The 57671-nt window shown below is 73.8% G+C and carries 52 protein-coding genes (1 of these 52 running past the window's edge); 31 read left to right on the forward strand and 21 right to left on the reverse strand.

Annotation, left to right across the window (positions count from 1 at the left end):
• Positions 1–164: 164 nt before the first annotated feature.
• Positions 165–413, reverse strand: a complete 249-nt coding sequence (locus tag AB0A74_RS19765) for a dihydrofolate reductase family protein (RefSeq protein ID WP_358251297.1) — start codon at positions 411–413, stop codon at positions 165–167.
• A 252-nt stretch (positions 414–665) separates the two neighbouring features.
• Between AB0A74_RS19765 and AB0A74_RS19770 the strand changes: the two genes are divergently transcribed.
• The 7 genes from AB0A74_RS19770 (at position 666) to AB0A74_RS19800 (ending at position 7735) form a co-directional block, all read left to right on the forward strand.
• Positions 666–2195, forward strand: a complete 1530-nt coding sequence (locus tag AB0A74_RS19770) for an amino acid adenylation domain-containing protein (RefSeq protein WP_358251299.1) — start codon at positions 666–668, stop codon at positions 2193–2195.
• Positions 2192–3382 (forward strand): hypothetical protein, encoded by a 1191-nt coding sequence (locus tag AB0A74_RS19775; protein ID WP_358251301.1) that lies wholly within the window; start codon positions 2192–2194, stop codon positions 3380–3382. The genes AB0A74_RS19770 and AB0A74_RS19775 overlap by 4 nt, the downstream gene beginning before the upstream one ends.
• A 10-nt stretch (positions 3383–3392) precedes the next feature.
• Positions 3393–3926: a hypothetical protein gene (locus tag AB0A74_RS19780; protein ID WP_358251303.1), complete on the forward strand. Its 534-nt coding sequence runs from the start codon at positions 3393–3395 to the stop codon at positions 3924–3926.
• A 15-nt stretch (positions 3927–3941) separates the two neighbouring features.
• Positions 3942–4451, forward strand: coding sequence for a sigma-70 family RNA polymerase sigma factor (locus tag AB0A74_RS19785; protein ID WP_358251402.1), 510 nt, complete (start codon positions 3942–3944; stop codon positions 4449–4451).
• Positions 4448–5128: a zf-HC2 domain-containing protein gene (locus tag AB0A74_RS19790; protein WP_358251304.1), complete on the forward strand. Its 681-nt coding sequence runs from the start codon at positions 4448–4450 to the stop codon at positions 5126–5128. Before AB0A74_RS19785 ends, AB0A74_RS19790 begins: the two co-directional genes overlap by 4 nt.
• 155 nt (positions 5129–5283) lie before the next feature.
• Positions 5284–6264, forward strand: coding sequence for an arabinan endo-1,5-alpha-L-arabinosidase (locus AB0A74_RS19795; protein ID WP_358251306.1), 981 nt, complete (start codon positions 5284–5286; stop codon positions 6262–6264).
• A 22-nt stretch (positions 6265–6286) separates the two neighbouring features.
• Entirely contained in the window at positions 6287–7735 is a 1449-nt protein-coding gene (locus AB0A74_RS19800; protein ID WP_358251307.1) for a family 43 glycosylhydrolase, read from the forward strand.
• 4 nt (positions 7736–7739) lie between these two features.
• Here the strand turns inward: AB0A74_RS19800 and AB0A74_RS19805 are convergent, their stop codons facing one another.
• Positions 7740–8900: an endonuclease/exonuclease/phosphatase family protein gene (locus AB0A74_RS19805; RefSeq protein ID WP_358251309.1), complete on the reverse strand. Its 1161-nt coding sequence runs from the start codon at positions 8898–8900 to the stop codon at positions 7740–7742.
• Positions 8901–9169: 269 nt separating this feature from the next.
• Between AB0A74_RS19805 and AB0A74_RS19810 the strand changes: the two genes are divergently transcribed.
• Complete coding sequence (locus AB0A74_RS19810; protein ID WP_358251311.1) at positions 9170–9748, forward strand: helix-turn-helix domain-containing protein; 579 nt, start codon at positions 9170–9172, stop codon at positions 9746–9748.
• Here the strand turns inward: AB0A74_RS19810 and AB0A74_RS19815 are convergent.
• A complete protein-coding gene (locus AB0A74_RS19815; RefSeq protein ID WP_358251313.1) occupies positions 9727–9876 on the reverse strand; it encodes a hypothetical protein in 150 nt (49 codons plus the stop codon). The two genes, AB0A74_RS19810 and AB0A74_RS19815, sit on opposite strands and share 22 nt — an antisense overlap.
• 331 nt (positions 9877–10207) lie before the next feature.
• Between AB0A74_RS19815 and argS the strand changes: the two genes are divergently transcribed.
• Positions 10208–11932, forward strand: coding sequence for an arginine--tRNA ligase (gene argS, locus AB0A74_RS19820; RefSeq protein WP_358251315.1), 1725 nt, complete (start codon positions 10208–10210; stop codon positions 11930–11932).
• 4 nt (positions 11933–11936) lie between these two features.
• Here argS and AB0A74_RS19825 read toward each other — a convergent pair whose 3' ends face one another.
• Complete coding sequence (locus AB0A74_RS19825; protein WP_358251316.1) at positions 11937–12560, reverse strand: class I SAM-dependent methyltransferase; 624 nt, start codon at positions 12558–12560, stop codon at positions 11937–11939.
• Between the two features lie 82 nt (positions 12561–12642).
• On the opposite strand from AB0A74_RS19825, the gene AB0A74_RS19830 reads away from it, so the two are divergent.
• Positions 12643–13236 carry a helix-turn-helix domain-containing protein gene (locus AB0A74_RS19830; RefSeq protein ID WP_358251318.1) on the forward strand — a complete coding sequence of 198 codons (594 nt, stop codon included), beginning with the start codon at positions 12643–12645 and terminating at the stop codon, positions 13234–13236.
• Positions 13237–13470: 234 nt separating this feature from the next.
• On the forward strand, positions 13471–13746 hold the full coding sequence (locus AB0A74_RS19835) for a DUF5995 family protein (protein ID WP_358251319.1): 276 nt from the start codon (positions 13471–13473) through the stop codon (positions 13744–13746).
• 8 nt (positions 13747–13754) lie between these two features.
• On the opposite strand, the gene AB0A74_RS19840 is transcribed toward AB0A74_RS19835, so the two are convergent.
• Positions 13755–14408 carry a response regulator transcription factor gene (locus AB0A74_RS19840; RefSeq protein ID WP_358251321.1) on the reverse strand — a complete coding sequence of 218 codons (654 nt, stop codon included), beginning with the start codon at positions 14406–14408 and terminating at the stop codon, positions 13755–13757.
• Between the two features lie 83 nt (positions 14409–14491).
• Between AB0A74_RS19840 and AB0A74_RS19845 the strand changes: the two genes are divergently transcribed.
• The gene (locus tag AB0A74_RS19845; protein WP_358251323.1) at positions 14492–15151 is read left to right on the forward strand and encodes a response regulator transcription factor; all 660 of its coding nucleotides are present in this window, start codon (positions 14492–14494) and stop codon (positions 15149–15151) included.
• Positions 15148–16383, forward strand: coding sequence for a HAMP domain-containing sensor histidine kinase (locus tag AB0A74_RS19850; protein ID WP_358251325.1), 1236 nt, complete (start codon positions 15148–15150; stop codon positions 16381–16383). Before AB0A74_RS19845 ends, AB0A74_RS19850 begins: the two co-directional genes overlap by 4 nt.
• Here the strand turns inward: AB0A74_RS19850 and AB0A74_RS19855 are convergent.
• Positions 16370–16786 (reverse strand): hypothetical protein, encoded by a 417-nt coding sequence (locus tag AB0A74_RS19855; RefSeq protein WP_358251327.1) that lies wholly within the window; start codon positions 16784–16786, stop codon positions 16370–16372. The genes AB0A74_RS19850 and AB0A74_RS19855 overlap by 14 nt on opposite strands.
• Positions 16787–16856: 70 nt before the next feature.
• On the opposite strand from AB0A74_RS19855, the gene AB0A74_RS19860 reads away from it, so the two are divergent.
• The 4 genes from AB0A74_RS19860 to AB0A74_RS19875 are packed head-to-tail and all read left to right on the forward strand — an operon-like array spanning position 16857 to position 22485.
• Positions 16857–18590, forward strand: a complete 1734-nt coding sequence (locus tag AB0A74_RS19860) for a fibronectin type III domain-containing protein (protein WP_358251328.1) — start codon at positions 16857–16859, stop codon at positions 18588–18590.
• Complete coding sequence (locus AB0A74_RS19865) at positions 18587–19543, forward strand: MoxR family ATPase (RefSeq protein ID WP_358251330.1); 957 nt, start codon at positions 18587–18589, stop codon at positions 19541–19543. Before AB0A74_RS19860 ends, AB0A74_RS19865 begins: the two co-directional genes overlap by 4 nt.
• Before the next feature lie 3 nt (positions 19544–19546).
• A complete protein-coding gene (locus AB0A74_RS19870) occupies positions 19547–20578 on the forward strand; it encodes a DUF58 domain-containing protein (RefSeq protein ID WP_358251332.1) in 1032 nt (343 codons plus the stop codon).
• Positions 20566–22485 carry a transglutaminase domain-containing protein gene (locus AB0A74_RS19875; RefSeq protein WP_358251334.1) on the forward strand — a complete coding sequence of 640 codons (1920 nt, stop codon included), beginning with the start codon at positions 20566–20568 and terminating at the stop codon, positions 22483–22485. The genes AB0A74_RS19870 and AB0A74_RS19875 overlap by 13 nt, the downstream gene beginning before the upstream one ends.
• Before the next feature lies 1 nt (position 22486).
• Here AB0A74_RS19875 and AB0A74_RS19880 read toward each other — a convergent pair whose 3' ends face one another.
• From AB0A74_RS19880 to AB0A74_RS19890, 3 genes are all read right to left on the reverse strand, one after another.
• Positions 22487–23614 (reverse strand): hypothetical protein, encoded by a 1128-nt coding sequence (locus AB0A74_RS19880; RefSeq protein WP_358251335.1) that lies wholly within the window; start codon positions 23612–23614, stop codon positions 22487–22489.
• A gap of 69 nt (positions 23615–23683) precedes the next feature.
• Entirely contained in the window at positions 23684–24142 is a 459-nt protein-coding gene (locus AB0A74_RS19885; RefSeq protein ID WP_358251337.1) for a hypothetical protein, read from the reverse strand.
• A gap of 5 nt (positions 24143–24147) precedes the next feature.
• Positions 24148–25035, reverse strand: coding sequence for a hypothetical protein (locus AB0A74_RS19890; RefSeq protein WP_358251338.1), 888 nt, complete (start codon positions 25033–25035; stop codon positions 24148–24150).
• A 165-nt stretch (positions 25036–25200) separates the two neighbouring features.
• Between AB0A74_RS19890 and AB0A74_RS19895 the strand changes: the two genes are divergently transcribed.
• The 7 genes from AB0A74_RS19895 (at position 25201) to ptsP (ending at position 32997) form a co-directional block, all read left to right on the forward strand.
• Entirely contained in the window at positions 25201–26184 is a 984-nt protein-coding gene (locus AB0A74_RS19895) for a LacI family DNA-binding transcriptional regulator (protein WP_358251340.1), read from the forward strand.
• Positions 26174–27610, forward strand: a complete 1437-nt coding sequence (locus AB0A74_RS19900; protein ID WP_358251341.1) for a sugar ABC transporter ATP-binding protein — start codon at positions 26174–26176, stop codon at positions 27608–27610. Before AB0A74_RS19895 ends, AB0A74_RS19900 begins: the two co-directional genes overlap by 11 nt.
• A complete protein-coding gene (locus tag AB0A74_RS19905) occupies positions 27607–28557 on the forward strand; it encodes an ABC transporter permease (RefSeq protein ID WP_358251342.1) in 951 nt (316 codons plus the stop codon). Before AB0A74_RS19900 ends, AB0A74_RS19905 begins: the two co-directional genes overlap by 4 nt.
• 14 nt (positions 28558–28571) lie before the next feature.
• On the forward strand, positions 28572–29492 hold the full coding sequence (locus AB0A74_RS19910; RefSeq protein WP_358251343.1) for a substrate-binding domain-containing protein: 921 nt from the start codon (positions 28572–28574) through the stop codon (positions 29490–29492).
• An 8-nt stretch (positions 29493–29500) separates the two neighbouring features.
• Positions 29501–30358 carry a ribokinase gene (locus AB0A74_RS19915; RefSeq protein ID WP_358251344.1) on the forward strand — a complete coding sequence of 286 codons (858 nt, stop codon included), beginning with the start codon at positions 29501–29503 and terminating at the stop codon, positions 30356–30358.
• The gene (gene rbsD / locus AB0A74_RS19920) at positions 30355–30744 is read left to right on the forward strand and encodes a D-ribose pyranase (protein ID WP_358251346.1); all 390 of its coding nucleotides are present in this window, start codon (positions 30355–30357) and stop codon (positions 30742–30744) included. Before AB0A74_RS19915 ends, rbsD begins: the two co-directional genes overlap by 4 nt.
• A gap of 621 nt (positions 30745–31365) precedes the next feature.
• Positions 31366–32997, forward strand: a complete 1632-nt coding sequence (gene ptsP, locus AB0A74_RS19925; RefSeq protein WP_358251348.1) for a phosphoenolpyruvate--protein phosphotransferase — start codon at positions 31366–31368, stop codon at positions 32995–32997.
• Here ptsP and AB0A74_RS19930 read toward each other — a convergent pair.
• The 8 genes from AB0A74_RS19930 to AB0A74_RS19965 all read right to left on the reverse strand — a co-directional run bounded on the left by AB0A74_RS19930 (position 32994) and on the right by AB0A74_RS19965 (position 40571).
• Entirely contained in the window at positions 32994–33851 is an 858-nt protein-coding gene (locus AB0A74_RS19930) for a LysR family transcriptional regulator (protein WP_358251350.1), read from the reverse strand. The genes ptsP and AB0A74_RS19930 overlap by 4 nt on opposite strands.
• Positions 33848–34384 (reverse strand): hypothetical protein, encoded by a 537-nt coding sequence (locus tag AB0A74_RS19935; protein ID WP_358251352.1) that lies wholly within the window; start codon positions 34382–34384, stop codon positions 33848–33850. Before AB0A74_RS19935 ends, AB0A74_RS19930 begins: the two co-directional genes overlap by 4 nt.
• Before the next feature lie 69 nt (positions 34385–34453).
• Positions 34454–35644, reverse strand: coding sequence for a glycine C-acetyltransferase (locus AB0A74_RS19940; RefSeq protein ID WP_358251354.1), 1191 nt, complete (start codon positions 35642–35644; stop codon positions 34454–34456).
• Positions 35644–36678 carry an L-threonine 3-dehydrogenase gene (tdh, locus tag AB0A74_RS19945; RefSeq protein ID WP_358251356.1) on the reverse strand — a complete coding sequence of 345 codons (1035 nt, stop codon included), beginning with the start codon at positions 36676–36678 and terminating at the stop codon, positions 35644–35646. The genes AB0A74_RS19940 and tdh overlap by 1 nt, the downstream gene beginning before the upstream one ends.
• Before the next feature lie 36 nt (positions 36679–36714).
• Positions 36715–38172: an SDR family oxidoreductase gene (locus AB0A74_RS19950; RefSeq protein ID WP_358251358.1), complete on the reverse strand. Its 1458-nt coding sequence runs from the start codon at positions 38170–38172 to the stop codon at positions 36715–36717.
• Positions 38173–38215: 43 nt separating this feature from the next.
• Positions 38216–38785: a DUF1707 domain-containing protein gene (locus tag AB0A74_RS19955; protein ID WP_358251359.1), complete on the reverse strand. Its 570-nt coding sequence runs from the start codon at positions 38783–38785 to the stop codon at positions 38216–38218.
• Positions 38782–39435 (reverse strand): response regulator transcription factor, encoded by a 654-nt coding sequence (locus AB0A74_RS19960; protein ID WP_343933833.1) that lies wholly within the window; start codon positions 39433–39435, stop codon positions 38782–38784. The genes AB0A74_RS19955 and AB0A74_RS19960 overlap by 4 nt, the downstream gene beginning before the upstream one ends.
• Complete coding sequence (locus AB0A74_RS19965) at positions 39432–40571, reverse strand: DUF5931 domain-containing protein (protein WP_358251361.1); 1140 nt, start codon at positions 40569–40571, stop codon at positions 39432–39434. The genes AB0A74_RS19960 and AB0A74_RS19965 overlap by 4 nt, the downstream gene beginning before the upstream one ends.
• 168 nt (positions 40572–40739) lie before the next feature.
• Here AB0A74_RS19965 and AB0A74_RS19970 point away from each other — a divergent pair, with 168 nt between their 5' ends.
• A complete protein-coding gene (locus AB0A74_RS19970; protein ID WP_358251363.1) occupies positions 40740–41936 on the forward strand; it encodes a diguanylate cyclase in 1197 nt (398 codons plus the stop codon).
• On the opposite strand, the gene AB0A74_RS19975 is transcribed toward AB0A74_RS19970, so the two are convergent.
• The gene (locus tag AB0A74_RS19975; RefSeq protein ID WP_358251365.1) at positions 41933–43090 is read right to left on the reverse strand and encodes an AI-2E family transporter; all 1158 of its coding nucleotides are present in this window, start codon (positions 43088–43090) and stop codon (positions 41933–41935) included. The genes AB0A74_RS19970 and AB0A74_RS19975 overlap by 4 nt on opposite strands.
• 166 nt (positions 43091–43256) lie before the next feature.
• Here AB0A74_RS19975 and AB0A74_RS19980 point away from each other — a divergent pair, with 166 nt between their 5' ends.
• The 5 genes from AB0A74_RS19980 (at position 43257) to AB0A74_RS20000 (ending at position 52336) form a co-directional block, all read left to right on the forward strand.
• On the forward strand, positions 43257–44198 hold the full coding sequence (locus AB0A74_RS19980; RefSeq protein WP_358251366.1) for a hypothetical protein: 942 nt from the start codon (positions 43257–43259) through the stop codon (positions 44196–44198).
• Between the two features lie 14 nt (positions 44199–44212).
• Positions 44213–45037, forward strand: coding sequence for a CHAP domain-containing protein (locus tag AB0A74_RS19985; RefSeq protein ID WP_358251368.1), 825 nt, complete (start codon positions 44213–44215; stop codon positions 45035–45037).
• Positions 45038–45465: 428 nt separating this feature from the next.
• Complete coding sequence (locus tag AB0A74_RS19990; protein WP_358251370.1) at positions 45466–47640, forward strand: hypothetical protein; 2175 nt, start codon at positions 45466–45468, stop codon at positions 47638–47640.
• A 214-nt stretch (positions 47641–47854) separates the two neighbouring features.
• Positions 47855–48595, forward strand: coding sequence for a hypothetical protein (locus tag AB0A74_RS19995; protein WP_358251372.1), 741 nt, complete (start codon positions 47855–47857; stop codon positions 48593–48595).
• 189 nt (positions 48596–48784) lie between these two features.
• Positions 48785–52336, forward strand: a complete 3552-nt coding sequence (locus AB0A74_RS20000) for a hypothetical protein (protein WP_358251374.1) — start codon at positions 48785–48787, stop codon at positions 52334–52336.
• 60 nt (positions 52337–52396) lie between these two features.
• Here the strand turns inward: AB0A74_RS20000 and AB0A74_RS20005 are convergent, their stop codons facing one another.
• The 3 genes from AB0A74_RS20005 to AB0A74_RS20015 form a co-directional block, all read right to left on the reverse strand.
• The gene (locus AB0A74_RS20005) at positions 52397–53209 is read right to left on the reverse strand and encodes a GGDEF domain-containing protein (protein ID WP_358251376.1); all 813 of its coding nucleotides are present in this window, start codon (positions 53207–53209) and stop codon (positions 52397–52399) included.
• 100 nt (positions 53210–53309) lie between these two features.
• Positions 53310–54137: an exonuclease domain-containing protein gene (locus tag AB0A74_RS20010; protein ID WP_358251380.1), complete on the reverse strand. Its 828-nt coding sequence runs from the start codon at positions 54135–54137 to the stop codon at positions 53310–53312.
• Between the two features lie 25 nt (positions 54138–54162).
• Positions 54163–54720 carry a TetR/AcrR family transcriptional regulator gene (locus AB0A74_RS20015; RefSeq protein ID WP_358251383.1) on the reverse strand — a complete coding sequence of 186 codons (558 nt, stop codon included), beginning with the start codon at positions 54718–54720 and terminating at the stop codon, positions 54163–54165.
• 168 nt (positions 54721–54888) lie between these two features.
• On the opposite strand from AB0A74_RS20015, the gene AB0A74_RS20020 reads away from it, so the two are divergent.
• A protein-coding gene (locus AB0A74_RS20020; protein ID WP_358251385.1) for a BTAD domain-containing putative transcriptional regulator crosses the window boundary here: on the forward strand, positions 54889–57671 show its 5' portion. The gene runs 358 nt beyond the window's last position; the window shows 2783 of its 3141 coding nt (coding positions 1–2783); its start codon is at positions 54889–54891; its stop codon lies beyond the right edge, outside the window.

Genomic DNA, 57671 nt, shown 5'->3' on the forward strand with positions numbered 1-57671 from the left:
AACCCCAAAGCGTGGTTGCCTCCGGCAGGCCGTACGGGGAACGAACCGACGCCCTTCCACCCCCGGGGGCCTGCCGCGCGGCGAGCGCCGCTTTTCGCTCTTGATCTTTTCGCTCTTCGCTCTTCGCTCTTCGCTCTCGATCTTGAGCACGCCAGCGCGTCCGCCTAAACCTCAAGAGACCGCATGTCCCCCACCCCAGGAGACCCAACTCCCACCCCATAGCGCAACAACACGGTCCCCTTCCCCCCAACAGCCGGAGGCTCCAGCAACACCAGGTTCGTGGGAACAGCCCCGCCGTCGAACACCTTCTTCCCCACCCCCAACACGATCGGGTGCACCCACAGGTCCAAACGGTCGAACAGCTTCTCCTTCAACAACGTCTGCACCAGGTTCAAGCTCCCGACGACCTTCACGTGCTCGTGCCGCTCCACACACGTCCGCCACTCCCGGCGACCCACATTCGCCACTCCCGGCGATCCCCGAGGTCAGTCGGCCACCCGGCCGCTCGTCCGCCCCCGAAGGTAGACCCATCGGCCGCCGGCCACTCACCCGTGCGCACACACCCGGAGCGATTTTCGCGTCTCGTTTGAACACCGCACCCCCCTGTCTCGTTCGAACCGGGTGCCAACGCCCCCCGACGAGAGGGACGCACCCCCGTGACCGCGATGAGCACGCTCCACTCATTACCCCCGGACGACCGCGCCCTGTTCCATCGGTTCGCCGCCGGCCCGACCGAGACTCCGCCGTTCCGCCGCATCCACCACGCCTTCCAGGCCCAAGCCCGAACCGCCCGGCTGCGCGACACCCCGGCGGTGGAGCACGAAGGCGTCCGCCTGACCTACGGCGAGCTGGACGCCCGGTCCGACCGGGTCGCCGCGACGCTCGCCGCCGTCGGCGTCCGGCCGGGCGACCACGTCGGACTGTTCCTGACCAGGTCCGTGCACATGGTCGTCGGCATCCTGGGCGTCCTCAAAGCCGGCGCGGCGTACGTCCCCCAGGACATCCGGATCACCCCGCCCCACCACCTCGACCACGTCATGCGCACCGCCGGCATCAACGTCGTCCTCACCACCAGCGAACACGCCGGCACCATCCAGGCCCACACCACCCTCGCCCTCGACACCCTGCCAACCCACCCGCCACACCCACACCCCACCCACCCCCAACCCAACCCAAACCCCGCCCCCGACCCCGACCCCAACAACACCGCGGTCGTGATCTTCACCTCCGGCACCACAGGCGTCCCCAACGGCGTACGCGTCACCCACGCCAACCTCTGCAACGTGCTGCTCACCCACCCCGGCTCACTGGGAATCCGTCCCGGCGACCGGGTAGCCCAACTGCTCAACATCGCCTTCGACATGGCCGCCTGGGAGATCCTCGCCGCCCTCAGCCACGGCGCGACCCTCACGATCCGAGGCGGGAACCCCCAAGCGACAGCCGCCAACGCCACCGTCCTCATCGCCACCCCGGGCCTACTGTCCACAATAGACCCAGTCGCCTGCCCCGACGTCCGGGTGGTAGCGGTGGCCGGTGAACGCTGCCCGCAACCGCTGGCCGACGCCTGGTCCGCGAAAGCGACCTTCCACAACGCCTGCGGGCCGACCGAAGTCACCATCGTCAACACCGTCAGCCGGTACGACGGCCACCGCGTCACCATCGGCCGCCCGGTCCCGAACTCGACCGTCTACATCCTCGACGAGCACCTGCGCCCGTGCCGGATCGGCGAGATCGGCGAGATGTGGGCGGGCGGGGCGTGCGTGACCGCCGGGTACCTGAACAACGACGTCCTCACCGCCCAGCGCTACCGCCCGGACCCGTTCCTCGGCGGGGACCACCTCATGTTCCGCACCCGCGACCTCGGCCGCTGGACCCCCGACGGCGAACTGGAGCACCACGGCCGCACCGACGACCAGGTCAAGGTGCGCGGCTTCCGCGTCGAACTGGACGCGGTCACCTCCGCCCTGGAAACCACCGAGCACTGCCGCAAAGCCACCACCGTCGTGCACGACGGCGCCCTCGTCGGCTTCGTCAGCCCCGCCACCGTCGATCCGGACGCCGCCCGCGCGGCCGTGGCCCGCGCCCTGCCGTACTACTGCGTGCCGTCCCGGGTCGTCCCCGTGGACGACCTGCCGCTGACCGACCGCGGCAAGGTGGACCGGGCCGCGCTGCGCGCGCTGGTGACCGTCGCATGACCGCACTGCAGACGGCCACCCGCGCCACCTGGCTGCGCCGCCGCCCGTTCACCCACCACAACCGGCTGGCGGCGGCCGTCGTCCTGGCCAACCTGGTCGCCCTCGACGCCGACCCGACGGACATGGTCGTGGCCAACCTGACCCTCGCCGTCCTGGTCCGCCAACAACACGTGATCAACCTGCTGTTCCGCCTGGCGACCGCCGCACCCACGACCTGGCCGCTCAGGGTCCGCTGGACGCTCGGCAAGGTCTACCACTTCGGCGGGCTGCACGTGGGCGGGGCGGTGTGCGCCACGGCGTGGTTCGCGGTCGTCGCGTGGACCGGCGCCGACCCGCCGGCGTGGGCCATCCTGGCGCTCCTGGCGACCATGATCGCGTTCGCCCTGCCGAACCTGCGGGCACGGCGGCACGACCTGTTCGAACGCAGCCACCGCTTCGCCGGGTGGACCACCCTCGCGCTGTTCGCCGTGCACTCCGCGGCCCAGCCCGGGTTCCTCGGCTCGACCCGGTTCTGGCTGCTGACCGCGGTGGTGGTCAGCGTGGCGCTGCCCTGGCTGCGCCTGCGGAAGGTCCCCGTCCGGATCGTGCGCCCGTCCGGCCACGTCGCGCTCGTGTCGTTCGACTACGGCGTCACGCCGTTCGCCGGGTCGTCCACGGCGGTCAGCCGCAACCCGCTCCTGGAATGGCACTCGTTCGCGAACGTGCCCGCACCGGGCCGTTCCGGGTTCCGGCTCACGATCTCCCGCGCGGGCGACTGGACCGGCGCGCTGATCGACGACCTGCCGACGCACCTGTGGGTCAAGGGCGTGCCCACCGCCGGCGTGGGCAACATCGACAAGCTGTTCACCCGGGTGGTGTGGGTGGCCACCGGCAGCGGCATCGGCCCGTGCCTGCCGCACCTGCTCTCCGGCGACACCCCGGCCCGCCTGGTGTGGTCCACCCGCGACCCGCGCGCCACCTACGGCGACGACCTGGTGGACGAGATCCTCGCCGTCCAGCCGCACGCGGTCGTCCACGACACCGCCCGCGACGGCAAACCGGACCTGGTCGACCTGGCGCTGCGCGCGCACCGCGAGTTCGCCGCCGAGGCCGTGATCTGCATTTCCAACCGGAAGACCACCTGGCACGTCGTGGAATCGCTGGAAGCGCGCGGGGTGCCCGCGTTCGGCGCGATCTGGGACTCGTGAGGAGCGGGCTGTGGAGTACTCGACCCTGGTCGTGGAGACCGACGACGACGGCATCACCACGCTCACCGTGTCCCGCCCGCCGGCGCGCAACGCGCTGTCCGGCCGGGTGCTCGCGGAGCTGGCGCACTTCCTGTCCGGCCACACCACCACCCACCACACCACCACCCGCCACACCACCACTCACCCCACCACCACCGAACACACCACCACCCGCCACACCACCACCGAACACACCACCACCCGCCACGCCACCGCCGGCCTGGTCCTGACCGGCGCGCCGGGCCCGGCGTTCGTCGCCGGCGCGGACATCCGCGAGATGGCCGCGATGACACCGGAGCAAGGCGAGCGGTTCGGCGCGTCGGGCCGGCGGGTCACCCGGCGGCAGGTGGACGCGGCGGAGGCGTTGCGGTTGGGTCTGGTCAACGCGGTGTTCGAGGACCGGGCCGCCGTGCCGGCCGCCGCCCGTGCGGTGCCGCGCCGCACCGCCCGCGACTCGACCGACGCGGTGCCACTGACCAAGGCCGTGCTCAACGGGGTGCGTTAGCCGAGGAGGTGCGCCATCAACGACACCCACACCGCGCTGCTGCGCGCTCTCCACGACGAGCACGCGCCCGCGCTCTGGCGGTACGTGCGCCGCCTGACCGGTGACGACGAACTGGCCAACGACGTGGTGCAGGAGGCGCTGCTGCGCGCGTGGCGCAACCCGGCGGTGCTGGAGCAGGGCACCGCGGCGGCCCGCGCCTGGCTCTACACGGTCGCCCGCAACGTCGTGATCGACGATCGGCGCAGCGCCCGCGCCCGCTGGGAGGTGGGGTCGGCGCGGGTGCCCGAACGGGTCCGGTCCGACCCCAGCGACTCGGCGCTGGACGCCTGGCTGGTGGCCGACGTGCTCACCCAGCTGACCCCCGAACACCGCACGGTGATCGTCCGTGCGTACTACATGGGGCAGTCGGTCGCCGAACTGGCGGCGGAGTTGGACGTGCCCGAAGGGACGGTCCGGTCGCGGTTGCACTACGGTCTGCGGGCACTGCGCCTGGCGTTGGAGGAGAAGGGGGTCACCGGACGGTGAGCGCGCCAGTCGATCCCTACCGGGACTGGGGCGCCGCGTACGTGCTGGGGTCGCTCGCACCGGCGCAGCGGCGCGAGTTCGAGGCCCACCTGGGCGGGTGCCCGGACTGCGCGGCCGACGTGGCGGCGCTGGCGGGCGTCCCCGGGCTGCTGTCGGCGGTGCCGCGGGACCGGGCGGTCGCCCTGCTGGAGCCCGAACCCGCGGGCGCGCCGTCGGTCCTGCCGGGGCTGTTGGCGGCCGAACGGTCCCGCCGGCGTCGGGCCCGGGTCCTCGCCGTCGCCGCCGTGGTGGCCGCGGCCCTGGCGGGGGCGGGGGTGACGGCCCTGCTCCGGCCGCCCCCGGCGGTGGTCGTCGTCGCGCCGGACGTGCCGATGCGGCAGACCGTGCCCAGCCCGGTGACGGCCAGCCTCCGGTTGGTCGAGGAGCCGTGGGGCACGCGGATCGAGGTGCGGTGCTCGTACGCCGTGCCGACGAGCGGTCCGACGCCGCCGGTGTTCGCCTACGCGTTGTACGTGGTGGATGGGCAGGGCTCCGCCGTTCAGGTCGCCACCTGGACGGCGGGCCCCGGCTCGACCACGCTGCCGGTCGCGACCACCCGACTGGTCCGCTCGGACGTCACGGCGGTGGAGATCCGGTTGGTGGACAGGGACCTGGTGCTGTTGCGCGTCGAACTCTGAGGCCGTCCCACCGGGACCGGCCAATGTTCGCGATAACAACGCAACCGCCCACCTCCACAGAACGCCGTCTAGCCACCGCGTTACAGACATGTTAACGTTCACTTCGCCGCCACCGACCCGAGGACCCTGAGCCAGCCCGAGGAGCCGTGGTCGCCGTGCGAAGACTGGCCCTGACAGCCCTGGTCGTCACCCTGGCGGTCGTGTTCGCGCCGCCCGCGTCGGCCTACCCCACGCCGCCCGCGCCGTCCGCGTCGGCCTACCCCGCGCCGGGTCGCGTGACCGGGGACGTCGGCGTGCACGACCCGAGCATGGTCAAGCGCCCCGAAGGCGGCTACCTGGTGGCGCACACCGGGAACGACATCGCCCTCAAGACCTCCGCCGACCGCACCGCCTTCCGGAACGCGGGCTCGGCGTTCCCCGGCGGCGCGCCGTGGACGAGCGCCTACACCGGCGGCAGCCGCAACCTCTGGGCGCCCGACCTGTCCCACCGCGATGGCCGGTACTGGCTGTACTACTCGGCCTCCACGTTCGGCTCCAACCGCTCGGCGATCTTCCTGGCCACCAGCCCGACCGGCGCGTCGGGCACCTGGACCCACCGCGGCCTGGTGGTCGAGTCCCGCACCACCGACGACTTCAACGCCATCGACCCCGACCTGGTCGTGGACGACCAGGGGCGCTGGTGGCTGAGCTTCGGCTCGTTCTGGTCCGGCATCAAGATGATCGCGCTCAACCCCGCCACCGGCCTGCGCGCCGACAGCACCCTGCGCTCCCTCGCCGGCCGCGGCGGCGGCCCGATCGAAGCGCCCACCATCGTCAAGCGCGGGAACTTCCACTACCTGTTCGTGTCGTTCGACTACTGCTGCCGGGGCGCGAACAGCACCTACCGCGTGATGGTCGGCCGCTCGACCAGCGTCACCGGCCCGTACCTCGACCGCGCCGGCCGGGCGCTGACCTCAGGCGGCGGCACGGAGGTCCTGGCCGGACAGGGCGGCGTGCACGGTCCCGGCCACCAGGACGTGTTCGGCGACACCGACCACGACATCCTCGTCTACCACTACTACGCCGACAACGGCGCTTCCCTGTTGGGCCTGAACTGGCTCGGCTGGGACGCCGCCGGCTGGCCGTACGTCCACTGAGGACCGAACTCCAGGGAGACCCGTGATCTCGCGCCTGGCCCCGCTCGCCCTCGTGGCGATCCTCGTCGGCGGGCTGACCGCCGCTCCCCCGGCCGTCGCGGCCGTGGTGGACACCAACGCCTCCTACGTCCTGGTCAACCGGCACAGCGGCAAAGCGCTCGACCTCTACAACCTCGCCACCCACGACGGCGCGCCGGTCGTGCAGTGGTCGCGCAACGACGGCGCCTGGCAGCAGTGGCGGTTCGTGGACTCCGGCGGCGGCTACTACCGGCTGAAGTCCCGGCACAGCGGCAAGGTGCTGGAGTTCCCGTCCACGGCGGACCGCGTCGGGCTGGTGCAGAACACCGACGCCGGCCGCACGAGCCAGCAGTTCCGCCTGGCCGACTCCGCCGGCGGGCACGTGCGGCTGGTCAACCGGGCCAGCGGCAAGGCCGTGGACGTGCTGGACTTCTCCACCGCCGACGGCGCGCAGGTGATCCAGTGGCCCGACACGGGCGGCGCGAACCAGCAATGGCTGCTCGTGCGGGTGGGCGCGGGCACGTTCACCAACCCGATCAAGCGCAACGGCCCGGACCCGTGGTTGCAGTACCACAACGGCTACTACCACCTGGCCACGACGACGTGGAACTCCACCATCACCATGCGCCGCTCGCGCACGCTCGCCGGGCTGGCCACCGCGCCCGACCAGGTGGTGTTCGACCTCGCCGGCCGGCCCAACGGGTGCTGCACCATGTGGGCGCCGGAGTTCCACCTGCTCAACGGGCGCTGGTACCTGTACTACGTGGCCGGGCAGAACGTGCCGGACTACAACCCGACCCAGCGCCTGCACGTGCTGGAGAGCGCGGGCACCGACCCGATGGGCCCGTACAGCTTCAAGGCCGACCTGGGCAGCACGTGGGAACTCGACCCGAGCGTCCTCCAGCACAACGGCCGGCTGTACCTGATGGGCAGCGCGATGGACGGCACCCAGTCCCTGACCATCACGCCGCTGTCCAACCCGTGGACGATCAGCGGACCGCGCCGCACCATCTCCCAGCCCACCCTGTCCTGGGAGCGCCAGACCCACCCGGTCAACGAGGGCGCGGAACCGTTGTACCGCAACGGCCGCACGATGATCGTCTACTCGGCCAGCGCGTGCTGGGGCCCGGACTACAAGCTGGGCCTGCTCACCCTGACCGGCACCGACCCGCTCGACCGGGCGCACTGGACCAAGTCGCCGAACCCGGTCTTCCAACGCGACGACGCGGCCGGCGTGTTCGCCCCGGGCCACAACGGCTTCTTCAAGTCGCCGGACGGCACGGAGGACTGGATCGTCTACCACGCCAACGACTCGGCCGGCGGCGGCTGCGACATGAACCGCTCGACCCGCGCGCAGGAGTTCACCTGGAACCCCGACGGCACCCCGAACTTCGGCGCCCCCGTCCGCCTGGGCACCGCCCTGCCCGCACCTTCCGGCGAACCCGTCGGCTGACGGGTCAGAGGTCGATGTCGATCCACACCGCGGCGTGGTCGGAGGCGCCGTGGCGGGAGGCGGTGATCTCCGGGTAGACCTGCCACTGGGCGGGCGGGTTGACGTTGTCCGGGTCGCCCCACAACCCCTTGCGGAACACGCCTCCCGCCGTGACCAGCGCGGCCAGTTCCGGGGAGACCAGGATGTAGTCCAGGCGGTTGCGCAGGCTGCACGACTGGAACGTGCCGGGGCGCGGGCCGGGGTCGAACCCGGGCAGGCTCGCCGTGTCCACCAGCGGGGTGCCGGGGCCCAGGAGCGGTTCCAGGGTCGGGTGTCGGGGCGGGTCGTCGTTGGTCGGGCCCTTGTTCAGGTCTCCCAGCACGGCGACCAGTTCCGCGCCGTCCGCGCGCAGGGCGTCGTAGATGGCGCGGACCCGGGCGCTCTGCCGCCGCCGCAACGGGTCGGGGTCGCCGCTGGAGAACGACTGGCTCTTGAAGTGGTTCGGCAGCAGGAACAACTCGCGCCCGCCCGGCAGCCGCAGCTGGTAGACCGGGCAGTCCCGGCTGAACAGGGCACGGCCGGCGCGTTCGGGGTCGGGGTCGTCCACGTGGCTGCGGACCGACTCGATCGCGACCCGCGCGGTGGTCATCACGCCGACGTCGATGCCGCGCGGGTCGTTGCCGTCCACCAGCATGGCGTGCGCGTACCGCCGGCCCAGCAGGGCCTCGTTGAACCGGACCAGCGCCGGCCGGTGCTCGGCCTCGACCAGGCACAGGACGTCCGCGGCCACCTCGTTCACGACCTTCGCCGTCATGCGGGTGGCGATCTCGTCGACCGGTTCGGTGATCAGGTCCACCCAGCCGATCCAGTCGCCGCGACCGGTGGCCACGATCGTGGCGTCCCCGCCGCCGGGCTGCTTGAGGAAGTCGCCGCGGTTCTCCCGCAGCAACGCCCACGCGCCGAACGGCTCCGGGTTGAGCACCAGGCGGTTGTCGGCGCGCACCAGGACCTGGAGGGTTTCCAGGTCCTCCAGCATCTCCCGCTTGTCGATCTCGGTGTAGGCGGGTTCGGCGGAGACGGCGCCGAACCGGCTGTAGGCGGCGAGCACGGGGCCGGCGTCACCGGAGAGCGCCTTGGCCCGCTCGAACAGGTTCTCGACGTTGAAGGTCGCGACTCGGACGGTCATGGCGACGCCTCGATTCCAGGGGACTTGTCTGTCCAGTCGCCACGACCCCCGGCCGGGTTACGCCGTTCACCCGAACGAGGGTAGGCGGTGCGGTTCTGCCCCGGGGCTGAGGTGAACAGGGCGTCACCGATCCGGCGGTTGGTGTGACCGACCGGTGCGCGGCCGGCCCAGTTCCCCGATCCGCCCCTCCCCGCACGGCGCGCGCCACTATGGTGGGGCCGCGGTCCGGCAAAACGGGCACGGTAGCCCCGGTGCGGCGAGGACGGAGCATGCGCGCGGACGCCCGACGCAACTACGAACAACTGGTGGAGCAGGCCAAGGTCGCCTTCGCCGAACACGGCGTGGACGCCCCCTTGGACGCCATCGCGCGGCGGGCGGGCGTGACGAGCGGGACCCTCTACCGCCACTTCCCCACCCGCCTGGACCTGGTCGAAGCGGTGCTGGCGGACCGGACGGCCGACCTGGTGGGCCTGGGCCACCACCTGCTCACCGCGGCCGACCCGGTCGAGGCGCTGACCACCTGGCTGCGCGCCGCCCTGACCCACAGCCTGACCTACCGGGGCCTGTCGGCCACCATGCTGAACCTGACCCTGGACCGCCGCCACGGCCCGGTCTCGCCGTGGCACGCCGCGCTGTTCGACGTCTGCGCGGCGCTGCTGGCCCGAGCCGCCGACGCCGGCGCGATCACCGCCGGGGCGACCGCCACGGACGTGCTGAAGGTGATCAGCGCCATCGCGTGGGCCACCCAGGACTCCCCCGACACCACCACCCAGGCCGACCGCCTGCTGACGCTGTTCTTCACCGGTCTGCGCCACGACGCGCGCGGTCAGTCCGGGGTGAGGCGGTAGCGCTTGTCCTTGAGCCGGTGGACGCGGGCGGTCGGGCAGGCGCGGCGCAGGGCCTCGGTCAGGTCGCCGCCCGTGTAGCCGACCAGGAGCGGTTGGAGTTCGCGCACGTCGTCCAACGAGCGCACCACGACTCGGCCGTTGACCCGGTGCGGGGTGATGCGACGTCGCCCGACCTCGATCCGACCGCTTCACGCGCCCTCCCCCACGCGAACGACGCGTCCGGCTCACTGGTCCCCATACGGCGACGGTAAAAGCGACCCGCCGACGCGACAACGGCCACGCGAGCGGAACCTTCCGACCGTCAGGGAGTGCGGCGATAGCGGTGCGGCGAGGTCGTGGAGGCGTCGAGGACGTTGTTCGCGTGGCGGGTCGATCAGACCCCCGCGAGCCCGTCGGCCATCGCGAAACTCGCTTTCCCCCGTTGCGACACTGGTCCACAACGACCGTGGAGGGTGACTGGTGCGCAGCGGGGACGTCGGGCTGGAGCTGGGATCGCGGGTCGCCGCCGCCGTGCGCGCCGCCCTTGGGGTGGAGATCACGCCCGCCGAGGCGTTGATCCGACCGGCACCGCCGAACCGCGCGGACTACCAGTGCAACGCCGCGATGGGCCTGGCCAAGCGGCTCGGCCGGCCGGCGCGGGAGGTCGCGGCGGCCATCGTCGAGCACCTCGACGTGAGCGACCTCGCCGAGCCGCCCGAGGTCGCCGGGCCGGGGTTCGTGAACTTCGCGCTGCGCCGCGACCGGCTGGCCGCGCGGCTCGCGGACCTGGTGGCCGACGACCGGCTCGGGGTCCCGCCGGTGGCCGAGCCGCGCCGGTGCGCGATCGACTACGGCAGTCCCAACGTGGCCAAGGAGATGCACGTCGGGCACCTGCGGTCGGCGATCATCGGGGACGCCGTCGTGCGCGTGCTGGAGTTCGCCGGGCACGACGTGGTCCGGCACAACCACCTCGGCGACTGGGGCACGCCGTTCGGGATGCTCATCGAGCACCTCACCGACGAGGGCGGATCGGCCGGCGGCTCCATCCGCGACCTCGACGCGTTCTACCGGGCCGCCCGGCGGAAGTTCGACACCGACCCCGGCTTCGCCGACCGGTCGCGGCGGCGGGTCGTGGCGCTGCAACGGGGCGACGAGGCGACGTTGGCGTTGTGGCGGGACCTGGTGCGGGCGTCCGAACGGCACTTCGCCGAGGTGTACGCGCTGCTGGGGGTGAAACTGGACGAGGCCGACCACTACCCGGAGAGCTTCTACAACCCGTTCCTGGATGAGGTCGTCGCCGACCTGGAGGCCGCCGGGCTGACCGAGGTCAGCGACGGGGCCGTGTGCGTGTTCCCGCCGGGCTTCACCAACCGGGACGGCGAGCGGCTGCCGCTGATCGTGCGCAAGAGCGACGGCGGCTACGGCTACGCCGCCACGGACCTCGCGACCGTGCGGTACTGGACCCGGGAGCGCGAGGCCACCGACCTGCTCTACGCGGTCGGCTCGCCCCAGGCCCAGCACTTCCGGATGGTCTTCGCCACGGCGGAGCGGATGGGCTGGCTGGACGACGACCACCGCGCCGTGCACATCGGGTTCGGCTCGGTCCTGGGCGAGGACGGCAAGGTGCTGCGGACCCGGGCGGGCGCTTCGGTGAAGCTGGTCGACCTGCTGCGCGAGGCGGTCGACCGGGCCGCCGAGGTGCTGTCGCGGCGCGGTGAGCTGCCCGAGGAGCTGCGCGGCCCGGTGGCGCGGGCGGTCGGCATCGGGGCGGTGAAGTACGCCGACCTGTCCGGGGACCGGGAGAAGGACTACGTCTTCGCCTGGGACCGGATGCTCGCGCTGGAGGGCAACACGTCGGTGTACCTCCAGTACGCCAACGCGCGGGCCCGGTCGGTCGTCGCCAGGGCGGGTCGCACCGGGGGCCCGGTGTCGCTGGACACCCCGGCCGAGCGGACGCTGGCCGTGCAGCTGGTGCGGCTGCCCGCCGCCGTGGCCGTGACGGCGGCGGAGTACGCGCCGCACAAGCTGTGCACCTACCTCTACGAGACGGCCGTCGCGTTCTCCGCCTTCTACGAGCACTGCCCGATCCTGAAGGCGCCCGACGACCGGACCCGGGACTCGCGGCTGGCGTTGGCGCACCTCACTTCCCGCGTGCTGACCCTCGGCTTGGACCTGCTGGGCATCGAGGCACCCGAGAGCCTGTGACGCCTCACTCGGGTTTGACCGCCCGGACGCAGTGCAGGAAGCCGACCGCCGCGACCGCCGGTCCGGTGAACCCCGCCTCGACCAGCATCGGCTCGATGCGCTCCACCGGGTTGTCGCGCATCGCCCGCCCCGCCGTCGCGCCCACCACGCGCCGGGACAGGACGCCCTTGGGCGGGGTGAAGTCGGCGACCATCACCCGGCCGCCGGGGCGCAGCACCCGGAACGCCTCCCGGAACGCCGCGCCCCGCGACGCCTCGGGGATGTGGTGCACGGCCAGGCTGGACACCACCACGTCGAACTCCCCGTCCGCGAACGGCAACGCCTCCGCGCGCCCCACCTCGAACGCGCAGTCGCGCCGCAGCCGCCGGGCCTGCGCGACCATCGGTTCGGACAGGTCCACCCCGACCGCGCGCCCGCCGGCGCGGGCCGCCATCGACGTCAGGTAGCCGGTCCCGCACCCCACGTCCAGCACGCGGTCGCCCGCGCGGACCCCGGCGAACGCCACCAGTCGTCCGAACGTGCGCCGCCGCCGCCCCGCGAACACCACCGCGGACAACACCTCGTACGCGCGAGCGTGTCCGATCGCGCCCGGCGCGTCCGCCGAACCGTGCATCCCCAGCACCCTCATGACCGCACCCCTAACTTAGTCGTGACTAAGTACTCAGCTTAGTGACGACTAAGTTGTCCGGCAAGGGCACTACGATGACCGGGTGACCGGACGCACCCGCATGACCGCCGAGGAACGCCGCGAGTCGATCCTCGCCGCGGCCACGAAGGTCTTCGCCCAGACCGGTTACCTGCGCGGCAAGACCTCCGCCGTGGCGCGCGAGGTCGGGGTGAGCGAACCGGTCGTCTTCCAGAACTTCGGCACCAAGGCCACGCTGTTCGCCGCCGTGGTCGAACGGGCCGCCGACCACGTGTGCCGCGTGGTCGAGCGGATGACCGACAGCGCCGTCCCGGTGACCTCGCTGTTGGAGCTGATCCTCGACCCCGACCACCTCGAACGCGTGCACAGCGCGGGCAGCGTGGGCGCGATCATCGCCGACGCCTCCTCCATCACCGACGTGCCCGAGGTGGAGGCGGCGGCCCGGACGTCCACCCGCCGCTTCGCCACCGCCCTCACGGCCCTGCTGGAGCGCGGCCGGTCCGCCGGGGAGCTGCGCCCCGACCTGGACCCGGAAGCCGCCGCCTGGTGGTTGCTGTCCCTGGTGGCTTCCCAGCGCTTCCGCCGGGCGACCGCCGCGGACCCCGCGACCGTGGAGGCGCGCCTGGCCGCGAGCACCCTGGCGTTCCTGACCCGCTGAACCGCGGTTCCGCCGCGTTCCCACCCGCGACCCCGCGGTCGCCGGGGCGGGTGAAGCGGCGGTGTGGAGGGCTGAAACCCGTCGCCGCCACTGGTTCCCGCGCTCGGCGCGGAGCGACGATCGGGACTCCGGCGTCCTATCGGTGAGGTCATCCGACCCCGGCCGGCGGGCGCTCCGATCGGGGAGCCGAACACGACCCACGCGCCCGTCCGGGTGCCGACCTCCGTCGAGCAGGTGATCGACCTCCTGGCCAAGGTCGAGGCGGAGGTCCGCGCCGAGTGCGAGCCCCTCCTGCTCAGGCTGCCGACGGCCCAGGCCGAGGACCTCAAGCACCACCTGTCCGCGTTCGGCATGTCCCGGGCCCGCGACGCCTCCTGGATCGCCGCCCTGGACCTGTGGGCCAAGCGCAACACCCTGCTCTACACCGGCACCCTGGCCGCCATCGCCACGGCGGTGGGGGCGACCGGCGCCACCATCCTGCTCCCGGTGGTCCCCATGCCGCCCGCGTAGCGCGGGCTTCAGCCCAGCCGGTAGCCGACGCCGCGCACGGTGTGGACGACCTGCGGCGTGCGGAGCTTGCGGCGCAGGGAGGTCATCAGGACGTCGAGGACGTTGGACTTCGGGTCGGCCATCTCGTCCCACGCGTGGGCGAGCAGGTCCAGGCGGGACACCGGTTCGCCGGCCCTGGCCATGAGCAGGTGCAGCACGGAGAACTCCGTCGGGGTCAGGGTCAGCACGACGCCGCCCCGGCGCGCCTCGCGCCGGCCCACGTCCAGCTCCAGGTCGCCGTGGGCCAGCACCACCGCCTCGCCGATCGGGCCCCGCCGGCACAGGCTGCGCACCCGCACCACCAGCTCGTCCATCGCGAACGGCTTGACCAGGTAGTCGTCGCCCACCGCCAGCCCCGCCACGCGGTGGGCGACGTCGTCCAGCGCGGTCAGGAACAGCACCGGCACCTGGAAACCGTTCTCCCGCAACCCCTCCACCAGGTCCAGGGTGTCGCCGCCGGGCACCACCCGGTCCAGGACCGCGCAGTCGTAGGAGTTCACCGCGAGGGCCTCGTCGGCGGCGGCCAGGTCGGTGGCCGTGTCCACGGCGAAACCCTCGCCCCGCAACGACAGCGCGACGGCGAACAGCAGGTCGTCGTCGTCCTCGGTCACCAGGATCCGCACGGACCCCACCGTATCGCGACGCCCGCGCCCGCCCACCCGCTACCGTGCGTCCCCGGACGGACGGACGAGCGGGGAACCGGGCGATGCGCGTGCTGGTGGTGGAGGACGACGACGACCTGCGGGTGGCGGTCTCGACGGAACTGCGGGGCGCGGGGCTCGACGTGGACACCGCGTCGCGCATCGCCGAAGCCGACCGGGTGCTGTCCACGGCGACGCACCAGTGCGTGGTGTTCGACCGGATGCTGCCCGACGGCGACGCGATCGACTACGTCCAGGACCGCCGCCGGCGGGGCTGGGCCGTGCCGGTGCTGTTCCTGACCGCGCGCGACACCCTGGCCGACCGGGTGGCCGGGTTCCACCACGGTGGTGACGACTACCTGGTCAAGCCGTTCGCCGTGGACGAGCTGTCCGCCCGCGTCCTCACCCTGGCGCGGCGGGCGGGCCGCGGGCGGCCGTCGGTGCTGCGGCACGGCGACCTGGAGGTGGACTGCGCGCGGCGCGAGGTGACCCGGGCCGGGGTGGCGCTGACGTTGAGCGGCAAGGAGTTCGCGGTGCTGGAGTACCTCGCCGCGCACGCCGGCCGGGCGGTCAGCCGCCTGGACCTGGTCGAGCACTGCTGGGACGGCGAGGACCAGGCGCCCACCGTGGTGAACCTGGTGGTGCTGCGGTTGCGGCGCAAGCTGCGCGAGCCCGCGCTGATCCACACCGTCGGCGGGTTCGGCTACCGGCTGGGGCTGTCGTGAGCGGGTCGGCGGCGCGGCTGCGCGCGCTGCGGCGGGTGCTGACGGTGTTGTTCACGGCCATGAACACCGCGGGTCTGCTGGTGCTGGCCGTGGTGGTGGTCCGCGAGGACGCCGAGCAGGGCGCGGAGCGGCTGGACGCCGAGCTGCGCCGGGTGACCGCCGTGGCGAGCCGGTTGATCGACTTCCGGGAATCCCTGGTCACGGCCGATCTCGTGCGGGACCCGATCAACCGCGAGTGCCCGCAGTTCGCGATCCTGCCCGGCGGCGCGCCCCGGGAGTTCCTGGGGCACACCAGCGACCGGTCGTGCGCGCCGGTGGACATCGGCGTGCTCAGCGGCTTGGCGACCGAGGCGGTCGGCAAGAACGCCACGTTGCAGGGCGACAAGGACGACCTGCGGGTCCGCGCCGAACCGCTGCGCACCGACGACGGCGCGGTGGTGGGCGCGATCGTCGCCGTGGCCGACCTGGGTCCGGAGCGGTCGCGGCACCAGGCGGTGCTGTGGACCGTGGTCGCGGGGTGCCTGGTGCTGGCGGTGGCCCTGGGCATCGCGGGCCACGTGCTGTCCGGCCGCGCGATCCGCCCCGCCGCCGCCGCGCTGGAGCAACAGGAGGTGCTGCTCGCCGAGACCGCGCACGACCTGCGCACCCCGGTGGCGGCCCTGCGCGCCCTCGCCGAGTCGGCGCTGCGCCACCCCGACCAGCACGCCGAACTGCTGCCCCGCACGGTCCGGCTGGCGGGCCGGATGGGCGGCATCATCGACGGCCTGCTGGTCCGGGCGCGCCTGGCCGCCGGCGTGGAGCAGCTGACCATCAAACGGGTGTGGCTGGACCAACTGGTCGCCGGCGTGGTCGAGGAGACCCCCAAGCACGGCGCACGGGTCACCCTCACCGCCGCGCCGACGGCCGTGGACGTCGACCGCACCCTGGTGCACCGGGCCGTGGGCAACCTGCTGACCAACGCCCTGCGCCACGGCCACCAGCCCGGGGTGGAGGCGATCGTGCACATCACCGTCGCCGACGGCCGGGTCACGGTGGCCGACCACGGGCCGGGCATCGACGCGGCGCTGGCCGAGGAGGCGTTCGACCGGTTCACGGGGTCCGGCGCGTCCTCGGGGCTGGGCCTGTCGATCGTCCGCTGGGTGGCGCTGGCGCACGGCGGTTCGCTGCGCGTGTTCAACGCGGAGGAGGGCGGCGCGATCTTCGAGCTGACCTTCCCGGTCAGCGGACCGTGACGGTGCTCCACGGGCGCAGCGTCACCCAGTCGCCGTCCAGGCGGTAGGCGAGGTAGTAGGTGTACTCGCCCGGCTCGGGGAACACCCGGTGCAGCCGGATCTCCCGCGGGGTCGTGCCCAACGCCTGGTCGCGCAGTTCGGGGAAGTCGTGGGCCGCGCCGGACGTGTCCTGCACGCGCACGGTCAGGCCGCGCAGCACCAACGGCCGGTCCGCCGCCAACTCCGCCCGCACCACGACCTCCTGCCCCGCCTTGGGCAACGCCGGTTCCAGCCGCAACGGGCCGGCGATGGTCGGCTTCGCCGGCAGGGCGGCCACGGGCACGTCGCGTTCGGCCGTCAGCGCCACGACCGCGAGGACCACCGCGACGACCACCGCCGCGGGCACCAAGAACTTCCGCTGCACCAATCCTGGACCGCCCCTGTATCGAGTGCCCTACGCTACGTGACCGAGCCAGCGGGGGGAGCCGAACTCGATGAGATTGTTCGCCAACGGCAAGTGGGGCCGTCGGGGCCCGGTCGCCGCGCTCACCGCGGGGTGCGTCGTCGTCGCGGCCGTGGCGGTCGGCGGGTCCGCCGACGTGCCGGGCCTGGAGTTCCTCAACGCCGGCCACTGGGTGGTCAACACGGCGGCGGGGAAGGTCTACCACGTCGACGGGGCCACCAAGCGGGTCGACGCCGAGGTGCCGCTGCCCGGCGCGAAACCCGGCAGCGTCGTCGTCCAGGGCGACACCAGCGGGTACGTCGTCGGCGCGGGCCAGTACACCGAGTTCGGCAAGTCCACGCTGCGCGTCGAGGCCACCACGCCCGCGCCGGCCGCCGACGAGGTGCCGGTGCCGCTGGAGGCCGCGGGCGGCCCCTACCTGGTCTACCGGGACGCGGCCGTCGTGGTCCGGCTGGGCGCGGAGCACGCGGTGATCGACGTCGGCGGCAAGCTCGGCAACCCCGTCGCCACCGCCGACGGAACGGTGTGGCTGCACCGCGTCGACACCGGCGCGCTGTGCAAGCTGGCCCGCGGCACCACCGTCCCGTCCTGCCCGGCCAACGCGCCGGCCGGCCACAAGGGCGGCCTGACCGTCGTCGCCGACAAGCCGGTGTTCGTGGACACCACCGCCGACACCATGCGCGCGGTCGAGGGCAACGGCCCGGAACGCCCGCTGGGCGCGGACGTGCCCGAGGACACCCGCGTCGCCGCGACCGACGTGGACGGCCGCGTGGCGGTCCTCGACCCGGCGGGCCGGCTGTTCCTGGTCGACTCCGCCCCCGTCGTGGGCGACCGCCCGGCGGCCAAGGTCGTCACCGTGGACCTGGAGGCGGGCCAGTACACCGGGCCCGAGACGACCGGCTCGACCATCGCGGTGCTCGACCACGGCAGCGGCCGGCTGGTGACCTACGACAGCGCCGGCGTGCGCCGCCAGGTCACGCCCGTGCCGCCGGAGACCGGCAAGCCGCGCCTGACCAAGGCCGAGGACCAGCGGGTCTACGTCGAGGGCGGCGAGGGCAGGCACGTGCTGGTGGTGGACCCGGGCGGCGCGGTCACCGGGGTTCCCGTGGAACGCGAAGCGGAACCGACCACCACGACCACGATCCCGCCGACGACGACCACGCCGGAAGGCACGCGGCAGGACCCGCCGGCGCCCCCGGTCGTCGCGGTCGGCCCGCCCGGCGCGCCCACCGGCGTCACCGCCACCCCCGGCGCCGGCTCGGCCGTCGTCACCTGGGGCCCGGCGGCGGACAACGGCGCACCGGTCACCGCCTACCACGTCACGTGGAACGGCGGCGCGCTCCGGGTGTCCGGCACCGACCGCAGCGCCACGGTCACCGGCCTGGCCAACGGCACCGCCCACACGTTCACCGTCGTGGCGGAGAACCGGGCCGGCCGCGGTCCGGGCGCGTCCGCGCAGGCCACGCCCCGCCGGGTCCCGACGATCACGGTCTCCCGCGGCAAGGACACCACCACCGGGTCGTGCCGCGCGCCGGACTGCGCGTTCATCCACATCGAGATGCACGGGTTCGAGCCCAACACCGCTTACGAGATCGTCCCGTACGCCAGCGAGTGGGGCGAGGTGAACCCCGGCGCGACCCTGACCACCGACGAGAACGGCACGCAGGTCGTGGACGACCGGTTCCCGTTCAGCGGCGACGGCCAGACGGTCTGGGTCGTGGCCGGCGGCGTCGAGTCCAACCGCTACTACTGGGAGAAGAAGTGACGACCGTGGCCGCGCCCGTGTCCACCCGGGTCTACCAGGCCATCGCCGAGAACGTGCAGCGCGTGGTGCGCGGCAAGCCCGAGCTGGTGCGGCTGGCGGTGGCCACGCTGTTCGCCGAGGGCCACCTGCTGGTCGAGGACGTGCCCGGCCTCGGCAAGACCACGCTGGCCAAGTGCCTGGCGCGCAGCGTCGGCGGCACGTGGCACCGCATCCAGTTCACGCCCGACCTGCTGCCCGGCGACATCACCGGCGTCTCGGTCTACCACCAGGGGCGGGAGCGGTTCGTGTTCCACCCCGGCGGGGTGTTCGCCAACGTGGTGCTCGCCGACGAGATCAACCGCGGCACGCCCAAGACCCAGTCCGCGCTGCTGGAGGTGATGGCCGAGCGGCGGGTCACGGTCGACGCGGTGGAGCACGCGGTGCCCGACCCGTTCCTGGTGGTGGCCACCCAGAACCCGATCGAGATGGAGGGCACCTACCGGCTGCCCGAGGCGCAGCTCGACCGGTTCCTGATGCGGCTGTCGGTCGGGTACCCGGACCTGGCGGCCGAGGTGCTGGTGGTGCTGGGCGACCGGGCGCGGGTGCGGCCGGAGGACCTGGCCCCCGTGGTCGGCGCGGACGAGCTGGCGGCGGCGATCGAGGAGGTGCGGGGCGTGCACCTCGCGCCCGAGGTGTGCGAGTACGCCGTGCGGGTGGCGGTGGGGACGCGGTCGCACCCGGCGGTGCGGTGGGGCGTGAGCCCGCGCGGCAGCATCGCGCTGGTGCGGGCGGCGCAGGCGTACGCGGCGACCGAGGGGCGGCTGTTCGTGACGCCGGACGACGTGAAGGTGGTCGCCGAACCGGTGTTGGCGCACCGGTTGGTGCTGACCGCGGACGCGGAGCTGACCGGGCGGACGGCCGCCGCCGTGGTGGCCGACGTGCTCGGCGCGGTGCCCGTGCCGCCGGTGGGCTGAGCGGTGCGGTTGACCGCGCGCGGCGTCGCGGTGCTCGTGACGGCCGCCGTGTCCGGTGGCGTGGGCGTGTTCGCCGGGTACCCGTTGTTCCTGGCGTTGGCCGGGTTGCTGGCGGGGGCGGTGGTCGCGGGGTTCCCGGCGGTGGCGCGCGGGCTCGCCGTCGAGGTGGAGCGGTCGGTGCACCCGTCGCGGGTCGAGCGGGGGAAACCCGCGCTGGCGACGCTGTCGGTGCGCGGCGCCGGAGACGGGTTCACCGCGCGGGACCGGTGCGGGCGGCACGTGCGGCGCGTGGTCGTGCGGGCCGACGCGGTGTACCGGTACGAGCTGCCGACCTCCGAGCGGGGCAGGCACGTCGTGGGGCCGCTGGTGGTCGAGCGGACCGACCCGTTGGGGTTGGTGCGCAAGGACGTCGGGACGGGATCGACGGCCACGCTGTGGGTCCACCCCCGCCGGCACCCGGCGCGGCCGTTCGCCGCCGGGCACCGACGCCACCACCACGAGGGCGCGGCGACCGGGCCGCGCGGTTCGCTGGACCTGCGGGACGTGCGCGAGTACGTGCCAGGTGACGAGGTGCGGCTGGTGCACTGGAAGTCCAGCGCCCGCACCGGGAAGCTCATGGTCCGCGACTACGCCGACCCCGAACGGCCCCGGCTGGCCCTGCTGGTGGACACGCGGCACGCCACGGCGTTCGAGGACGTCGTGGAGGTCGCCGCGTCGGTCCTGCACGCCAGTGCCGTCGCCGGGTTCCGCTGCCGGTTGCTCACCCCGGGCGGGGTGGACGTGTCCGTGGACGGCGGAGTGCTCGCGGGGCGGCGGTTGTTGGACTCGCTGAGCGAACTGCGGGTGTCGCCGCAGGGTGAGCCGCCGGCGCGTCCCCGTGGCGGGTTCGTCGTGGTGACCGCCGGCCCGGTGGAGCCGTTCGCGGTGGTGCGGCCGGATGTCGTGCTGGCGCTGGGCGGGTCCGGTGGGGTGCCGGGGGCGCGGGTGGTGCGGGGCGCGGACGCGGCCGAGGTGGTGCGGCGGTGGAACGGGTGATCGTGCGGGTCGCCGCCCTGTTCGTGGCCGCGGTGGTGGCGGGTCTGCTGTTCGGGCCGGTGTTCGGGGTGGGGCCGTTGTCGCCGCCGCTGGCCGCGACGGTGGCGCCCGCGTTCGGGGTCGCGGTGTGGCTGCGGGAGCGCGAAGCGTGGCGTGCCGCGGGGACCGTGGTCGCGGGGTTGGCCGGGTTGTGGGCGGCTCTGCGTCCGGCGGATCCGGTCCACGCCCTGGTGGTGGGGGCGACGGAGTCGTGGCGGGTGGTGCTCGGGTCCACGTGGCCGGTGCGGCCGGAGCCGGAGGCGTTGGTCTTCGTGCCGTTGCTGGTGTTGGTGGCGGCGGTGTTCGGGGTCGAGCTGCTGGGTCGGGCGCCGTTGGCGGCGTTCCTGCCCGTGCTGGTGGTGGCCGGGTTGAGCCAGGCGTACTCGGCGGCGGGCTGGGTGACCGCGGTGGTGGCCGTGGCGGCGTTCGGGGCTTGCGGCGCGGTGGTCGTGGCGCGGCGGGTGCCGTGGGCGGCGCTGGCGGTGGGACTGGTCGGGGCGGTGGTGCTGGGGCTGGTGCCGACCGGGGCGGCGTGGTCGTTGCGGGACGGCGTGTCCGTCGCGCCGGCCGCCGCGCGGGTGACCAGTCCGCTGGTCGAGCTGCCGGCCCGGTGGGCGCAGCCCGGCACGGCGGTGTTCGAGTACTCGGCGGACGCCCGGGTCGAGCGCTGGCCGATCGCCGTGCTGGACGAGTTCGACGGGGTGAACTGGACGCCGGGGTCGTCGTTGCGGCGCATGGGGACCGGGTTGCCGCCGGGGGTGGACGTGCCGGTGGAGCGCAGGTCGGCCGTGGTGCGGTTGCGCGATCTCGGCGGCCCGTGGCTGCCCAGCCAGGCTTGGCCGGCGAGCGTGCAGGGCGTCGATCCCCTGGTGGACCCGGCGCGGGGCACGCTGCTGACCGAGTCGCGGGTCGCCGAGTACCGGCTGACGTGGTGGGAGCCGCGGGTGTCCGGCCTGGCGGACGCGGCGATCGACCCGGCCGCCCCGGGCGGGCTCGGCGGGGTGGGCGCGGCGCCGCCGGGGGTGGAGGCGGTGGCGGAGCGGGCGGTGTCGGGCCTGCGGTCGTCGTTCCGGGCCGCGTTGGTGCTGGAGCGGTACCTGCGGGAGAACTACGAGCTGGTGACCTCGGGACCGCTGCCCGTGGGGCACGGGTGGCCGGCGCTGGAACGGTTCCTGCTGCACGAGAAGCGCGGCACCAGCGAGCAGTTCGCCGCCGCTTATGTGGCGTTGGCGCGCCTGAGGGGCATTCCGGCGCGTCTGGTGGTCGGGTTCTCCTCCCCCGCCGACGGGACCGTGGTGCGCAACGGTGACGCGGTGGCGTGGCCGGAAGTCGCTGTCGAAGGCGTCGGGTGGGTCGCGCTGGACCCGACCGGCGCGGTCCGCGCGACGGCGGACTCGGGGGTGGCGCAGGACACCGAGCGGGCGCGAGAGGAGCTGCCGCCGGCCGGGGAGCTGTCCGAGCCGCCGGCGCCCGACCCGGTGCGGCCCGCGGACGGGTTGTCGTGGGTGCCGTGGGTTCTCGGCGTGGTGCTGGTCGGCGGGGTGGCGGCGGTGCCGGGGGTCGGGGCGGTGCGGTCGTGGCGGCGTCGGCGGGCGGGGACCGTGGAGACGGCGTGTGCCGAGGCGCGGGACCGGTTGCGGCGCAACGGGATCGCGGTGACCCCGGCGATGACCGTGCGCGAGATGGCCGACGCCGCGCCCGTGGTGTCCGGGGCGCTCCTCGCGTTGGCGCAGGCGGTGGACGCGGGGTTGTGGTCCGGCGCGGGGGTGGACGCGCGGCGGCACGCGTGGGAGGCCGTGCGGGCGTTGCGGACCGGGTTGCGGCGGTTGCCGTGGCGGGTCCGGGTGTGGGCGGCGTTCCGGTGGTGAGCTAGCGGGTGCACTTCGCGGCGCGGATGGGGTGCGGTGCGCTGCGGTGGGTGGTGCGGCCGTCGGTGCCGTGCACCTCGAAGCAGTACTTCAGGTTCGGCTCGACGGCGATGCGGGCGGTGCGGTCGCGCGACTCGGCGGAGGCGGAGTTCGGCTTGCCCTCGGGGGCCGTGATGACGACGTAGTCCAGGTCCGGGCCGGTCCAGGTGATGGTGACGTGGTCGCCGTCGTCCCGGACTTCGGTGACCTCGATCCGCGGCGCCTGCGGGGCGCTGACGGCGGGGACCTGCGGGGACGGCGCCGGCGGGTCGTCGCGCAGCAGCAGGAAGGGGGCGGCGGCGAACAGCGCGAGCGCGGCGGCGACGCCGAGCACCAGGCCCAGGCGGTCCCGGCGGTCGGTGTCGGGCAGCGGTTTCGCCTCCGCCACCTGGACCCGCCTGCCGCTGGGCGCGGGCGGCCCCACCGGGCCGGTGATCTTGTCCAGTTCGGCCCGGACGTCGTCCGGCCGGGCGGCGGGGTCGGGGTCGAGCAGGGCCCGGACCAGCTTCGCCAGGCCCAGCGGCACGTCGGGCCGGTCCACCTCGGGCGCGGGCTCGCCCAGCACCCGCAACACGTGCTCCTCGGCGGTCTCGCCGAGCCGTGCGGGGTGCGGCGGTTGGCCGGTGAGCGCGAAGAACAGCACCGCGCCGAGCCCGTACAGGTCGGTGCGGGCGTCCCGGACGGCGTCCCGCACGGTCTCCGGCGCGGCCCATGCCGCCTCGGGAGCCACCGGGAACGCCTCGCGCGGCACCAGTCCGCCGTCGGCCAGCACGGGTTCGCCGGTGCCGCGGAACAGCACGTCGTCGGCGGTGGGACCGCCGTGGACGAGTCCGGCCGCGTGCGCCGCCGCGAGTGTCGTGGCCAGCGCACGCGCCAGCGCCAGCACGTCCGGGACCGGCAGCGGGGCGGCGTCCGCCAACGCCCGCGGGCACCGCTCGACCCGCACGCCGAACCGCCCGTCACCGGTCACCTCGAAGCCGTGCACGACCCGCGTGCCCGGCACCCGCGCCCACCGCCCGTTCTCCCGCTCCCAGGCGGACCGGGCGCGCCGGTCGGGGGTGCCGGGGAACAGCTTGAGGTTCGTGTCCATCCCTGGAGTCACCATCGCCGCCCATGGTCCCACCCGGGTCATCGGAGCCGGGTGGGACCGCCCGAGCGTTCAACGCCCGCCCTCGGCCTCCCTCCGCGCCCGTCGCCGCTGGTGCAGCTCGACGCCGAGCGACCGGCCCATCAACCCGCCGAAGACGCCCGCCGCCACGCCGGCCGCCAACGCCGCCGGCAGGTCCACCACCAGCGCCGGCACCACGCCCGCGACCAGGGCCGCGGACACCCCGCCGATCCGGCCCGCGGAAGCACTGGTCCTCGGTTCACGCGTGACCGGCGGCTCGAAGAAGTCGTCGTCCTCGTCGTCGTCCTCGTCGTCCTCGTCGAACAGCTCGTCGTCGAACAGCTCGTCGTCGAACAGCTCGTCGTCCGCGTCGGGCTCGACGTCGTCGTCCGGCTCGTCCTGCTCCACCAGGTCGTCCGGGATCACGATGTAGTACGAGTCGTACCGGTCCACCTCCTCCGCCGACGAGACGTAGTCGTCCAACGACACCCGTGCCTGCTTGGTGCTCATCCCCATCACCCGCTGTGCGCCGACACGGAGATGGTCACCTTCTTGCCGTCCTTGCCGCCCTTGCCCCCGTCCTTGCCGCCGTCCTGCAACCGCTTCGCGAGGTCGGGCGAGGTCTGCACGGTCAGCACCGGAGCGGCCTTGGGCTTGGACTTGGACTTCTCCGCGCGCTCCTTGTCCCGCTCGTCGTCCTTCTGCTTGCGCAGCTTCTTCACCTCACCCCGCTTCTCGTCGTAGTCCTTCTTGGCCTTGGACAGGTCGTCCTGGGCGCGCTCGACCTTCTTCTTCGCCTCGCTCGCCTCCGCCTTGGCCTTCTTCAGCGCCTCGTCGGTCGGCGACGGCTTCTTCTCCTTCTTCGGCGTGGACAGGTGCACGACCACCTCGGCCTTGCCCTCGCCGGTCGTCTTCACCTCGGCGTGCGCCACCGAAGCCGCCGCGGGCGGCGCCGGCGGCGCGGGCGGCGCGGGCTCCTCGGCCTCCGCTTCCTTCTGCACCAAGGGCTGCACGACCGGCTTCACGGGCTGCGCCACACGCTGCGCCACGGGCTGGGCGACCGGCGGCGCCGGCGGCTCCTCGGCCTCCGCTTCCGCCTGCGGCACCGGAACCGGCTTCGGCGCGGGCGGCGACGCGGGCGGCACGGTCGTCGCGCCGGGCGGCGGCTCGTGCGGCGGTGACTGGGGCTCGGTGGTCCGCGCGTCGGTGACCGGCGGGGCGGCGTGCGCGGGCGCGCTCCAGCCCGGCCACTGGGGCTGCGCCGGCGCGCCCGCCTGCGCCGCGGGTGCGGTGGTCGCCCGTGTCAGCGTGACGTTGCGGAGTTCCGCGCCCACGGCCTCCAGGCGTCGCCCGAGGTGGCCGAGTTCGTCCGCCAGCCGTATCAGGGGGTCCTGTCCAGTCATGTGACCAGGGTCGCGCCCCGCCCGCGTATCCGGATCCGTACCTCTACTCACTCCCGCGTACCGAACAGGTCACGCCGCTGAATCGTGAAACTTGACAGCGACCCCTGTGTAACCGATTAACTGCACCCCTGTAATCGATACCACGTGATCGAGGGGGTGCGGAGCGTGACCACGATCAAGGACGTCGCGCAGCACGCCGGCGTCTCGACCGCGACCGTCTCCCGCGTCCTGAACGGCCACGCCGCCCCGACGCCCGAGACCCGCACCCGCGTCCTCGCCGCCGTCGAAGAACTCGGCTACCGCCCCAACGCGCTGGCCCGCTCCCTGCGCACCACCTCGACCAAGACCCTGGGCCTGGTGATCAGCGACCTGGTCAACCCGTTCTTCGCCGAGATCGCCCGCGCGGTCGAGGAGGAGGCGCGCGCCCACGGGTACTGCGTGATCGTCGCCAACGCCGACGAGTCCGCCGACCAGCTCCTCACCTACGTCCGCACGCTGCTCGACCGCCGCGTGGACGGCCTGCTGGTGTGCCCGGCGACCGACGACCCGTCCTGGCTGGCCGAGGTCGAGCAGCGCGGCGTCCCGCTGGTGCTGCTGGACCGGACGGTGCCGGACGCGACGTGCCCGGTGGTCCGCGCCGACGGTGCGCAAGCGCTTGCCGACCTGGCCGAGGCGCTGAAAGCCGCAGGTCACCAGCGGGTCGGCGTGATCGCGGGCCCGCCGGACACGAGCACCGGCCGGGAACGCCTGGAACAGTTCGCGCGCGGCGGCCTGGACCTGCGGGTCGTGCACGGCGACTTCCGCCGCGACAGCGGCGCCCGCGCGGCGGCCGAACTGCTCGACGCGCCGGACCGCCCGACGGCCCTGGTCGCGATGGACAACCTGATGGGCCTGGGCGCGCTGGAGGAGCTGCGCCGCCGCGGCCTCACCGTCCCGGCCGACGTGGGCCTCGCCGTCTACGACGACCAGCCGTGGTTCCCGCTGCTCGACCCGCCGATCACGGTCATCGCCCAGCCCACCGTCGAGATGGGCCACGCGGCGGCCCGCAGCCTGCTGGCGCTGGTCGCGGGCGAGCAGCCGGCCGACGTCCAGCTCACCGCGCGCCTGGTCGTGCGGGGTTCCTGCGGGGAGGCGACCGGTGCTGCTTGAGGCCCGGAACATCGGCAAGAGCTTCACCGGCGTGCGCGCGCTGGACGGCGTGGACTTCGACGTCCGCCCCGGCGAGGTGCACGTCCTGCTCGGCGAGAACGGCGCGGGCAAGTCCACGCTGGTCAAGGTGCTCGCCGGCGTCCACGCGCCGGACCAGGGCACCGTCGAACGGCGCGGCAGCCTGGCCGTGATCCACCAGGAGCTGACCCTCGTCCCGCAGCTCTCGGTCGCCGAGAACCTGTTCCTCGGCCGCCCGCCCCGGCGCTTCGGAATTGTCGACAAAGCGCGAATGCGACAGGACGCCCGAGCGCTCCTCGACCGCGTCGGCCTGGCCGTGGACCCGACGACACCCGTCGCGGACCTCGGCATCGCGCAGCAGCAGATGGTCGAGATCGCCCGCGCGCTGAGCCTGAACGCCCAGCTCCTGGTCCTCGACGAGCCGACCGCCGTGCTCACCGACACCGAGACCGACCGCCTGCTCGGCATCATGTCCGAGCTGCGCGCGCAGGGCGTCGGCCTGGTGTTCATCACGCACCACCTGGACGAGATCCGCCGCGTCGCCGACCGCATCACCGTCCTGCGCGACGGCCGCAGCGTCGGCACCCTGCCCGGCACGGCCACCGTCGAGCACATGATCGAGCTGATGGTCGGCCGCACCATCGACGAGCAGTACCCGCGCCGCCGCGCCGAACCCGGCGAGGTGCTGTTCAAGGTCGAGGGCCTGACCCGGCGCGGCGCGTTCCGCGACGTGTCCTTCCACGTCCGCGCGGGCGAGGTCGTCGGGATCGCGGGCCTGGTCGGCGCGGGCCGGACCGAGGTGGTGCGCGCGGCGTTCGGCGTGGACCCCTACGACTCCGGCACCGTCGAGGTCGCCGGGCGGAGGGTGCCCGCGCACGACGTGCGCGCGGCGGTCCGCGCCGGCCTCGGCCTGGTCCCGGAGGACCGCAAGGGCCAGGGCCTGGTGCTGACCTCGACCGTCGCCGACAACCTGGGCCTGGTCACCATGCGGGCGAGCACCAGGGCGGGCCTGGTGGACCGGCGCGGCCAGCGCGAACGGGCCGCCGGGATGGCGAAGTCGCTGCGGGTCAAGGCCTCCGGGCTCGGGCAGCCGGTGCGCGAGCTGTCCGGCGGCAACCAGCAGAAGGTCGTCATCGGCAAGTGGCTGCTCGCCGACCCGCGCGTGCTGGTGCTCGACGAGCCGACCCGCGGCGTGGACGTGGGCGCGAAGGTCGAGATCTACGAGCTGGTCAACCGGATGACGGCGGCCGGGCGCGCGGTCGTGCTGGTGTCCTCCGACCTGCCCGAGGTGATCGGGATGAGCGACCGGGTCGTCGTGATGGCGCACGGCCGCGTCGCGGGCGAGCTGCCCGGCGGCACGACCCAGGACAAGGTGATGGCGTTGGCGGTTCAGGAGTTCCCGGCATGACAACGGTGGCCAGTCGCAAGAACCTCAGGGTGCTGTCCGACAACGGCGCGCTCGCGGGCCTGGTGGTGCTGGTGGTGGCGCTGTCGCTGCTCGCGCCGTCGTTCCTGAGCACCCAGAACCTGCTCAACGTGGGCGTGCAGGCGGCCGTGGTCGCGGTGCTCGCGTTCGGCTCGACGTTCGTCATCGTGTCCGGCGGCATCGACCTGTCCGTGGGCAGCGTCGCGGCGCTGTCGGCGATGGTCGGCGCGTGGTCGTCGGCCGAGGCGGGCCTGCCCGGACCGGTGGCGCTCCTGCTCGGCCTGGCCACCGGCGTGGTCGCGGGCCTGGTCAACGGCGCGCTGGTGTCCTACGGGAAGCTGCCCGCGTTCATCGCGACCCTGGCCATGCTCAGCGTCGCCCGCGGCCTGACCCTGGTGGTGTCGCAGGGCAGCCCGACCACCACACCCGACGTCGTCAGCTTCCTCGGGTCCAACCTGACCCCGTTCCTGCCGGTGCCGTTGCTGGTGATGCTGGTGTTCTTCGGCGTCACCGGGTTCGTGCTGTCCCGCACGTACTCCGGCCGCGCGATGTACGCGATCGGCGGCAATGAGGAGGCCGCGCGGCTGTCCGGCATCGACGTGCGCCGCCAGAAGCTCGTGATCTACGCGCTGTCCGGCCTGTTCGCGGCCGTCGCGGGCATGTTGCTGGCCGGCCGGCTGTCCTCCGCGGGCCCGCAGGCGGCCGTGGGCTACGAGCTGGACGCGATCGCGGCCGTGGTGATCGGCGGCGCGTCGCTGTCCGGCGGCGTCGGCCGCGCCACCGGCACGCTGGTCGGCGCGCTCGTGCTGGCCGTGCTGCGCAACGGCCTCAACCAGTTGCAGGTGTCCCCGTTCTGGCAGCAGGTGGTGATCGGCGCGGTGATCGCGCTGGCCGTCCTGCTCGACACGCTTCGCCGCCGTACCCGATGAAAGGAATGACGAAGATGAAGTTCCGCGGTGTCGCCGCGCTGTCAGCCGTCGCCCTCGCGGCGCTGACCGCGTGCGGTTCGGGGGCGTCGGCAGGTGGCGGTGGCGACATCACCGTCGGCCTGGCGATCTCCACCCTGGACAACCCCTACTTCGTGGCCCTCAAGGAAGGTGCCGAGAAGGCCGCCGCCGAGCTGGGCGTGAAGCTGACGGTGGTGGACGCCCAGAACGACGCCACCAACCAGGTCAACCAGGTGCAGACGTTCACCACCCAGGGCGTCAAGGCGATCATCATCAACCCGGTCGACTCCAAGCAGGCCGCGCCCGCCGCGAAGGCCGCGGAGAACGCGAGCATCCCGCTGGTCGCGGTGGACCGGTCGGTGGACGAGGGCAAGGTCGTCTCCGAGGTTGCGTCGGACAACGTCCAGGGCGGCACCCTCGCGGCGATCGAGCTCGGCCGCGCGGTCAGCGGCGACGTCGTGCACCTGCAGGGCATCCCCGGCGCGTCGGCCGCCCGCGACCGCGGCCAGGGCTTCGAGCAGGGCCTGAACTCCGGCGGCATCAAGGTCGTGGCGAGCCAGCCCGCGGACTTCAACCGCGCCAAGGGCCTGGACGTGATGACGAACCTGTTGCAGGCCAACCCGGCCATCAAGGGCGTGTTCGCGGACAACGACGAGATGGCGCTGGGCGCGATCAAGGCGCTGGGCGACCGGGCGGGCAAGGACGTCGCCGTGGTCGGGTTCGACGGCACGCCGGACGGCCTGAAGGCGGTCGAGGACGGCACAATGGCCGCGACCATCGCGCAGCAGCCGGAGGTGCTCGGGCGCAAGGCCGTCGAGCAGGCGGTGAAGGCGGCGCGCGGCGAGGCGGTCCAGGAGGTCGTCGACGTGGAGGTCAAGGTCGTGACGAAGAAGAACGTCGCCGAGTTCAAGAAGTGAGTCGAGCGGTGGGCGTACTGGTGCTGGGCTCGGCCAACGCGGACCTCGTCGTGGCGGTGGAGCGCCGTCCGGCGGGCGGCGAGACGGTCCTGGGCGGTGACACGGTGGTGATGCCGGGCGGCAAGGGCGCCAACACGGCCGTCGCCGCCGGTCGGCTCGGGTGCGACGTCGCGCTGGTGGGTGCGGTGGGCGCGGACCAGTACGGCTCGCTGCTGCGGGAGTCCCTGGTGTCGGCCGGGGTGCGCGTCGAGTCGGTGCGCACCTCGGACCGGCCGACCGGGATCGCGTACATCACCGTGACGCCGGACGGGGAGAACTCCATCGTCGTGGCCCCGGGGGCGAACTCGGACGTTTCGGTGTCCGATGTGGACGCGCTTTCGTGGGACGGCGTCTCGGTGCTCGTGTGTTCGCTTGAGGTGCCGCTGTCCACTGTGGAGCACGCTGTCGCGGTGGCCGCCGGGCACGGGGTGCGGTGCGTGCTCAACCTGTCGCCGGTGACGGCTGTGTCGCCGGAGGCGTTGGCGCTGCTCGACCCGTTGATCGTGAACGAGCACGAGGCGCTCGCGTTGGCGGACTCGTTCAAGGGGTTGTTGGCGCTGGGACCGCGGTCGGCGGTCGTGACGCTGGGTGGGCGGGGTGCCGCCGTGGTGACGCCGGAGGGCGTTGTCGAGGTCCCCGCGCCCGCGGTGGACGTGGTCGACACGACCGGCGCCGGGGACGCGTTCGCCGGTGCCCTCGCGTTCGGACTGTCCCGCGGCGACTCGCTCGTCCAGGCCGCCCGCTTCGCCGCCCGGGTGGCGGCGACGTCGGTGACCAGGGCGGGCGCGCAGCCGTCGTACCCGCGGGCGGACGAGGTGCTCGCGTGAAGCGGTCGGGCATCCTGCACGCGACGCTGAACGCGGAACTGGCCCGGCTCGGTCACACGGACGAGGTGGTCGTCGCGGACTGCGGCCTGCCGATCCCGCCGGGGCCGGCGGTGGTGGACCTGGCGTTCACGTTCGGCGTGCCGGGCTTCCTGCAGGTGGTCGACGGGTTGCTGGCGGAGCTGGTGGTCGAGCGCGCGGTGGTGGCGACCGAACTGGACGACCGCAACCCGACGTGCGCGCGGGCCCTGGCGGACCGCCTGCCGCTGATCGACCGGATCAGCCACGAGGACCTGAAGGCGAGAACGGCCGGCGCGCGGTTGGTGGTGCGGACCGGCGAGGCGACCCCGTACGCGAACGTGCTGCTGCGCTGCGGCGTGCCGTTCTGAGCAGCCCCCGACTTCAATCCTTCCAGAGGGGTACGACACCCGGCCCCCAACGCCCCCGGGGCCAATCCTCCCACGCCGCCACGACAAATCCCGCGCCCAGCCGTCCGCACCCACCTCCCGCGGCGGACCAACCGGCGCATCCCACGACCCCACGGCGCTGCCCCGCCGTGGGGTCGTCCGCCACCCGACCAACACGCCTCGACCACAGCGCTCGGCCGTGTGTGGCTGCCGGCAGCGCCCGCTCCACGCGCCCCCGGCCGCTGGCCGCGCCTGCCGCCGCCAGCCGCCCTCGGTCGCCTGCCGCCCTCGGTCGCCTGCCGCCCTCGGTCGCCTGCCGCCGCCGGGCGCTGGCCGGCTGCCGCCGCCGGCCGCTGGTCGCGCCTGCCGGGGTCGCTTGGCCGGCGCGTGCGCCCAAGCCCGCCTGGCCGCCTGACGCGGTGGTCATCACCCGCCGCCTGCCCGAGCCCGCCGCACCGCACCCCCGCCGCCGCCCCCGGCCGGCCGGAGACGTGCTGCGATCGATCGCCGCCGGTTAAGACCTGGTTTCCTGCGGTAGCGGACTCGCGGGTAGTGGCGTTGGCTGGTTCACGTCCCTGCTACCCGAAGGGTATGGTCTAGACCATGTCGAGCGCGCGGCTGAGCGGTGTCGGTGTCAGTTCCGGGCGGGCTTCCGGGCCTGTGGTGCGGGTGGCCGAGCCGTTGGGGGAGCCACCGGCCGAGCCCGTGCCCTCCGATCCCGCGGCCGAGGCCGCGCGCATCCGGCCCGCGGCGGACGTCGTCGCCGAACGGCTCTTCGCCCGCGCCGCCCAGGCGACCGGGGACGCGAAGTCCGTCCTGGAGACCACCGCCGCGATGGCCGCCGACCCCGCCCTCCTCGGCCAGGCCGAGAAGCTCGTCGCCGAACGCCGGGTCCCCGCCGCGCGCGCCGTCCACCAGGCCGCCGCCGGGTTCATCACCGCCCTGGAAGCCGCCGGCGGGTACATGGCCGAACGCGCCCGCGACGTGCAGGACGTCCGCGACCGCCTGGTCGCCGAACTGCTCGGCGTCGCCCCGCCCGGCGTCCCCGAACTCGCCTCGCCCAGCGTCCTGGTCGCCCGCGACCTCGCCCCCGCCGACACCGCCGGCCTCGACCCCGCCAAGGTCCTCGCCCTGGTCACCGAGGAGGGCGGGCCCACCTCGCACACCGCCATCCTCGCGCGCTCGCTGGGCATCCCGGCCGTCGTCGCGTGCCGCGGCGTCCTCGCCTCCGACGCCGCCGCCCTGCTCGTGGACGGCGACACCGGCGTCGTGCAGCCCTCCGACGGCACGGTCCGCGCCGCGCACGTCGCCGGCAAGGTCGAGTGGAACGGCGTGGGCGTCCTGCGCGACGGGCACCGGGTGAAGGTGCTGGGCAACGTCGGCTCCCCCGCCGACGCGGTCGCCGCCGCAGCCGCCGGCGCGGAGGGCGTGGGCCTGTTCCGCACCGAGTTCTGCTTCCTGTCCTCGACGCAGGAGCCGACCGTCGAGGACCAGCGCGCGGCCTACGCCGCCGTGCTCGCGCCGTTCGCCGGCAAGCCGGTCGTCGTCCGCACGCTGGACGCCGGCGCGGACAAGCCCCTCGCGTTCCTCGAACCGGACCCCGAGCCCAACCCGGCGCTGGGCGTGCGCGGCCTGCGCGTGGCGTTCGACCGGCCCGAGGTGCTGGACCGGCAGTTGGAGGCCATCGCGCTGGCCGCCAAGGACAGCGGCGCGGACGTGTCCGTGATGGCCCCGATGGTCGCGACCGCCGCCGAGGCCGCGTGGTTCGTCGACCGCGCCCGCAAGGCCGGCATCGAGCGGGTCGGCGTGATGATCGAGATCCCGGCCGCCGCGCTGGTCGCCCGGGAGATCCTGGCCGTGGTCGACTTCGTGTCCCTGGGCACCAACGACCTCGCCCAGTACACCTTCGCCGCCGACCGCCAGGTGGGCGCGGTCGCCGCGTTGAACGACCCGTGGCAGCCCGGCCTGTTGCGCCTGGTCAAGCTGGTCGGCGACGCCGGCACCGAGCTGGGCAAGCCGGTCGGCGTGTGCGGTGAGGCCGCCGCCGACCCGCTGCTGGCGTGCGTCCTCACCGGGCTGGGCGTGACGAGCCTGTCGATGAACCACACGGCGCTGGCCGGCGTCGGCGCGAAACTGGCCTCCACCAGCTTCGACCTGTGCCAACTGGCGGCGCGCGGCGCACTGGGAGCCCACGACCCGGCCTCCGCCAAGCTCGCGGCCCGCGCACCGCACTAGCGGGCGGCGTCGAGGACCGCCCTGATCAGGGGGTGGTCCTCGCTGCCCTTGCGCACCGCCGCGAACACCCGCCGCAACGGCGCGGTGCCGCGCACCGGGACGCCGCGCAACGCGTGCCGCGGCACCAGGGCCACCCCGGCGCCGGCCCGGACCAGCGCCCCGACCGCGCTGAAGTCGTCGGACGTGTGCACGATCCGAGGCGCGAACCCCGCGTCCCCGCACGCCAGCTCCACCACGTCCCGCACCGGGTTGCCGGGCAGCGTCGCCACCCAGTCGTCCTCGGCCAGCTCCCGCAGGTCCACCTCCGGCCGCCCGGCCAGCCGGTGGTCGGGCGGCAGCACCACGTCGAACGGCTCGGTGTAGAGCGGGAACCGGGTCAGCCGCCCGTCGTCGCGGCGCGGCCGGTACTCCTCGGTGATCGCCAGGTCGATCTCGCCGTCGAGCAGCAGCGGCACGCTCGCGTGCCCCTCCACGTCCCGCACCCGCACCACCACGCCGGGCGCGGACACCCGCAGCCGGGCCAGCGCCGGCGCCACGACCTGCGTGATCGCCGACGCGAAGCTGCCCACCTCGACCCGCCCGGCGGCGCCGGACGACAACCCGGCCAGGGTCGCCTGGGCACGCTCCAGCTCGGCGGCGACGGCGTTCGCGTGCCCCACCAGCAACTCGCCCGCGGACGTCAGCGACACCCGCCGCCCCCGCCGGCGCAGCAACTCCTGCCCGACCTCGGACTCCAGGGCGGCCAGTTGCTGCGAGACGGCGGACGGCGTGAGGTGCAACGCCTGCGCCGCCGCGGTCACCGTGCCGTGGTCGGCGAGCGCGCGCAGCACGCGCAGCCGTCGGGGATCGATCACCCGGTCATTGTCTTCACCAGGGTCATCGTCTGCTTGCCCTGGTCGGAGGAGACGTCGAGGGTCAGCCGGTCGCCCTTCACCCGCGCCGGCACCTCCCCGCACGGCCCGGACGTCGTGGTGAACAGCAACCGCTCGCCGTCCCCCTCGACCACGCCCGAGCAGTTGACCTCCATCTCGGGCAGGCCCTGGTCGCCGAACTGCCCGAGGTTGAACACGACCTTCATCCGCAGGTCGAACGCGCCGTCCGGACCGACGGTGAGCGTGGCCGGCAGGTCCGCCGCGCTGCCCGACGGGGCCGAGCTCCACGTGCCCACGGCGTCGGACGGGTTCGCGCCCGCCCCCTGGACGATCTTGTACGCCCCGAACCCGCCGCCCGCCACCACGGCGGCCACGAGCACGGGCATCCCCAGCCCCTTGAAGCTGAACTTGTTCGTCCGGTCGCCGATGTGCCGGACGCGCACGTCCTTCCCGGCCTGGAAGACGTTGTTCCCCTCGCCCTCTACCCGCGAGGACTGCCGCCAACCGTCGGTCATGCCCACCTCCCCTGTCACAGAGGAGGTAGGCGCGACCACGGTCCGCGTTACGCGATTCGCTCCAACGGGTTACGCCGACTGCCGCATGACCTCGCGCGCGGCGATGAAGGCGTCCACCGCCCGGTTCACGTCGTCGGTCGAGTGCGCGGCCGACATCTGGGTGCGGATGCGGGCCTTGCCGTGCGGCACCACCGGGTAGGAGAAGCCGATCACGTAGATGCCCTGCTCCAGCAGCAGGTCGGCCATCCGGGACGCCTCCGCCGCGTCGCCGATCATCACCGGGATGATCGGGTGCTCGCCGGGCAGCAGGTCGAAGCCCGCCTCGGTCATCCGCGACCGGAACAGCGCGGTGTTCGCGCGCAGCCGCTCCAGCAGCTCGCCGGACGAGCTGAGCAGGTCCAGCGCGGCGATCGCGGCGGCGGTGATCGACGGGGCCAGCGAGTTGGAGAACAGGTACGGCCGGGAGCGCTGCCGCAGCATCTCCACGATCTCCGCGCGCCCGGACGTGTAGCCGCCGCTCGCGCCGCCCAGCGCCTTGCCCAGCGTGCCGGTGACGATGTCCACCCGGTCCCGCACGCCGAACAGCTCCGGCGTGCCGCGCCCGGTCGGGCCGGTGAAGCCGACGGCGTGCGAGTCGTCCACCATGACCAGCGCGTCGTACCGGTCGGCCAGGTCGCAGATCTCGTCCAGCGGCGCGAGGTAGCCGTCCATGGAGAACACGCCGTCGGTGGCGATCAGCCGGTAGCGGGCGTCGGCGGAGTCCTTGAGCTGCCGCTCCAGGTCGTCCATGTCGCGGTTCTTGTAGCGGTGGCGGCGCGCTTTGGACAGGCGGACGCCGTCGATGATCGACGCGTGGTTCAGCTCGTCGGAGATGATCGCGTCGTCCGCGCCGAGCAGCGTCTCGAACAGGCCGCCGTTGGCGTCGAAGCACGAGCTGTAGAGGATGGTGTCCTCGGTGCCGAGGAACTCCGACAGCCGCTTCTCCAGCTCCTTGTGCGGTTCCTGGGTGCCGCAGATGAACCGGACGGAGGCCATGCCGAAGCCCCACCGGTCCAGCGCGTCCTTGGCCGCCGCGACCAGCCGCGGGTGGTCGGCGAGGCCCAGGTAGTTGTTGGCGCAGAAGTTCAGCACCTCGTCGCCCGCGCCCACCCGGACGGCGGCGTTCTGCGGTGTGCCGATCACCCGTTCCGCCTTGTAGAGGCCCGCCGCGCGGATCTCGTCGAGGCCGGAACGCAGGTCGTCGCGCATCGCGCCGTACATCAGTGGGCTCCCGTCCAGTCGAGGATGACCTTGCCGCACTTGCCCTCGCGGGCGGTGGCGAAGGCCTCGGCGTGCTCGGTGTAGTCGAACCGGTGCGTGATCACCGGCGTGAGGTCGAGGCCGCGCTGGAGCAGCACGGACATCGAGTACCAGGTCTCGAACATCTCGCGGCCGTAGATGCCCTTGATGTGCAGCATCTTGAGCACGACGCTGCTCCAGTCCACGGCGAACTCCTCGGCGGGCAGCCCGAGGATGGCGATCCGGCCGCCGTGCGCCATGTTGCCGATCATGTCCTGGAGGGCGACCGGCTTGCCGGACATCTCCATGCCGACGTCGAAGCCCTCGGTCATGCCGAGCTCGGCCTGCGCCTCGGCGATGGACCGCTTGGTCACGTCCAGCGCCAGGTCGACGCCGACCTTGCGGGCGATGTCCAGCCGGTGCTCGCTGACGTCGGTGATCACGACGTTGCGCGCGCCCGCGTGCTTGGCGACGGCCGCCGCCATGATGCCGATCGGGCCCGCGCCGGTGATCAGCACGTCCTCGCCGATCACCGGGAAGGACAGCGCGGTGTGCACGGCGTTGCCGAACGGGTCGAAGATCGCCGCCACGTCCAGGTCCACGGGGGTGCGGTGCACCCACGCGTTCTGCTCGGGCAGCACCACGTACTGGGCGAACGCGCCGTCGCTGTGCACGCCGAGGCCGCGCGTGTTGGCGCACAGGTGCCGGCGGCCCGCCTTGCAGTTGCGGCACGTCCCGCACACCAGGTGGCCCTCGCCGCTGACCACGTCGCCGACCTGCACGCCGGTCACCGCGGACCCCGTCTCCACGACCTCGCCGACGAACTCGTGCCCGAGCACGAGGGGCGCGTGGATGTTGTGGGCGGCCCACTCGTCCCACGAGTCGATGTGCAGGTCGGTGCCGCAGATGCCGGTGCGCAGCACCCGGACGACCACGTCGTTCGGGCCGGGGGTCGGGTCGGGGACGTCGGTCAGCGACAGTCCCGGCCCGGCGGTCGCCTTGACCAGAGCCTTCATGCCGGCAGTGTGCTCCCGTCCTGCTTGTGCAGTCCATCAGGACTTTCTGAACTCGCTTGTAAGCTCCGCTTCACTGGCGATGTTGCGCGCCATGCCCGCGAACACCACCCCGTGGAACGGCCACACCAGCCACCAGTAGACGTGCCCGGCGAGGCCGCGCGGCACGAACACCGCGCGCTGCCGGTAAGTGGACCCGCCGTCGTCCGCCTCCGCCACCCGGAGCTCCAGCCACGCCAGGCCCGGCACCCGCATCTCCGCGCGCAGCCGCAGCAACCGCCCGCGCTCGACCTCCTCGACCCGCCACCAGTCCAGCGCCTCGCCGACGTGCAGCCGCTTCGGGTCCCGCCGCCCGCGCCGCAGCCCGACCCCGCCGACCAACCGGTCCAGCCACCCCCGCACCGCCCAGGCCGGCGGGAACGAGTACCAGCCGTGCTCGCCGCCGATGCCCTCCACCACCGCCCACAGGCGTTCCGGGGAGGCGTGAGTCCGGCGTTCGCGCACGTCCACGTAGGAGGAGCCGCCCGACCAGTCCGGGTCGCTGGGCAGCGGGTCGGAGGGCGCGCCCGGCGTCGACGCGCCCGACCAGCGGGTCTCCACCGCGCCGTCCCGGATGCGGGTGAGCGCGAGCCGCACGGCCTGGTCGTACCCCGTGGTCGGGCCGGGGACCAGCGCCTCGATGTCGTGCTCCCGGCACACGACCTCGTGCACCAGCGACTCGATCAGCGGCGCGGCGATCGAGCGGGGCACGGGCGTCACCAGGTTCACCCAGTGGGCGGACAGCTTCGGCGTCAGCACCGGCACCGGCAGCACCCGGCGCGGGCGCAGCCCGGCGACCCGCGCGTAGCGCAGCATCATGTCCAGGTAGGTCAGGACGTCCGGGCCGCCGATGTCGAACGTCCGGTTGATCCCGTCCGGCAGGTCCACGCACGCGACCAGGTAGCGCAGGACGTCCCGCACCGCGATCGGCTGGATCCGGTTGTGCACCCACCGGGGCGTCACCATCACCGGCAGCCGCTCGGTCAGGTAGCGCAGCATCTCGAAGCTGGCCGACCCGGACCCGATCACCACCGCGGCCTGGAGCACCACGGCGGGCACGCGCGAGCGCAGGAAGACGTCCCCGACCTCCTTGCGGGAGGCGAGGTGCGGCGAGAGGTCGGCGTCCGGCGGGTGCAGGCCGCCCAGGTACACGATCCGGCGCACCCCGGCGGCCTCCGCGGCGCGCGCGGTGTTCTCGGCGGCCCTCCGGTCGGCGTCGGCGAAGTCCCGGTGGTGCAGCGAGTGGACCAGGTAGTAGAGGACGTCCACCCCTTCGACCGCGGCCCCGAGGTCCTGCAGGACGTCCCCGCGCACCACCTCGACCCGGTCCGCCCAGGGCACGTCCCGCAGCTTCCCGGGGTCGCGCACCAGGCACCGGACCTCGTGCCCCTCGTCGAGCAACCGCGGCACGAGCCGCCCACCGAGGTACCCGGTCGCACCGGTCACGAGACAGCGCATACCCAGATCCTGGCCGGCCCCGACGGGTCCCGCACGACGGGCGTCAGACGCCGCGCAGCCAGTTCTTCTTGCGCTTGACCTCCACCGAACCCGCCGTCACGTGGCCGCGCAGGACGAAGTGCGGCCGGCCGCCGGTGCCGCCCACCTTGTCCTTGAGCGACGACGCCGCGAGGTCCACCCCCTCGGTGCTCACCGTCGCGTCGTCGGGCAGCACCAGCTTCACCGACCCGGCCAGCACGTCCAGCTCGACCTCGACCACCGGGCTCAGGATCGACGCCTCCCGGAAGTCCAGCTCCGTCGAGCCCATCCGGTTGCGCACGACGACGGTCTTCGGCACCGTCCACTGCCCCTTGCGGCGCACCGACGACATGGTGGACTTCAGCTCCAGCGGCTCGACCGACGCCACCACCCGGGTCTGGTCGGCGTGCACGACGCCGCTGAGGTCCAGCAGCACCCCGTTGAGCTGTTCCCGGGTCTTCGCGGCCAGCGCCGTGTCGGCGCGCTCGGTGAACTCGTCCAGGGTGATCAGGCCGCGCCCGATCGCCTTCTGCAGGACGCCGACGACGTGCTCGCGTTCGGCGTCGGACACCCGCCACTGCCTCGGATCGGTCATGTCCCCTCCGGTTCGACGTCCAGGCCGTGCTCGATGGCGTACCGGGCCAGCTCGACCCGGTTGTGCAGCTGGAGCTTGCGCAGCGTCGACTGCACGTGGTTCTCCACGGTGCGGTGCGAGATGACCAGGCGGGTCGCGATCTGGCGGGCGGTCAGGCCCTTCGCGACCAGCCGCAGCACCTCCGTCTCGCGGTCGGTGAGCTGCGGCTTGTCCTCGTCCGGCGTGGCGGCCATGCGCCGGTACTCGCCGAGCACCAGGCCCGCCAGGCCCGCGGTGAACACGGCGTCGCCGGCGGCGGTGCGGTTGACCGCCTCCACCAGCTCCTCGGCCGACGCGGACTTCACCAGGTAGCCCGACGCGCCCGCCTTCACCGCCTCCAGGACGTCGTCGTGCTCGCCGCTGGCCGACAGCACCAGGACCCGCGTCCCGGTCAGCGACCCGGTGATCATCGTGGTGGCCTCGACCCCGGTCGACTCGCCCAGGTTGAGGTCCATCAGCACCACGTCCGGCCGCACGGCGCGGGCGATGCGCACCGCGGACGCCGCGTCGCCGGCCGTGGCGACCACGTCGAACCCGCGTTCGGCGAGGTCGCGCGCGACCCCGTCCCGCCAGATCGGGTGGTCGTCGACCACCATCACGGACACGCTCATCGGTAGACCCGCACCTCCCACTCAGTGCCCTCCCCCGGGCCGGTCTGCAGCTCCAGCGTCCCACGCAGCGCCTCGACCCGGCCCCGGATGGACTTCGCCACGCCCATCCGCCCCTCCGCCTCGGCCGACGCCAGCCGCCCCTCGGGGATGCCGGGACCGTCGTCGCGCACGCTGAGCACCACCTCGTCGCCCAGGTCCTCCAGCAGCACCCACGCCTTCGCGCCGGGCGCGTGCTTGTCCACGTTGGACAGCGCCTCGCGGACCACCGCGGTCAGCTCGGCCGCCGTCGCGGCCGGGAGCATGACCTGGGTGGCCGGAGTGGACACCTGCACCCGCGGCGTGGCGAGCAGTTGCAGCCCCGGCCGCAGGTCCGCGTCACCATCCACAGTGGACTCGGTGGGCGCGGCGGCCACCAGGGACCGCAGCGCGATCTCCTGCTCGCCGGCCAGCTCGGCCAGTTCCGCCGCCTCGCCGCCCAGCTCCAGGCCGCGCTTGCGCACCCGGGCCAGCACCTGGAGGACACCGTCGTGGATGGACCGTGCGAGACGCTCGCGTTCCGCCGTGGCCGCCTCGGTGCGCAACGCCTGCTCCAACCGCACGGCCGACTTGCGCGCCGTCGTGGACGCCATGCCCACGACCAGGCCCGCGCCGGACAGCAGCACGACGTCCCGCACGAGGTCCACGCTCAGCACGCCCCGGCTCAGGTAGGTGAACAGCCCGACCACCAGGCCGGACATCGCGCCCGCGACCGACCCGCCCAGCGCGCCCGCCGCGACCGGCGGCGCGGACGCCCAGATGGTGGTGATCAGCGGGACGTTCGACAGGAACTGGTAGTCGGTCATGATCAGCGGGGACAGCGACATCAGCGCGCACGCCAGCCCCAGGTCCAGCGACACCAGCCACGGCCGGCGGCCGGCCTCCCGGCTGTAGGCGAAGCTGGTGACCACCGTCCACGCGGCCATCGCGCCGATCGCGGCCCACGCGAGCCACGGCCGTTCGTAGCCCCTGTGGTGCACCGCGGCGTTGCCCAGCGCGAACAGGAACGTCACGATCCGTAGTGCGACGGTTCCCCGCCAGAGGTGCGCGACCGGGTCTCCGGTCACCGATGGACCCGTCCGGCCCGGCTCTGTGTGCACGGTGTGCTCCCTTCACCGCTGATTTTGCCGTGTCGGAGTGGCGCAGCTAACCCCCAGGTGGCCGTCTGTTCCGCGACCGGCGGGTGTGGAAGGCTTGCCCGCATTACTGGGTGTGACTCTCGGGGGACACCGCGCGATTCGACTCCTGGCGCGAGGGGTGGGGTGGACGTGCGCGACTGGCCACTGTGGACGCTGCGGCGCTCCGCCCTGGCCTACTGGCTGGCCGTCGACGTGCTCGCCCTCGCCGTGGTCGTGTACGTGATCGCCAGCTCGCCCACGCCCGACTCGGAGGCCATCGCCCGGTTCGGCGCGATCGCCGGCACCGCGGGCGCGGTGATCATCGGCAGTTCGATCCACAGCCACCGGATGGGCGAGTCGGAGCGCAACCCGTGGGCCGCGCACCTGACCTACCTGACCGCCGGCCTGATCGCGCTGCCGTGCAACCTGCTGGTCCTGCTGCTGTTCGGACCCGCCCTGCACGGCGTGCTGGCGCAGCGCCCCGAGTCGCACCGCTGGGTGTTCACGCTGTCCGCGACGGCCATCTCGGTGTTCGCCACCAGGGCGCTGCTGGGGTGGATGAGCCCGAACCGCGAGCTGCTGGTCATGGTGCTCGGCGCGGCCGTCCTGCTCGTCCTGCGGGCCGGGATCATCGCGCTCGGGTTGAAGCTGCGCAGCCCGCAGGCGCCCGCGGAGGAGGTCGTCGGCGAACCGATCGACGCCGTCCTGGGGATCGTCGCGGTGAGCATCGGCGGCCTGATGGGGTTCGTCGCGACGGCGACCCCCGTGCACGCGCTGATGGCGGCGGCCCCGATGGCGCTGCTGGAACGCGCGGCCCAGCTGCCGCAGTGGCGGCGGTCGGCGCAGCGGGACGCCAAGACCGGCCTGGCCAACGCCGTGCACTGGGACGGCCGCGCCCGCTACGAGCTGGCCAAGGCCCGCGCCCGCAACCGGCCGATGGCCGTGATGCTGCTCGACCTGGACCACTTCAAGAAGGTCAACGACGAGGTCGGCCACCTGGCCGGGGACGCGGCGCTGTCCGCCGTCGCCCTGCTGCTGTCCGGGACGGTCCGGCGCGGTGACCTGGTCGGACGCTTCGGCGGCGAGGAGTTCGTGGTGCTGCTGCCCGACGCCGAGCCGGCCATCGCCCGGTCCGTGGCGCAGCGGGTGCGGCTGGCCGTGGCGGGCCTGGCGGTGACGACGGTCGGCACGGACGGCCGCGAGCACCTGCTCACCGGGCTGACCGTCAGCATCGGCGTGGCGACCACCCAGCGCTACGGCTACGAGCTGCCGGACCTGCTGGTGGCCGCCGACGCCGCGCTGCTCGCCGCGAAGGGGTACGGCCGGAACCTGGTGGAGATGGCCTAGGGCTTGCCGTCGAGGTCCTCGACGCGTTCACCGCCGGTGTCGGTCGGCCCGGTCTCCTGGGGTTCGTGGACGTCCACCTGCTCGGGTTCGACGGCCTTGTCCGACTCCGACAGCAACGACCGGATGCCCGAGTTGAGCACCGCGAGCAGCGGCACGGACAGCAACGCGCCGGCGATGCCGCCGACGACCAGGCCCGCGGTGATCGCGAGGACCACGGCCAGCGGGTGCAGCTTCACCGCGCGGCCCAGGAGCAGCGGCTGGAGGACGTGCGACTCCAGCTGCATCACGCCGATCAGGACGGCCAGCACGATCAGCGCCGCGACCCACCCGTTGGCGACCAGAGCCACCAGGACGGCCACCGCGCCGGTGATCACCGCGCCGACGATCGGGATGAACGCGCCCAGGAAGACCAGCGCGGACAGCGGCACCACCAGCGGGACGCCCACGATCCACAGGCCGATGCCGACGCCGAGCGCGTCCACCACGGCCACCAGCGCCGTCGCCCGCACGTAGGAGACGAGGGACGCGAACCCGCGCCGTCCCGCCACGTCCGCGCGGTCCCGGACGTCGTTCGGGACGGCCCGGATCAGGAACCGCCAGATGCCATCGCCGTCGTGCAGGAAGAAGATCAGCGTGAACAGGGCGAGGATCAGGCCGGTGAGCAGCTCGCCGACGGTCGCGGCGGTGGTCAGCGCGCCGGAGGTGATCTCGGCCTGGTTCTCCTTGACCGTCTGCACGACCCGGTCCAGGTACTGCTGGAGCTGGGCGTCGGTCAGGTGCGCCGGCCCGTCCCGCAGCCAGTCGCGGATCGTGTCCAGGGACGCGCTGACCTGCTTCTGCAGGTCCGGCAGGCCCTTGGAGAACTCGGTGATGACGAAGGTGAGCACCCCGCCGACCACGGCGATGCCGCCGACCAGCACCAGACCGGTCGCGACGCCCTTGGGCACGCCGATCCGCGTCAACTGCGCCACCGCCGGCGACAACAGCGCCGCGAGCAGCAACGCCACCCCGGCCGGGATGACGATGGTCGTCAGGTACCCGACGACGACGCCGATGACGTACAGCGCCGCGACCACCGCCACGAACCGCCAACTCAGCGCGGCGCTCACCTGCAGCAGGCGCGGAACCCTGGTATCCGAATCGCTCCCCTTCACACGATCACCGTAGCCCGCGCACGGGCCGCGCGAGTCTGAACACGCGGCCAACTCCCACCCCCGGGTGCCCGGACGTCCGGGACAGTCCCGGCCGGTCGGGGCGCTTGTCGGACACCCGCTCGGACGGATTGCGTCCGGTGTCGAGCGATCCCGACGAGGAAGGGCCGTGCCGATGCCACGCCGACAAGTACCCCCGCCGCCCAGCCGGGCCACGTCCCGCAAGTCCGCCCCGGCGGTCGCGTCCCCGGCGTCGGGCGTGTCGTCGGGCGTGTCGTCGGGTGAGTCGTCGGGCGTGTCGCCGGGCGAGCAGAAGGCCGGGCGGATGGAGCCGAAGACGTTGCTGGTGTTCGCCGCGTTCGCGCTGGCGGTCGTGGCGGCGTTCTTGCTGGGCCACCAGCAGGGCGGGGAGTCGGCGGTCGCGGAGCCCCCGGTGGCGGAGGCCCCCGTGGGCCGGGTGCCGGTGGAGGAGCCGGAGACCGCGCCGGCGGAGGAGCCCGGCACACCCGCGCCGGAGGAGCCCGCGCCGGCCGAGGAGTCGCCCGCCGAGGAGTCGCCTGCCGAGGAGTCGCCGGCTGAGGAGCCGGTCGGCGAGCCCGCCGGGGAGTCGTCGTCGGAGGAGCCCGCCGCGCCGGCCGCGCAGGAGCCGGCGGGCCAGGCCGTCCCGGTGGAGGACGCGCCGGCCGAGACGCCCGCACCCGTGCAGCCGCCCGCCCCGGCGGTGGCCGCGTCCGTGGAGCCCACCACCCGCCCCACCGAGGAGGAGCCCACCGAGCCCGAGGTCGCCGAGCCCGAGGTCGCCGAGCCCGAGGTCGTCGAGCCCGAGGTCGCTGAGCCGCCCGTGTCCGAAGTCCCGCTGTCCGAAGTCCCGCTGTCCGAGCCGCCTGTGTTCGAGCCGCCTGTGTTCGAGCCGCCGGTGTTCGAGCCGTACCAGCCGTACCAGCGGTACCAGCCCTACGTTCCCGAGCCCCGGTACCACGCGCAGCCCCACGACTTCCGCGAGCTGCGCACCGTCGAGCCCCACCGCCACCACACCACGCCCGAGCCGTACGCCGTGCACGTCGGCCCGGACGGTGACGGTCCCCACCTGATCGTTCCCGCACATCCCTGATGGAGGAGATCCCGTTGCGATTGACCCTGCTCAAGACCACCACCGCGCGCCTCGTCGTCGGCCTCGCCGCAGCCGCCGGCATCGCCCTGGTGGGGCTGTCCGCGCAGGCCGCCCCGGTCGAGATGGACCTGGTCGCCGCCTCGACCAAGCCCGCGGACGACGACTCCCGCAAGAAGATCGTGGACATCGCGCAGAAGGAGTTGAACAACCCGAAGCGCAACCACGAGTCCGGTGGTGACAACTGCAACGCCTACAGCCCCGGCGGCAAGTGCCAGGCGTGGTGCGCGGACTTCACCAAGTGGGTCTGGGACAAGGCCGGCATGAAGACCGAGGGCGCGACGTCCATGGCCAACAGCTTCCGCAGCTACGGCGTGAAGTACGGGACGTGGAAGAACGGCGCGGGCGTGAAGAACGTCAAGCCCGGTGACGCCGTCACCTACCGGCTCAACGACGGCACCACCAAGAACGACCACGTCGGCATCGTCACGAAGGTCGACAAGAAGACCGGCCGCATCACCGTGATCTCCGGCAACAGCGGCGCGGGGACGAACAAGGTCTCCAAGATCACCATCGACCCGAAGAAGTCGCAGGTCACCGGTTACGCGTCGCCGGTCGAGAAGAAGGCGAAGAAGAAGGACGACCCGAAGAAGAAGGACGACCCGAAGAAGAAGGAGGAGACGAAGAAGAAGGAAGAGACCAAGAAGAACGTCGAGACCAAGAAGAAGGACACGAAGAAGACCAAGGACACCAAGCCCGGCATGGTCGACGGCAGCCAGCCGTCCTCGGTGACCATCGTCAACGGCGACCAGCTCCAGCACACCTACGGCCTCATCGGCTGACCCCCGCCCACCCGCACTCGCTCAAGCAGGACCCCAGGGAGCCCCGCCACCCGGGATGGCGGGGCTCCCACCCGAGCAAGACAGCCCCACACGCCCGCGCGTTCGCCAGCCCGCCGCGCTCGCTTGCCCGCCCGCGCCCCGCCCGCACCCGCAGGCCCCGCCCGCACCCGCAGAACGCCCCGCTCCCGCCGGCACCCGCCGGTCGCCCCACTCCCGCCGGTCGCCCCACTCCCGCCGGTCGCCCCACTCCCGCCGGCTGCCGCCCGCCGCACCACCGACCCCGGCCAACCGGAAGCTTCCACCGGTCACCCCACCCCGGGAACCAACCGACCACCCCGCACTGTCGTACCCGCATGGGACGATGGAACCGGGGGCCGGAGGCCACAAAGCCTGGCCAACAGCACCGTCGGGATGATCGGATCGGTGCCGTGACCGACGAGGAGTCCCTGCGTGCCGCCTTCGCCGTCGGCCGTCGCGTCCGGTTCGACGCCAAGGAGCCCAAGGTCGACCGGACCGTCCGCGGCGAACTCCTCTCGTCCCTGCTCACCGAACCCCTCCCCGGCTCCGCCCTCCGCCTGGTCGGCGCGCACGTCACCGGGCCGTTCGCGCTCGAAGGCCTGACCGTCACCCAGATCGTCGACTTCGTCGACTGCACCTTCGACCACACCCCCGACCTCCGCATGGCCCGCCTCACCAGCCTGCGCATGCGCGGCTGCAAGGTCCCCGGCCTGTGGGCGCGCAACCTCCGGGTCGGCAGCGACCTCGTCCTCGAAGCGGGCTTCACCAGCGACGGCGTCGTGGACCTCACCGACGCCACGGTCGACGGCACGTTCCGCCTCGCCGGCGCGGTGCTCAAGGCCAAGGGGGACCACGCCCTGCTCGCCGCGCGCATCCGGCTGTCCGGCTCGCTCCAGGCCATCGCCCTGCGCGCCGGCGGTGAGGTGCGGATGCGGGGGGCCAACATCGGCGGGTCGGTGCACCTCGGGGGCGCGCGGCTGTTCAACCCCGGCCAGAACGCCCTCGACGGCTCCGGCATCACCATCGCGGGCAACCTGTTCTGCGACGCCGAGGGCGGGCGGTTCACCGCCGACGGGCGCATCCTGCTCGACGGGGCCCGGGTCGGCGGCAACGTCGTCTTCTCCGGCGCGCGCCTCAAGGCCGGCGTGGTGGACCGGCCCGTCCTGGTCATCCCGCGCGGCACCGCCGACGAGTCCGCCTCGCTGGTCGCCGACCGCATCCACGTCGAGGGCAACGTCGAACTCGACGACGGCTTCACCTCCAGCGGCACGGTGCGGCTGCCCAACGCCGAGGTCGGCGGGTACCTGCGGCTGTCCGGCGCGGCGATCGGGCAGCAGGACGTGGTGGAGGAGCTCGAAGCGCGCGAGGTGGTGGACCGGATCCCCGTCGCGCTGCACGCCGACGGCATCCAGGTGCGCGGCGACCTCGAAGCGCGCGGCGCGGTCAACGGCGGGTTCCGCGGCGGCGGGGCGCGCGAGTCCGCCCTGCGCGCCTACGGCCAGGTCCGCCTGGTCGACGCGCACGTCCGCGGCAGCGCGAGCCTGTCCGGCGTCCAACTGCACGGCCCGGGCATCGACGTCCTGTTCGCCGACCGGCTGACCGTCGGCGGCACGCTGTTCCTGCGCGACCTGCACGCCAAGGGCTCGTTGCGGCTGCAGAACGCCGCGATCGGCTCCACCCTGGACTGCTCCGGCGCGACGCTGGTCCAGCCGCGCCGCCGCCCCGACGGCGCCGGGGTCAAGCCCTCGCTCGACGCGCGGGTCGCCACCATCGGCAAGGACCTCCTGTGCAGCCACGGGTTCACCGCGACCGGCGGCGTCCGCATCCGGCTGGCCGAGGTCGGCAAGATGGCGACCTTCACCGGGGCCCGGCTGGGCGGTCCGGGCAGCGACATCGCGCTCAACGCCTACGGGCTCACGGTCAGCCAACTCGTGCTGCGGATGGCCGAGGACGTGATCCCGGTCGGCCGCGTGGTGCTGCGCCGGGTCAGCGCGACCGCCGTGCAGGACGGGCCCGGCCTGTGGGCGGCGACCGGCGGCGTGGACGTCGAGGACTTCACCTTCAGCGCGATCTCCTCGACCCCGCCGGTGGACGTGCGCACCCGGCTGCGCTGGCTGCGCGAGGTGCAGCCGGACTTCGCGCCCGGACCCTACGAGCAGCTCGCGGCGGTGTACCGGGACGGCGGCGAGGAGGAGCTGGCGCAGCACGTGCAGCTGGAGAAGCAGCACCGCCGCTACTCCGAGCTGGGCCGCGCGGGCCGGGTGTGGGGGTTCCTCCAGCGCTGGACCGTGGGCTACGGGTACCGGCCGTGGCTGGCGATCGCGTGGCTGGCGGCGTTCTGGCTGCTGGGCGCGCTGTGGTTCCTCGGGCACGAGATGCCCAAGCTCAACGACGACGAGTCGCCGTCCTGGAACCCGTGGCTGCTGGCCGTGGACCTGCTGATCCCGATCGTGGACCTGGGCCAGGACGGCAAGTGGAAGTTCTCCGGCGCCTCCCAGTGGATATCCAGCGCGTTGATCGCCGTCGGCTGGATCCTCGCCTCGACGGCGGCGGCCGGCGCGGCCCGCGTCCTCAAGCGCGTCTGACCAGGGTTGGCTACCCAGAGTTAAATCCGACAACACCGAGTGTCGATCACACGATCCGGCGAACCAGGCCGCGAACGCGTGCGCTCCGGCCCGGCGGGCTGGCACGCTCGACGGCGTCGGCTTGATCACCTTCGATCTCTCGTGCCGACGATTCCCCAGCGTTCAGGTGGAGGTACCAGCGGTGTCGTCGGCCGACCAGCGATCGGGTGTGGGGGTGAGCCGCGTTCGGCGGCTGCTCTCCCGTGCCCTGCTGGTCGCCGGCGGCGCGCTGGCTGGCACTGCCGCCGTCTGGGCGCTGTCCGCGTCGCCGGCGTCCGCGCAGGGCGCCGACGCGGTCACCTCCGTCACCGAAGCGGTGGCGGTCAGCCCCGTCGGCGAGGCCGTCGCACCGGTCCGCGAGACCGTGCGCGACCTCGACGAGAAGGTCCGGGCCGAGCGCCCGCACCCGCAGGTGCCCGACCTCGGCCGCGTCGCGGAGGACATCCGCGGCACCTTCGGCCACACCGTGGCCAGGTTCGAGCCGAACCTGGCCGAGTCGGTCATCGCCTCGTCCCTGTCGGGACGCGCGGTGAACCGGCACGCCGAGCCCGCCACCGAAGCCACCGCCGTGCCGGTTCTCACCGGCACCCCGGTGGTGCGGAGCCCGTTCGGCAAGCTCAGCGAGAGCTGGGCGGCCTCGCCGGCGCCGTCGTTCGACGCGTCGACCGCCGAGGACCGCACCGCACCGCTCTCCGACCCGACCGGCCCCACGCGCACGCCGTTCGCACCGCCTTCAGGGGTGCCGGTGCACTGCTCGTGCGGTGGTGACGGCTCGGGTTCCGCCGGCGGCGGCAACGGCCCGTTCACGGGCGTGACCGCCGACGGCCTGGACGCCGCCGTGCTCCGGGCGCTGCTGCCCGGCACCGAGCGGGTCTCCGTGCTGCCCGGCAAGCAGCCCGGCACCACCCCCGACTGATCCCAGCGCGCGGTCCGCGGGCGGCTCTGACGCCGTCCCGGTGATCGACCGACGCGCGTCCGTCGCGCCCGAAACCGGTCGACCAGCCGCGCCCCACCCCCCGATCCGGGTGGTCGTCGCTCCCCCGACGCGGTGCACGCGCCGACCACCCTTCACCTCCCATCACGGGACACAGCAGAAGGAGAACCCATGCAAACCTGGGCCAAGCGCGGTTTCCAGACCGCACTTGTCACGGGTGGTTTGCTGATGCTCGGTACGGGCATCGCTTCAGCCCAGGAGAACGTCAACCCCGACGCCCCGCCGTCGCCGCTGGACGCCCGCGTCCGCGTGCCGATCGACGTCGAGGAGAACAACCTGGGCACCCCGGTCGGCAACCGGGACCTGCCGGAGATCCACCGCGAGATCGGCACGGAGAACGTGCCGCAGCCGACCGGCGTCACCAACAACCCCCTGGTCCGCGACGCGCAGGCCCGCGTCCGCCAGGTCGACACCACGCAGGTGACCCGCGGCAACGCCGTCGACGGCGACGTCGTCGCCCCGGTCCACGCCTGCGGCAACGCGGTCGGCGCCGGCGGCGACGCCCACGCCGACGGCGAGTGCGCGCAGTACACGCCCAGCACCGGCAAGACCCGCACCGACGGCTCCCGCGGCTCGCTCGCGGGCAACGTCGCCGCGATCCACAACGCCAGCCCGATCGGGGCCACCGGCAACGCCGCCGCCGTCGGCGCCAACGCCTACTCCGAGTCCTACGCCCGCCAGGACGCCGCCGCGGGCGGCGACATCAGCACCGGCGGTTCGGACGGCTCGCTGTCCGGCAACATCCTCGGCGTCCAGCAGGCCACCCCGTTCCGCGTGAGCAACAACGCGGTCGCGGGCGGCGGCATCGCCAACAGCGCCTCGCACGCCGACACCGAGGCCGAGGCCGGCGGCTCGCTGGCCACCAACGGCGACCGCAGCACCCTGGGCGGCAACACCGCGGGCATCCCGCTCGCCCCGATCACCTCGGTCGAGGGCAACGCGCTCGGCGCGGCCGGCAACGCCGACTCCACCGCCGACCACCGCACCACCGCGGTCGCCGGCGACACCGGCCCGACCCGCAGCAACCACGAGTCGTGGCTGTCCACCAGCGGCGAGAACGCCACCGTGGCCGGCAACGCGCTCCAGCCGCAGCTCGCCGGTCCCGCCACGGTCAACAACAACGCCCTGGCCGGCGTCGGCAACGCCGACACCGAGACCCGGTCGGACAACAACGCCCAGGCGGGCGGCTGGGCCCAGACCAGCGGCCAGGACTCGACCCTGTCGGGCAACTTCGGCGACGCGCCCGTCGCGCTGCCGGTGGGCGGCGCGGGCAACTCGGGCTCGGTGCTGGGCAACACCTCCTCCACCCACGCGGCCGACACCGACGTCCGCGCGGGCGGCTCGACGTTCACCGACGGCGACCGCTCGGTGCTGTCGGCGAACTCGACCAACGCGGCCCCCGCCGGCGCGATCGACGCGTGCGGCAACGGCCTGTCCGGCGGCGGCATCGCGGCCTCGCAGTGCGAGAACGAGGTGGACTCCGCCGCCGGCGGCTACAACGGCACCACCGGCAACGACGCGGTCCTGTCCGGCAACATCGGCCAGGCGCCGCTGGCGCTGCCCGCCGAGGGCTTCGGCAACGCCGGCGGCGTCGGCGGCCTGGCCACCGGCAACGCCGTGGAGGACAAGGAGATCCGGGCCGGCGGGGCGCCCAACGCCCGCGACGACAACGGCACCGTCTCCAGCAACGTCGTCACCACGCCCACCGCGCTCGGCGGTCAGGGCTTCGGCAACGCCGGCGCGCTGGTCGGCAACCCGACCTCGAAGACCGAGAGCGACACCGCGCTCGTCGCCGGCGGCCCGGCGTCGGCCACCGGCCGGCACGGCTCGATGTCCGGCAACATCGTCGAGGCTCCGACCTCGAACCCGGCGCAGGTGCCCGGCAACACCTTCGTGGCCGTCGGCAACGGCGCGTCCGACCTGAGCAACGAGCTGCACTCGCGCTCCGGCGGCGACGCCAACTCCGAGGGCGACCACGGCGCGTTCACCGGCAACGTCGTCTCGGCCCCGCAGGCGTCCTCGCCGCAGGTGTTCGGTTCGACCCTCGGTGCGGGCAGCAACGCCAAGAGCGCGGTCGAGAACGAGTTCACCTCGTTCTCCGGCGGCGACATCGCCACCTCGGGCAACCAGGGTTCGGTGTCCGGCAACGGCATCACCGCCCAGCCCGCCCTGGCGCTGCAGACCTTCGCCGACTCGGTGTCCGCCGCCGGCAACAGCCGCTCGGACGTGTCCGACCAGTCCGCGGTGGTCGCCGGTGGCGACCAGGAGACCGAGGCCTGGAACAGCTCGCTGTCGGGCAACCTGGTCAACCTGCCGGCCAACGCCAAGCCCGGCGTGTTCGGCGACGCGGCGACCGCGGGCGGCCTGGCCGACGCCAACGCCGACTCGCTGAGCCTCACCCAGTCCGGCGGCGACACGGAGACCACGGGGTCGGGCGCGCTGACCTCGCACGACGTGTCGGTGCCCGCCGAGACGCGGCCCGCCGTGTTCGACGTGCCCGCCGACGTGCTCGGCGACGCCCGGACCGACCTCGCCGAGGCCTCGGCCGAGCGGACCGGCGACGAGCCGGAGGGCCAGGGCGGCCCGCGCAAGACCGTGCCGCGGGGCATCACCCTGCCCGCCGGCGTGGACAACCTGATGAAGCCGACCGAGCTGCCCAGCCTGTCCAGCCTGGACAAGCTGTCCGGCCTGGGCGCGATGGACCTGTCCGACCTGCGCGACTTCGACCTGTCGGTGCTGCGCGGCCTGGAGCTGTCGAAGGTCCGCGAGCTGGGCGCCCCCCAGGTGCGCGGCATGGACCTGACCCGCGCCAGCGACCTGTCGCTGACCCGCGAGTCGCTGCCGAAGCTGCCGGCAGTGTCCGACGTGGTGGACCTGGAGGACATGCCGGTCAACCAGATCCCGAACCCGAAGCTGGTCCTGGAGCTGCTGACCGGCCAGGCGGGCGGGCTGCCCAAGGCCGACCTGACCAGGGTGGCGCCGAAGGAGCTGCCCACCAAGCTGCCTTCGAACGCGCCGTCCACCAGCGTCGCGGACAAGAAGCTGCCCACGCCGGCGCTGCCGGGCAAGCTGCCCACCGGCGGCCTCACCGACGTGAAGGTGCCCGGTGTCGCGAACGTCCCCGGCCTGAACAAGCTCACCGGCCTGACCCGGTCGCCCGAGCTGGGCAGGCTGAACGAGCTGCGCCGCCTGCAGGAGCTGCGCCGCGTGCCCGAGGCGATCGTCAACGCCTCCGACCGCAACGCGCTGGTCAACGACGGTGACAAGGACGAGCGGTCGTTCGGCGGCACCCTGCCGCTGTTCGGCGGCACCCTGGGCGTGACCCCGGTGGTGCAGGGCCTGCCGCTGCTGCCCGGCCCGCAGAAGGGCTCGCCGCGCAGCCTGCCCAGCGTGGCCTCCCCGCTGCCGCTGCCGTTCGTGGTGCCGGTGCCGGGCGTGGCCCAGCCGCGCACCGCGGCCCCGGCCCTGCCGGCCGTCCCGGCCGCGCCGGTCCCGCCGCTGTCCGGCGCTTCGCTGTCCGGCCTGAACGTGAACCCGCTGAACGGCAAGGTCGAGGGCCCGCGCGAGCGCACCTCCGCCCCGGCCCTGGCCGGTCTGGACGCGCTGAGCATGTTCGACGCGCTGGGCGCGATGGACGTGACGCAGGTCCTGCCGAAGCTCTGACCCGCACCACCCACCCCGCGTGAACGGGACCCCTGGCACACCCGGTGCCAGGGGTCCTTTTTAGTGGCGCAACCGCTCTTCGACGTGGGCGATCACCGAGTGCAGGGGCGCGTCGCCGTCGCTGGTCACCCAGCACACCCGCACGCCGGGCTGGATCCGCGTGCCGCCCAGCCGCACCGCCCGCCCGGCCAGCTCACGGGCCCGCGCCGCCACCGCCTCGCCGTTGCCGTTGGGGTGTTCCGCGACGACGGCGAACTCGTCCCCGCCGTACCGGGCCACGGTGTAGTCCTCGCGCAGGCCCTCCCGCAGCCGACCGCCGATCACCGCGAGCAGCTCGTCGCCGCGCTGGAACCCGTGGGTCCGGTTCACCTCGGCGAGCTGGTGCACGTCGAGCAGGACCAGCGTGGCGAGCGTGCCGTGCGTGCGGGCCCGGGTCAGCGCCTGGTCGAGGCGGTCCAGCAGCAGCGCCCGGCCGGGCAGCCCGGTGAGCGCGTCGAGCAGGTTCGCGCTGTGCGGCACGTCCTGTTGCACCGGTCGCAGCAGCACCAGCACCTGGCCGCGGTCGGACAGCGGGTGGATGTCGGCCCACACCCGCGTGTGCGGCAGGACCACCGGGATGGTCAGCGCCGCCCCGGTGCGCAGCACCTGCGCGGCGAGCTCGGCGCACGTCGGGAGCCGCGCCCCGGACTCGTCCCACGCCGCGGGCAACCGGTAGCCGGGCAGGGTGGTCGGCGGCACGCCCAGCAGGGCGGCGGCCAGGCGGTTGCCCGCGAGCACGGTGCCGCGGTCGTCCTGGAGCAGCACGCCGACGGGCAGTTCGGCGACCAGTTCGTCCCACACCCGACGGGGGGTCGTTGACTGCACGGTACGCATAGGACTCGTGCCCTTCGCCGGACCAGGCCTGTCCGTCAGAAGCATCCCCGCAGGTCGAGGGCTTTTCAATAGGCCTGATGACACTCGGTCCGGTGATCTTTTATTCCATCACCCCGCCGATCAGGAGACCGGCGAACTCCTCCTCGGACACCACGGGCACCTCGTAGGCACGCGCCCGCCGCGCCTTCGTGGACAGGGTGAACGGGTCCGCCGCCACGACGAGCCGCGTGGACCGGGTGACGTAGCCGCGGCTGACCAGTCCGGCGGCCCGGGCGCGCGAGATCCACACGTCCCGGGGGTCGGTGGTCTGCCCGGTGAACACGACGACGTCGCCGACGCGCAGCGCGACGTGCTGCTTCGCGCGGGTGGCGGTCGCGTTGCCGCGGCGCACCTCGACCGCGTCGCCGGGCAGTCGCGGCCACGGGACCCGGGGTGCCTCGGGGACGCCCCGCCGCAGGTAGTGGGCGAACAGGCGGGCCGTGGCGCGGGCGTCGTGCAGGGCGGAGTGGGCGTCCTCGACGACGATCCCGGCCGCCGCGCAGCAGTCCCGCAGCGACCGGCCGGCGCCCGGCGGCGCGAGGCGCATCGTGCACAGGCCGTCCGGGTCGAGGTCCACGCCGAGCCGGGCGAACTCGGCGGCCAGGAAGCGGGCGTCGAACGCGAGGTTGTGCGCGACCAGCACCCGACCCGCGAGCCGCTCGGTCAACGCGCCCGCGACCTGCGCGAACGTCGGCGCGGCCCACACGTCGGCGGCGCTGATCCGGTGCACGTGCCGCGGCCCGAGGTCCCGGCCGGGGTTGAGCAGGGTGCACCACTCGCCGGTCGGCTCGCCCCGCGCGTCCAGCTGCACGACCGCCACCTCGACCACGCGGTCCGCCCGGCGGGCGGCGAACCCGGTCGTCTCCACGTCGACCACGGCGTACCCCATGATCGACCCACCCTACCGATCATGATCACGCGCACAGCGCGCGGAGCGCGTGCACCACCACCGTGTCGGAGAACGTGCCGGTCAACGGCCCGGTGCGCAGCAGCCACCGCTGGTAGACCGGGGCGAGCAGCAGTTCGGCCGCAGCCGGCACGTCCACGTCGCCGCGCACCTCACCGGCCCGCTGGGCCATCGCCAGCCGTTCCTCCAGCCGCATCCGGCGCGGCATGAGCAGCAGCGTCACCAGGTCGGTCCGCTCCTCGTGCACCAGCACCCGGCACACCTGGTCGAACCGCCGCTCCTCCAGTTGCCGCACCGCCTCCCGCAGCTCCCGGCGCAGGTCGTCGCCGAGCGCGCCCCAGTCGGGCGGCTCGTCCTCGACCGGCCCGAACTCGACCAGCGCGTCGAACAGCAGCGGCCCCTTGGACGGCCACCAGCGGTAGATGGTCTGCTTGCCGACCCCGGCGCGGGTGGCGACCGCCTCGATGGTCAGCCGCGCGTACCCGACCGCCTCGACCAGTTCGAGCGCGGCGGCCAACACGGCCCGCCGGGACCGCTCGCTGCGCCGCGCCGCGTCGGGTGGCATCCCTTGATCGTAAACGCGCCGACCCGCGCCGTTCACACTTTCGTGCGCCACCGGCCCGAAGCGCTCACGCGCCGCGACCGAAGGCCGCGCCACCCCGCCGAGCTGTCCGGGAGCCGGTGATCGGCCATTCCCCCATGCCCGCCGACCGGCCACGGCAGAATCGACCGGGTGCAGATCGGGGTGCTGGGACCGTTCGAGGTCCGCGCGGACGACGGCGTGCCGGCGAACGTGCCGGGCGCCCGGTTGCGCGCGCTGGTGACCGCCCTCGCGCTGGAACCGGGTCGGGTCGTCCCCAAGGCGACGCTCATCGACTGGGTGTGGGGCGAGCACCCGCCCGCCGACGCGGCGAACGCCCTGCAGCGCCTGGCCTCCCGGTTGCGCCGGGTGCTGCCCGGCGGGGTGGTGGACGGTCAGGCGGGTGGCTACCGGCTGGCGGTCGAACCCGACGCCGTGGACGCCGTGCGGTTCGAACGCCTGGTCGGCCGGGCGCGCGGTGGCGACGAGGCCGTGCGGGCGCGGCTGTTGCGCGAGGCCCTCGGCCTGTGGCGGGGGACGGCCATGCAGGACGTCGGCCTCCAGGACAGCGAGGCGTTCGACGCGTCGGTCACCCGGCTCGACGGGCTGCGGCTGACCGCGCTGGAGGACCTGTTCGAGGTGGAGCTTGGCCTCGGGCGCGGCCCGGAGCTGGTCGCGGAGCTGACCGAGCTGGTCGCGGCCCACCCGGTGCGGGAACGGCTCGTCGCCGCGCTGGTGCGCGCCCTCGGCGAGGCCGGGCGCAGCACCGAGGCGCTGATGGTCTACCAGCGGGCGCGGGAGGCCCTCGCCGACGCGCTGGGCGTGGACCCGTCGCCGGAGCTGGCCGCGCTGCACGTCGCCCTGCTGCGCGGCGAGCTGGGGCGCAGGGAGGAGACCCGGAAGAGCAACCTGCGCGCCGAGCTGACCACGTTCGTCGGCAAGGAGCACGACGTCGCCGCGGTCCGCGACCTGGTCACCGGGCACCGGCTGACCACCCTGATCGGGCCGGGCGGCTCGGGCAAGACCCGCCTGGCCACCGAGACCGCGCGCACCCTGCTGGACGACCTGCCCGACGGCGTGTGGCTGGTCGAGCTCGCCCCGGTCGGCGTGGGCGGCGACGTGGCGCAGGCGACGTTCGCCGTGCTCGGGCTGCGCGAATCGCTGCTGGGCGGCGCGGCGGACGCCGAACCCGCCGAACGGGTCGTCGCCGCGCTGCGCGACCGGGAAGCGCTGCTGGTCCTGGACAACTGCGAGCACGTGATCGACGAGGCGGCGAAGTTCGCCCACCGGCTGCTCGGCGAGTGCCGGCGGCTGCGCGTCCTCGCGACCAGCCGGGAGCCCCTCGGCATCACCGGCGAGGCGCTGTGGCCGGTCGAGCCGCTGGCGCTGCCCGCGGCGGACGCCGACCCGCGCGCGGTCGAGGCGTCCCCGGCGGTCCGGCTGCTGCGGGACCGGGCCGCCGCCGTGCGCAGCGACCTCGTGGTCGACGCCGCGGCGCTGGCCACCATGGCCAGGGTCTGCCAGGCGCTGGACGGGATGCCGCTGGCCATCGAACTGGCCGCCGCCCGACTGCGCACGATGTCGCTGGAGCAGTTGGCCCACCGGCTGGACGACCGGTTCCGCCTGCTCACCGGCGGCAGCCGCACCGCGCTGCCCCGGCACCGGACGCTGCGCGCGGTGATCGACTGGAGCTGGGAGCTGCTCAACCCCGCCGAACGGGTCGTGCTGCGCCGGCTCGCGGTGTTCTCCGGCGGCGCGAGCCTGGAGGCGGCCGAACGGGTCTGCGCGGCCGACGGCGTCGAGTCGTGGCAGGTGCTCGAACTGCTGACCGCGCTGACCGAGAAGTCCCTGGTGGTCACCGAGGGGGACGCGGCCCCGCGCTACCGCACGCTGAGCACGATCAAGGAGTACGCGGCCCAGCGGCTGGCCGAGGCGGGCGAGTCCGAGCACGCGCGGCACGCGCACCTGGCCCACTTCACCGACCTGGTCGAGGCCGCCCAGCCGCACCTCCTGCGCGCCGGGCAGCTGGAGTGGCTGGCCGCGCTGGAGGTCGAGCACGACAACATCGTCGCGGCGATGCGCGGCGCCCTCGCGGCGGGCGAGGCGCAGGGCGCGATGCGGCTCGCGGCGGCGGCCGGCTGGTTCTGGTGGCTGGGCGGGCACAAGGTCGAGGGCGGCGAGCTGATCATGGCGGCGGCCCGCACGCCCGGCGAGGTGACCGACGAGGTCCGCGCCGTGGTCTACACGTTCGTCACGACGTTCCTGACCGCCGGGCGGGGCAGCGACGAGTACCAGGCCCGCGAGTGGATCCACAAGGCGGCCGACATCAGCCGGCGCGTCCCGGGCCTGCACCCGGTGGTGCGGCTGATCGTCGCCCTCGAACGCATCCTGGAGGACCCGAGCGCCTACCAGGCCGCCTACGAACCGCTGCTGGACGACCCGGAGCCCTTCGTCCGCGCGCTGGCCCGGCTGCAGCTGGGCAAGATGCGGATCATGCACGGCCACGGCGGGCGCGACGCGGACGCCTGCCTGGAGGCGGCACTCGCCGAGTTCCGCGCGATCGGCGAGCGGTGGGGGACCTCGTTCGCGCTGACCGAGCTGGCGAACCGGATCGCGATGCGCGGCGAGTTCGCCGGCGCGTGCGCGCTCCTGGACGACGCGGTCGCGGTGATCAGCGACTTCGGGTCCGCCGAGGACGTCCTGCGGATCCGGTCGCGGCAGGTGGAGCTGCACTGGCTGGCCGGCGACGAACGGGCGAGCACCGCCACGCTGACCGAGGCGGAGCGGCTCGCGGAACGGGTCGCCTGGCCGGAGGCGTTGACCGACCTCGCCCTGGCCAAGGCCTCGCTGGCCCGCTGGCGCGGCGACGTCGACCAGGCCCGCCGGCAGCTCGACCGGGCCACCACCCTGATGGGCGAGCAGGCCGAGCAGGCGGG

It is taken from the genome of Saccharothrix sp. NPDC042600 (genome assembly GCF_040647305.1).
In the GTDB taxonomy this organism is placed as follows: Bacteria; Actinomycetota; Actinomycetes; order Mycobacteriales; family Pseudonocardiaceae; genus Actinosynnema; species Actinosynnema mutabilis.

Excerpts from the sequence above, each read along its gene's own strand:
- AB0A74_RS19770 (WP_358251299.1), top strand. The coding sequence starts at position 666 with ATGAGCACGCTCCACTCATTACCCCCGGACGACCGCGCCCTGTTCCAT.
- AB0A74_RS19775 (WP_358251301.1), top strand. The coding sequence starts at position 2,192 with ATGACCGCACTGCAGACGGCCACCCGCGCCACCTGGCTGCGCCGCCGC.
- AB0A74_RS19805 (WP_358251309.1), bottom strand. The coding sequence starts at position 8,900 with ATGACCGTCCGAGTCGCGACCTTCAACGTCGAGAACCTGTTCGAGCGG.
- AB0A74_RS19810 (WP_358251311.1), top strand. The coding sequence starts at position 9,170 with ATGCGCGCGGACGCCCGACGCAACTACGAACAACTGGTGGAGCAGGCC.
- AB0A74_RS19825 (WP_358251316.1), bottom strand. The coding sequence starts at position 12,560 with ATGAGGGTGCTGGGGATGCACGGTTCGGCGGACGCGCCGGGCGCGATC.
- AB0A74_RS19845 (WP_358251323.1), top strand. The coding sequence starts at position 14,492 with ATGCGCGTGCTGGTGGTGGAGGACGACGACGACCTGCGGGTGGCGGTC.
- AB0A74_RS19860 (WP_358251328.1), top strand. The coding sequence starts at position 16,857 with ATGAGATTGTTCGCCAACGGCAAGTGGGGCCGTCGGGGCCCGGTCGCC.
- AB0A74_RS19880 (WP_358251335.1), bottom strand. The coding sequence starts at position 23,614 with ATGGACACGAACCTCAAGCTGTTCCCCGGCACCCCCGACCGGCGCGCC.
- AB0A74_RS19885 (WP_358251337.1), bottom strand. The coding sequence starts at position 24,142 with ATGAGCACCAAGCAGGCACGGGTGTCGTTGGACGACTACGTCTCGTCG.
- AB0A74_RS19890 (WP_358251338.1), bottom strand. The coding sequence starts at position 25,035 with ATGACTGGACAGGACCCCCTGATACGGCTGGCGGACGAACTCGGCCAC.
- AB0A74_RS19905 (WP_358251342.1), top strand. The coding sequence starts at position 27,607 with ATGACAACGGTGGCCAGTCGCAAGAACCTCAGGGTGCTGTCCGACAAC.
- AB0A74_RS19910 (WP_358251343.1), top strand. The coding sequence starts at position 28,572 with ATGAAGTTCCGCGGTGTCGCCGCGCTGTCAGCCGTCGCCCTCGCGGCG.
- ptsP (WP_358251348.1), top strand. The coding sequence starts at position 31,366 with ATGTCGAGCGCGCGGCTGAGCGGTGTCGGTGTCAGTTCCGGGCGGGCT.
- AB0A74_RS19935 (WP_358251352.1), bottom strand. The coding sequence starts at position 34,384 with ATGACCGACGGTTGGCGGCAGTCCTCGCGGGTAGAGGGCGAGGGGAAC.
- AB0A74_RS19940 (WP_358251354.1), bottom strand. The coding sequence starts at position 35,644 with ATGTACGGCGCGATGCGCGACGACCTGCGTTCCGGCCTCGACGAGATC.
- tdh (WP_358251356.1), bottom strand. The coding sequence starts at position 36,678 with ATGAAGGCTCTGGTCAAGGCGACCGCCGGGCCGGGACTGTCGCTGACC.
- AB0A74_RS19950 (WP_358251358.1), bottom strand. The coding sequence starts at position 38,172 with ATGCGCTGTCTCGTGACCGGTGCGACCGGGTACCTCGGTGGGCGGCTC.
- AB0A74_RS19955 (WP_358251359.1), bottom strand. The coding sequence starts at position 38,785 with ATGACCGATCCGAGGCAGTGGCGGGTGTCCGACGCCGAACGCGAGCAC.
- AB0A74_RS19960 (WP_343933833.1), bottom strand. The coding sequence starts at position 39,435 with ATGAGCGTGTCCGTGATGGTGGTCGACGACCACCCGATCTGGCGGGAC.
- AB0A74_RS20000 (WP_358251374.1), top strand. The coding sequence starts at position 48,785 with ATGCAAACCTGGGCCAAGCGCGGTTTCCAGACCGCACTTGTCACGGGT.
- AB0A74_RS20005 (WP_358251376.1), bottom strand. The coding sequence starts at position 53,209 with ATGCGTACCGTGCAGTCAACGACCCCCCGTCGGGTGTGGGACGAACTG.
- AB0A74_RS20010 (WP_358251380.1), bottom strand. The coding sequence starts at position 54,137 with ATGGGGTACGCCGTGGTCGACGTGGAGACGACCGGGTTCGCCGCCCGC.
- AB0A74_RS20015 (WP_358251383.1), bottom strand. The coding sequence starts at position 54,720 with ATGCCACCCGACGCGGCGCGGCGCAGCGAGCGGTCCCGGCGGGCCGTG.